Consider the following 56,768-nt stretch of genomic DNA (forward strand, 5'->3'; position numbering starts at 1 on the left):
AACCCCTCCTCATCACGCCCCAGACTCGCCAGCCACCCAAGCCACCAACACCTCACAGCATCGATACCCAAACAACTAACCGCGTCTTCAGCGGAGCCTTCGATTATGACACGGTTTTGAGCCTCTGAGCAAGCAGCCCCAACTATTTTGGTCGCTGGGCCCGTTTGCAGCCGGCCGGCTACTGCCGCGCCGTCCTGATATTCGCCGGCAAGGCCTGCGGCCAACTGGTACGAAACGGGTTGATATCCAACCCACCGCGGCGTGTGTAGCGCGCGTAGACGGCCAGCTTGGTCGGCTGGCAGCGCTGCCAGATGTCCTGGAACATGCGCTCGGCACACGGCTCGTGAAATTCGTTGTGGTTGCGAAAGCTCACGATGTAGGCCAGCAACCCAGCCTGGTCGATCTGCGGCCCGCTGTACCGGATCTGAACGCTCCCCCAATCAGGCTGGCCCGTGACGAGGCAGTTGCTCTTGAGCAGCCGGCTGCACAAGGCCTCGCTCACGGGCGCCTGCGTCGTATCGCTCGACAGCAATTCGGGCGCAGGCAGGTACTGCGTGCACTCGATGTCGAGCCGGTCCAGATCGACGCCATCGAGCTCCTGCACCTGCTCACGGTCGAAGAGATCGGACGCCATCAGCTTCACGCCGATCGCAGCCGATCGGTCAGCGCCGCGCCAGACCGCTTCGCTCAGGTCCGCCCGCAGGCGCTCGCGAACGGCTTCCGCGCTGGCGAAGACAGTGCTGTTGAAGCTGTTGAGGTAGAGCTTGAAGGACTTGCTCTCGATGATGTTGGGCGTCTCGCAGGGGATCGTGAAGTGCGCGATGGCCAGTTGCGGCTTGCCACGGGGATTGAGCCAGCTGAGCTCGAACGCCGTCCAGAGGTCCGCGCCAAAGAACGGCAGCGGATGTGCCGCAATGCCCATGGCCTCGCGCTGCGTGGCACGCGGGATCGGAAACAGAAGGCCGGCGTCATAGCGATCGACATAGGCGGAAGCACGGCCCAGCTGCGATTGTTCAGGTGTGTTGTCGAGGCTCATGCACGTTTCTCGGCGGCTTGCACAAAAGGAATGATGTGTTGCAGCAGGATGTCGCACACCGGCGGCGGCAGGTCGTGACCCATCCCAGGGACCGACACGAAACGCGCCCCGGGAATGCGGCGCGCCGTGTCCTGGCCGCAGGCGATCGGCACCAGCGGATCGGCGTCACCGTGCAAGACCAGCGTCGGACTGACAATGCGCGCCAGCAAGGCATGGCGCCCGCTGTCCGCACCGATGGCCAGCATCTGCCGCACGACGCCGCCCGGCCGGTAGGCGCGGCGCAGGCCACGGGCGATCCGCTCGGTGAGCGCCCGGTCATCCTGCGGATAAGCCGGGCTGGCAATCAAGCGCACGACACCCAGGCTGTGCGCGACGAGCGCGGCCTCGGTCCGGCTGGCCGGACGCCGCATCAGCGCGGCCGCCACGTCGGCGCGCGGCCCCGGCAGGTGGCGCGCGCCACTCGAGCTCATGATGCTGACCAGGCTGGCAATGCGCTGGGGCGCAGCGGCGGCGACGCGCTGCGCGATCATGCCGCCCATGGATGCGCCGACCACATGGGCGCGCCGGATGCCCAAGGCGTCGAGCACGCCGAGCGCATCGTCGGCCATGTCCTGCAGCGAATAGGCAGAGCGCACGGGGAGGCCAATGCGATGCCGCACGCTCTGCCAGAGCAGGTTGCCGGCACCGACCTCGTCGAAGCCCTGGCTCAACCCGATGTCGCGGTTGTCGTGGCGCACCACACGGAAGCCGGCGTCGACCAATGTCCGCACGAACTCGTCCGGCCAGGCGATCAGCTGCATGCCCAGTCCCATGATCAGCAAGACCACCGGCCGGCCTTCGCCGCCGCTGTCCTCGACCTCGATCTGGATGCCGTTGGCCGTCAGCTTCATGGCGCGAGCGCCCCACCGGGAACTCGCACGCGAGCTAAGTGAATTCGCGTTCGCGCAGCCATTTGGTCGCCACCCATTTCTCTCCCATCAGCACAGGGGCGCCGCCGTGCAGGGTGCGCGTCGCGGGATCCGGCCGCTCGTAGCTGAAGAAAACGCCGGTCCCACGCTTGGGCGCAACCTCGAGGCCGACATCAGGGAACGTCGTGGCGCCGCCCTGCTCCGGCTCCTGCAGGTACATCACCAACGTCGCCACGCGCTGCCCGCCACGGCGCAGGATCGTCGGCGTGCCGGGCTCGGCCGGATCGAAATAGTCGTAGTGCGGCCGGTACTGGGCACCGGGCGAGTAGCGCAGGATCTGCAGGCCCTCGCCGAATTCCAGCGGCCAGCGCAGCAGCGTCGCGATGCGCTGCTCCACGCGCGCGACGACGGCGTTTTCGCCGCGCTCGAAGAACATGCCGTCGCTCGTGCGATCCACATTTAGCGCCTCGCCGCCGGTCTTCGTCTCGACGGTGAGCGAGCGCGCGAGCCGCTGGCGCGCGCCCAGGATCAGACCCTCGCATTCCTCTTCGGACAGCAGGTCCCCGAACACGACGACCCGTGGATGGACCATCGTCTGCAGCACTTGAACCCGGCGGTCGCCCGCATCGATGTAGAGCGGCGCGCTCGAGAGATCCGGCCCCGGCATGGCCGTGCGCGCGGGAGGAGCGGCGGCCACGGGGGAGGCGACCAGCGCAGGCTCGAACTCGGCCAGCGCCTTCTCGGCAACATCGGCGTGCCAGCCGGCATCGCGCATCGAGGCCCGCAGGCTGGGAATGGAATGCCCGGCCGCGAGCTGGGTGACGATCCACTCGCGAAGTTCGGGACTGATGGCTTGACCCGTCACGCTGCTTTCCTTCGGAATACGAAACGCTCCGGCGCCGATGCCTGCGCGTCGAAGACGTAACCCTCGAGATCGAACCTCTCCAGCGCCCTGGGCGTGGAGGCCCTGTGCACCACGGCCCAGCGCACCATCAGGCCGCGGGCACGCTTGGCGAAGAAACTGATGACTTTGTACTTGCCATTCTTCCATTCCTCGAAGACGCATTCGACCACGCGGGCTTTCAGCGCCTTGAGGTCGACCGACCGGAAGTACTCCTGCGAGGCCAGGTTGATCACCACCGGCGTGCGGTCTGCCGCCAGGCGCTCGTTCAGGTAGTCGGCGATGCGCGAGTTCCAGAAGGCGTAGAGATCCTTGCCATGCCGGTTGGCCAGTTGCGTACCCATCTCGAGCCGGTAGGGCTGGAGCCGATCCAGCGGACGCAGCACGCCGTAGAGGCCGCTGAGAATGCAGACATGCTCCTGCGCCCAACCCAGTTGGGCCGCGCTCAGCGTCTTCGCGTCGAGCCCGCCATAGACGTCTCCATTGAAGGCCAGCGCCGCCTGCCTGGCATTCGCGGCCGTGCTCCTGGGCGCCCAGGCCGCATAGCGCGCAACGTTGAGCGACGACAGCCTCTCGGACAGCTGCATGAGCGCGGCGATGTCCTGCGGCGACTTCTGTCGCAAGATCTTGATCAGCTCGGCCGCTGGACCGCGGGGTCCTTCGAAGTGCGGCTGGGTGGCAGGGAGGGTGTCGGGCACGGGGGTTTCGTAGTCGAGGGACTTGGCCGGGGAAAGCAGAAACAGCATCCGCGAATTATCGGCGGCGGCGCAACGCACAGGCAGGAAGGGGTATAGAGTCCGCGCTGCATTTCAACCCACTCGCCCTGCAGGAGATCCCAGATGATGGTTGCCTCGTCGCCGCGAACCCGCGCCTTCTTTCTTGCCGCCGCCTGTGCGCTGGCTGCCTGGAGCATGCCGACCCCGACGCAAGCGGCGGCCCCTTTCGCCAAGGAGGTGGCTCCCGGCTACTACCGCATCATGGTGGGTGACTTCGAGGTCACGGCCCTGTCGGACGGCACGGTCGCGCTGCCGGTGGACCAGTTGCTGACCCGCACTACGCCCACCCAGGTGAAGAAGACGCTGGCACGTTCCTATCTCCAGAGCCCGCTCGAAACCTCGGTCAACGGCTACCTGGTCAACACGGGCGAGAAGCTCGTGCTGATCGACACCGGCGCCGCCGGCCTCTTCGGCCCCACGCTGGGCCGGCTCGCCGCCAACCTCAAGGCGGCCGGCTACCAGCCCGAACAGGTAGACGAGGTGTACATCACGCACATGCACCCCGACCACGTGGGTGGCCTGCTGGCGGACGGCAAGCCAGCCTTTCCCAACGCGATCGTGCGGGCCGACAAGCACGACGCCGATTTCTGGCTGAGCCAGGCCAACATGGACAAGGCGCCTGCAGATTCGAAGGGCTTCTTCCAGGGTGCGATGGCCGCGCTGAATCCCTACGTCGCGGCCGGCCGCTTCAAGCCCTTCGACGGCGACACCGAACTGTTGCCCGGCGTGAAGGCACGGGCGGCGCGAGGTCACACGGCAGGCCACAGCATCTACTTCATCGAAAGCAAGGGACAGAAGATGGCGTTCTGGGGCGACCTGATGCATGTGGCCGCGGTCCAGTTCGAGAACCCCTCCATCACCATCCAGTTCGACACGGACTCCAAGGCGGCTGCCGTGCAGCGCCGCAAGGCCTACACCGAAGCTGCCGCGCAGGGCTACCTGGTTGCCGGCGCGCACATTTCCTTCCCCGGCATCGGCCGGCTGCGCGCCCAGGGCAATGGCTACGTCTGGCTCCCGGTGAACTACGCCCCCGGCCGCTGAACGCGGCACCAGCCGCACTCGAATAAAATCCGAGGCTTCCCCACCCTTCGAGACGGCATCCTGCGGGATGCCGTTTTCGTCTTTGCACCGCCCGCACGCCATGAGCGACACCTTGTCCCAACCCGGCCTCCAGAGCCTGTCCAAGTCCTTCGAACCCGCCGCCCTCGAGGCGCACTGGGGTCCCGAGTGGGAGCGGCGCGGCTACGCGCTAGCGGGCTTCCGCGGCACGGGCGCGCCGAAGGCGGATGCGCCCTCGTTCGCGATCCAGCTGCCGCCGCCCAACGTGACCGGCACCCTGCACATGGGCCATGCGTTCAACCAGACGATCATGGACAGCCTCACGCGCTACCACCGCATGAAGGGCGACAACACGCTGTGGGTGCCGGGCACGGACCATGCCGGCATCGCGACCCAGATCGTGGTCGAGCGCCAGCTGCAGGAGCAGAAGATCAGCCGCCACGACCTGGGCCGCAAGAACTTCGTCGCGCGCGTGTGGGAGTGGAAGCAGAAGTCGGGCAACACCATCACCAACCAGATGCGCCGCATGGGCGACACCGTGGACTGGAGCCGCGAGTACTTCACGATGGACGAAAAGCTCTCGACCGTCGTCACCGACACCTTCGTTCGCCTCTATGAAGAAGGCCTGATCTACCGCGGCAAGCGGCTCGTCAACTGGGACCCGGTGCTGAAGACTGCCGTGAGCGACCTGGAAGTGGAGAGCGAAGAGGAGGAAGGCTTCCTCTGGCACATCGCCTACCCGCTCGACGATGGCTCGGGCGCGCTCACGGTCGCCACCACACGGCCTGAGACCATGCTGGGCGACGTCGCCGTGATGGTTCACCCCGAGGACGAGCGCTACAAGGCGCTGATCGGCCGCCAGGTGAAGCTCCCGCTGGTCGACCGCCTGATCCCGGTGATCGCCGACGACTACGTCGACAAGGAGTTCGGCACCGGCGTGGTCAAGGTGACGCCGGCGCATGACCACAACGACTATGCGGTGGGCCTGCGCCACCAGTTGCCCATCATCGGCGTGCTGACGCTGGACGCTGCCATCAACGACAACGCCCCCGAGAAATACCGGGGCCTCGACCGCTTCGAGGCGCGCAAGGCGGTGGTGGCCGACCTCCAGGCGCTGGGACTGCTCGTCGAGACCAAGAAGCACAAGCTCATGGTGCCGCGCTGCGCCCGCACCGGCGCCGTGGTCGAGCCGATGCTGACCGACCAGTGGTTCGTCGCCATGACCAAGCCCGACGCGAAGGGCCAGTCGATCGCCCAGAAGGCCATCGATGCTGTGCGCTCGGGCGAGGTGCGCTTCGTGCCCGAGAACTGGGTCAACACCTACAACCACTGGATGGAGAACATCCAGGACTGGACCATCTCTCGCCAGCTCTGGTGGGGCCATCAGATCCCGGCCTGGTACGACGCCGAAGGCAAGGTGTACGTCGCCCGCAGCGAAGCCGAGGCGCAGGCCCAGGCACCGGGCAAGAAGCTCACGCGCGACGAGGACGTGCTCGACACCTGGTATTCCTCGGCGCTGGTGCCCTTCTCCTCGCTGGGATGGCCCGAACACACGCAGGACTACGACCTCTACCTGCCGTCCACCGTCCTGGTCACCGGCTACGACATCATCTTCTTCTGGGTCGCCCGGATGATCATGATGACCAAGCATTTCACCGGCCGGGTGCCATTCGGGCACGTCTACATCCACGGCCTGGTGCGTGACTCGCATGGCCACAAAATGAGCAAGTCGGAAGGCAACGTGCTCGACCCGGTGGACCTGATCGACGGCATCGCCCTGCCCGAACTGCTGGACAAGCGCACCCAGGGCCTGCGCCGCCCCGAGACGGCGCCGACCGTGCGCAAGAACACGCAGAAGGAATTCCCGGACGGCATTCCGGCCTTCGGCGCCGACGCGCTGCGCTTCACCTTCGCCTCGCTCGCCTCCCTGGGTCGCAACATCAACTTCGACGCCAAGCGCTGCGAGGGCTATCGCAACTTCTGCAACAAGCTGTGGAACGCCACGCGCTTCGTGCTGATGAACTGCGAAGGCCAGGACTGCGGCCTGCGCGAGCACACCAAGGAAGAGTGCGCACCCGCTCGCACAGACAGTGCGAGCGGCCTCACCATTCCCGCGGGGCCGGCACACGGCTACCTGAAGTTCAGCCAGGCCGACCGCTGGATCGCCTCGCAGCTGCAGCGCGTCGAAGCCGAGGTGGCCAAGGGCTTCGAGGAATACCGGCTGGACAACGTGGCCAACGCCATCTATCAGTTCGCTTGGGACGAGTTCTGCGACTGGTATCTCGAGATCGCCAAGGTCCAGATCCAGCAGGGCGAGGATGCACAGCGGCGCGCCACCCGCCGTACGCTGATCCGCACGCTCGAGGCGCTGCTGCGCCTGGCGCATCCGCTCATCCCCTTCATCACGGAAGAGCTCTGGCAGAAGGTCGCCCCGGTGGCCGGCCGCGGCGGCGAGTCGGTGATGGTCGCGCCCTATCCGCAGAGCCAGCCCGGGAAGATCGACGAAGCGGCAGAGGCGCACGTGGCGCGGGTCAAGCAGCTCGTGGACGCCTGCCGCACGCTGCGCGGGGAGATGAACGTCTCGCCGGCCATGCGGCTGCCGCTCTACGTGGTGGCTGACACGGCCGCCAGCGGCGCCTTCGTGCACGAGGCCGCGCCGGTGCTGCAGGCGCTGGCGAAGCTCAAGGAAGTGAAAGTCTTCGACGACGAGGCGTCCTGGTCTGCTGCGGCCGAGGCCGCGCCGGTGGCGGTGGTGGGCGACGTGCGCCTGTGCCTGCACATGGAAATCGACAAGGCCGCGGAAAAAGCCCGCATCGGCAAGGAGGTGGCACGCATCGAAGGCGAGATCGCCAAGGTCAACGCCAAACTCGGCAACGAGGCCTTCGTCGCCAAGGCGCCGGCCGCGGTGATCGAGCAGGAGCGCAAGCGCCTGGCAGACTTCAGCGCCACCCTGGAGCGGCTGCGCGACCAGCTTGTGCGCCTCGGCTGACACTGCCCGGCGGCGGAGAGCTTTAGTATTCGGGTTCGGCGCGCAAAGCGCGCCAGCCCGTTCCGATTCATCCCTTCCGACCAGAAGCCCAAGCCCATGTCCACTTCTCCCAAGCGCATCCGCAAGGCCGTGTTCCCTGTCGCCGGCTTCGGCACCCGTTTCCTGCCGGCCACCAAGGCCCAGCCCAAGGAGATGCTGCCGGTGGTGGACAAGCCGCTGATCCAGTACGCCGTCGAGGAGGCCTATGCAGCCGGCATCCGCGACATGATCTTCGTCACGGGCCGCAACAAGCGCGCCATCGAGGACCACTACGACACCGCCTACGAGCTGGAGAGCCAGCTCGAGGCCAGCAACAAGCTGGAGCTGCTGAACATCGCGCGCTCGGTGATGCCGGACGACATGACCTGCTCCTACGTGCGCCAGCCCCGCATGCTGGGCCTGGGCCATGCAGTACTCTGCGCCGAGCACCTCGTCGGCGACGAGCCCTTCGCCGTGCTGCTGGCCGATGACCTGATGGTCGGTCCGGACAACGGCGAGCCAGTGCTCGCACAGATGGTCCGTGCCTTCGCCCGCCTCGGCGGCTCGCTGCTGGCGGTGCAGGAAGTGCCGCTGGAGCACGTCAAGCGCTACGGCATCGTGGCCGGCGAGGCCCTCGAGGAAGGCCTGGTCAAGGTCAACCGCATGGTCGAGAAGCCCAAGCCCGAGGACGCGCCCTCGCGCCTCGGCGTCGCGGGCCGCTACATCCTGACGCCGGGCGTGTTCAACGAGATCCGCAACCAGCCCAAGGGTGCCGGCGGCGAGATCCAGCTGACCGACGGCATCGCCGCGCTGATGAAGAAGGAATCCGTCTACGCCTACGCCTACCAGGGCGTGCGCTACGACTGCGGCAGCAAGGAAGGCTTCCTGCAGGCCAGCGTCGAGCTGGCGCTGGCGCACCCGGAGGTGGGCGCCCAGTTCCGCGCTTATCTCAAGACCCTGGAACTCTGACCGGCACGGCCGCTACCAGCGGCTCGACAAAGCGCACCAGCTCCTCGTCGCTGATCGGCGTGAGCGGCAGGTCGAAGGCTTCGCGCAGACGCGCCACCAGCGCCTGCGCCCACAGCGCGTTCCACACCAGCCCCGGATGCCGGTCCGCCAGGACCGCGTTGCGGGGATCGTCGCCGATGGTGTTGGTCACGCGGAGCGTGGGACCGAGCTCGACCGTCCTGTAGTCCGGCTTGCCATTGGCATCGCGCGAGCCCCAATGGGACCGGAACCAGGCCAGGTCGTCGAAGTAGGCGACGCGGGGATCGCCCTCGGCCAGGCGCCGGATCGCGGCGTTGAAGCCATCCAGCGCGGTCCGGATGTTGCGAATCTCGGCCGCGGACTGCCAGCGCTCGAAGTTGGCGGGGTCGTCCGCCTCGTTGCCGATGCCGGCCAGCAGGATCCGCGTGGAAGGATGCGCCCTGCGGATCAGCGCCACCGCCGAACCGATCTCGCCCGCGCAGTAGGACGTCACCTCGCGCAGCTGTGGCGCAGCGGGATCGCTGGCCTGCAGATCCATCAGCCCGGCCCAATTGTTGAGCCCGATGCGGATCACCACCACGCCACGTGTCCAGCGCTCGGGGTCCTCGTTCATCAGCGCGACCAGGCGCGGCGCCTGGCGGAAGCGCCCGCCCATCAGGTTCTTGCAGGCCGCGCCGGAATTGGCGAAGTTGTAGAGGTAGTCCTCCTTCCGCGGCGCGCGGCCGCCCCGCAGGCCCATCCATTCACGTGCCAGCGCCACCACGCCGGGGCGCCCCCAGCGCACCCAGGGGCCAGGGTCCAGTTGCTGGCCACGCAGCCGGGCCAGCACTTCGGTCCACTGGAAGGTGCGCGAACGCAAGGGGCCGCCGCGCTCGATGGTGTCGGCGGGAAACCAGGCATGGTCCTGGTAGGCGTGGCTGTTGGAATCGCCCAGCACCGCCAGCGGAATCGCGCCGGACGCCGCGGCACCGGAAGGGGAAATGTCGTTCGGCATGCCGTCGCTCCACAGGCCCAGCGTGAGCGCGCCCGCCGCCACGACCAGCGCCAGGGCCCCTGCGGCAAGGCGGGCGCTGCGCTTCACGGCGGCACCGTCAGCGGCGGCGCAGGACGTGGATGAAGTCGTCGCCCACCGTCTGCTGCTCGACCAGGTCGTTGCCGGTCTGGCGTGCAAAGGCCTGGAAGTCGCGCACCGAGCCCGGGTCGGTGGACACCACCTTGAGCAGTTGCCCGCTCTGCATCTCGTTGAGCAACTTCTTGGCCTTCAGGATGGGCAGCGGACAGTTGAGTCCGCGCGTGTCGATTTCTTTGTGGATGTCCATCGGTGTTCCTTGTGCCGGCTCCGCTGATTCTAGGAGGCGGCAGGCGCCGTGCCCGCGGCGGGCTCCGCCGGTCGCGGCCAATCCATGAACTGTGGCTCGTGTCCACGCGTGCGAAGCCAGTCGGCCAGCGCATAGCCGGTGCCGGCCGGCCAGCAGCGCAGCTTGGCCAGGTCGTAGAGCCGGTAGTCGACCAACTCCGGCGACAGCCGCACCTCGCCGTCGGCCACCGCGTGGTAGGCGATGATCACCTGGTTCATGCGCTGGAAGTCGTAGACGCCGACCAGGTTCAGCGCGCTGGCATCGAGGTTGGTCTCTTCCTTGATCTCGCGCGCGATGCCTTCCTGCGGCGTCTCGCCGGCCTCCATGAAGCCGGTGATCAGCGCATACATCTTGTGCGGCCACGCAGCATTGCGCGCCAGCAGCACCTGGCCGCGGTACTCGATGATCGCGGCCAGCACCGGCGTCGGGTTGTTCCAATGGGTCCAGCCACAGGCCGGGCATCGCAGGCGCGACTTGGGGCCGCCATCCTCGGCCAGCTCGATGCGTGCCAGCGGCGTGGCGCAGGCCGTGCAGAACTTCGGATCGGACATCTCGTTCAGGCAGGGAAGACGCCAGTGGACAGGTAGCGGTCGCCGCGATCGCAGACCACGAAGACGATGGTCGCGTTCTCCACCGTCCTGGCGATCTCGAGCGCGACCCACAACGCACCGGCCGAAGAGATGCCCGCGAAGATGCCCTCCTCGCGCGCCAGGCGTCGGCACATCTCCTCCGCATGGTCCTGGCTCACGTGCACCAGCTGGTCGACCCGGCTGGGCTCGTAGATCTTCGGCAGGTACTCTTCCGGCCACTTGCGGATGCCCGGGATGCGCGAGCCTTCCTCGGGCTGCGCACCGACGATGCGCACCGCGGCGTTCTTTTCCTTGAGGAAGCGGGAAACGCCGGTGATGGTCCCGGTGGTGCCCATCGCGCTCACGAAGTGCGTGATGCCCCCGCCGGTATCGGCCCAGATCTCGGGCCCGGTGGTCTCGTAGTGGATGCGCGGGTTGTCAGGATTGGCGAACTGGTCGAGCACGCGTCCCTTGCCCTGCGCGACCATCTGCTCGGCCAGGTCTCGCGCGTACTCCATGCCGCCGCTCTTGGGGGTGAGCAAGAGCTCGGCGCCGAAGGCCTTCATGGTCTGGGCCCGTTCGACCGAAAGGTCCTCCGGCATGATCAGCACCATGCGGTAGCCCTTGATGGCCGCCGCCATCGCGAGCGCGATGCCGGTGTTGCCCGATGTCGCCTCGATGAGCGTGTCGCCCGGCTTGATCTCGCCGCGCTCCTCGGCGCGCTTGATCATCGAGAGCGCCGGCCGGTCCTTCACCGAACCCGCGGGATTGTTGCCTTCCAGCTTGGCGAGGATCACGTTGCCTCGCTTCTCGTTCTCTGCGGCATCGATGCGCTGGAGCGCGGCCAGCGGCGTCTTGCCGATCGCGTCCTCGATCGTCGGATAGTTCGGGTGTGCCATGGCAGGCACTGTGCCATAATTTTGGGCTTCCTTCCTTCCCCTGCCCGGGTGGTGAAATTGGTAGACGCAGGGGACTCAAAATCCCCCGCCGCAAGGCGTGCCGGTTCGATTCCGGCCCCGGGCACCACGGCACAGCCTGCCCCCCAGGCCAGCGCCGGCATCCTCCGATCTCGAAAACACCTTGTTACGCTGCAGCGGCCCCTTGCACTCGGCAGGCAGGCGCTTTGGGCTACGCTCGCCTTGTAAGAAATCACCTACAAGAGGAGAGCGCGTTGCCACGACTGATCATCATGATCGGCGCCAGCCAAACCAAGCAAATCGCGCTGGGCACGGAGACCACGATCGGCCGCGCGAGCGGCAATGACGTCGTCATCGACGCGGATCAGGTGAGCCGTTTGCACGCGCAGATCTCCGTCGGCCCCGCCTTCGTTACCATCAAGGACATGGGCAGCCGCAATGGCACCTTCGTCAATGACGCGCGGATCGACAGCCAGGTCCTGGCGAACGGGGACAACATCCGCGTCGGCGCTTGCGAGATGCGATTCCTGGCGGGCGATCAGGAATACACGCAAGTCGAGGCCTTGCGACTGATGACCGTCCCAGGACTGCTCGTGGACCTCGACAAGCTGCGCGGCCCGGCGGCGTCCGCCAGGTAGCCCACGACGGGGCCGATTCGGCTCGCCGCATCCTCGGGCTGGCCGGCCGCATCCTGATCTCGGCCATGGGCCTGACGGTCGCGATGCTCAGCGTCACCGGTGTGGCCATCTGGCTGCGCAAGCGGCGGGCGCAAGCGGACGCCGCCAAGCAACAACGCGGCGCGCGCGCCATGGCGCTGCCCTAAGCCTCGATCTGCATCGCGGGCCGCGCCTGCACCTTCTGCAGCCAGGCCTGCACGTGCGCGTGCGAGGACACCGGCGCACCGAGGTAGACGCTGTAGCCGATCACCGAGCCAACCACGAGGTCCACGAGCGAGTAGTCCGCGCCCAGCATCCAGGGCTGCTTCGCCAGGCGCGCGTCGAGCAGAGCGAGCAACTGGTTCAATCCTTCGCGCGCGGCCTCCGCATGGACCGCGCTGCGCAGCGCTTCCTCGCCATGCGCCGCGACCTGCAGGCGCACCAGCACCGCACCGTAGGTGACGTAGGACCACGCACACCAGGACATCGCCTGCAGCCGCTCGGGCGCGTCCGCCTTCGGCCACAGGCCACGCGCCACGCCGTAGCGCTCGCCCAGCCACAGGTGGATCGCGAGCGCCTCGAACATCGGCGCGCCGTCCACCGTGAGCGTGGGCACCTTGCCATTGGGATTGAGCGCGAGGTATTCCAGCTTGCGCTGCTCGCCGCTGCGGATGTCGATCTTGACGCGCTCGTGCGGCACGCCCAGCTCCGCAAGGGCGCAGGCGATGGGAGTGGCGCTGGACATGGGGTGCCAGTAGAGGACGAGGGACATGGTGGACTCCTGGTTGGGTCGGGGTTTCGAGGGACTGTCGCGGCCGCGGCGGATGTCATGAACTCTAGACATCATTGCGGACAGATTCCGCCCTCGATGCAAGCTACAGTCCTGCAGCCATGCTGACCGCCTCCTCACGCCTTCTTCGCCTGCTCTCCTTGCTGCAGACCCGCCGCCACTGGGCCGGCGCCGAACTCGCCGGGCGGCTGGAGGTGCACCCCCGCACACTGCGCCGTGACATCGACCGCCTGCGCGAGCTGGGCTACCCCGTGCACGCCAGCAGCGGCGTGGCGGGGGGCTACGCATTCCGCCCGGGCCACGCGCTGCCGCCTCTGCTGCTCGACGACGAGGAGGCGCTCGCCACCGCGATCGCGCTGCGCACCGCGACGGCCGGCGCCGTCACCGGCATCGAGGAGGCGTCGCTGCGCGCGCTCGTCAAGCTCGAGCAGGTGATGCCATCGCGCCTGCACCGCCGGGTCGACGCGCTGCGCTCCGCCATCGTGCCGCTGGACCGGGCCGGGCCCGTGGTCGACGCAGCCCAGCTCGCGCAACTGGCCGCCGCCTGCCGCGAGCAACTGCGCCTGTCTTTCGACTACGGCGACAGCCAGGGCCGCGCCAGCGTCCGCACCGTGGAGCCGCAGGGCGTGGTGCACACCGGCCACCGCTGGTACCTCGTGGCCTGGGACCCGGCGCGCCAGGACTGGCGCACCTTCCGCATCGACCGCATCGCGGGCACGCTCGCCACCGGAGCCCACTTCGCGCCGCGCCCAGCGCCCGAGGGCGGCGACCTGCGCGCTTACGTGTCGCGCTCGCTCGCGGTCAGCCCCTACTCCGAGCAGGCGCGCATAGTGCTGCACGCGCCACGCGCGACGATGGCGCGGCGCATCCCGCCGTCGGCCGGTTTGCTGGAGGAGATCGATGCGAAGCGCTGCCTGCTCCAATGCGGCGCGAACGCGCTCGATTCGCTGGTCTACTGGCTGATGGCGCTCGACGTGGACTACGAGGTGCTGGAGCCCGCTACGCTGAAGGAGCGGCTGCGCGTGGCGGGGGAACGGCTTGCTCGATGCCTGGCGGCCGGTGACGGGCGGAAGAAGAAGGCAAGACCCGCCTGAGCGTCACGCATCGCGCAGCAGCGCCATCGCGTAGCTGTCGTGGTACATGCCATCGATCAGGAAGGACTTGCGCCTGATGCCCTCCATCTCGAATCCCAGGCGTTCGTAGAGCGCCTTGGCATTCAGGTTGTCGGCGCGGACGATCAGTTCGATGCGGGTCATCCCCGTGGCCCAGGCCTTCGCGATCGTGGCCTCCATCAACCGGCGGCCGACGCCCTGGTGCCGGGCGCCGGCAACCAGGCCGATCCCGAGGACGCCGACATGCCTGCGCGCCTCGCCAAGCACGGGGAGGATGTCGCACCAGCCCACGACCTCCCCCTCCGCCACCGCCAGGAACTGGCATTGCCCCTTCTCGAGGACATTCCGATAGAAGGCGAAGACCAGTTCGGCCGGTGGCGCCTGGAGAAAGGCGAGGAAGCGCCTTTCCCTCGCCACCACATCGAGCGCGCGATGGAGCGATTCGAAGTAGGGCTCTGCGAGCGGGACGATCGACACGTTCATGATTTCCTGCCTTGCATGCGGCCGCATGCGCCGCACGCAATTCTCCGCCCGAGTACTTGAACGGGTGGATCTTGCGTGCACGAACGTCCTTCCAACTCAATCCCAGACCGGCGCAAGCCCCTCCGGATTCACCAGGCGATCCCCTCGCTCCAGCGCGTCGATGCGCGCCATCTCCGCTTCGGTGAGGCGCAATGCCTGCGCCGCCAGGTTGCTCTCGAGGTTCGCGCGCTTCGTCGACGAGGGAATCACGGCGAAGCCATGCTGCATCCCCCAGGCCAGCACCACTTGCGCTGTCGTGGCGCCGCGCTCGTGCGCGATGGCCTGGACCACCGGCTCCTGCAGGGCCTTGCCGTAGCCGAGGGTCATGTAGGAGGTAGTGTGGATGCCATGCCCGGCCGTGAAGGCGACCACCTGGCGGTTCTGCAATGCCGGATGGAGCTCGATCTGGTGCGTGGCGATGCGCTGGGCGCCGACGGCATCGATGGCCTGCTGCAGCAGCGCGATGTTGAAGTTCGACACGCCGATGCGCCTGGTCAGGCCCTGGTCCTGCGCCGCGGCCAGCGCGCCCATGAACTCGGCCACCGGCACCGCGCCGCCTGGCGACGGCCAGTGGATCAGCGTCAGGTCCACATGGTCGGTGCGCAGCTTGTCGAGGCTGTCCTGCAGGCTAGGCACGAGCTTGTCGCCGGCGAGGTTCTCGGTCCAGATCTTGGTGGTGACGAAGAGCGCGTCGCGCGGCACGCCGCTCTCGGCGATGGCCTGCCCGACCTCGGCTTCATTGCCGTAGATCTGCGCGGTGTCGATGAGGCGGTAGCCGAGCGCGAGGCCCGTCTTGACGGAGTCGATCACGACCTGCCACTGCAGGCGGAAGGTGCCGAGGCCGAGGGCGGGAATGGTGCGGGTGTTCATGATGACGAAGGGTAGAAGTTGCGAGAGAAGGAAGACAGGACTCAGTGCCCGACCGGCACCGGCCCGGCGGCACGCACCGGGATCCCGGCGCGGCGGTCCAGCGTGCCGCTCCAGTGCGTGAGCGCCAGAGACACCAGCACGACCGCGGCACCGATCCAGGGCGTGTGCATCAGGCCCAGATGCGTGACGATCAGGCCGCCCGCCCAGGCGGCGCCGGCGATGCCGAGGTTGAAGGCCGCGATGTTCAGGCCCGAGGCCACGTCCACCGCCTGCGGCGTGTAGCGTTCGGCCTGCTTAACCACGTAAACCTGCAGGCCCGGCACGTTGCCGAAGGCGACGGCGCCCCACAGCAGCACCGTGACGACGGCGAGCCACGGGTGCGGGGCCGTGAAGTTGAACAGCAGCAGCACCGCGGCGAGCAGCGCGAAGATGATCCGCAGCGCGGGAATCGGGCCCTGGCGGTCGGCCAGCCGGCCGCCCCAGATGTTGCCCACCGCGACCGAGACGCCGTACACCAGCATCACCCAGCCCACGGCACCGGCCGAGAAGCCTGAGACCTCTTGCAGGATCGGTGCCAGGAACGTGAAGGGAATGAAAGAGCCGCCGTAGCCGATGGCCGTCTTGGCATAGACCAGCAGCAGTCGTGGCTCGGCCAGCACCTTCGCCTGCTGCACCAGCGAGGCCGGCGGGGTGTGGCGGATATTGCCGGGCACGAAGATCCAGCTGCCGACAAAGGCGATCACGCCCAGCGCGGAGACCGCGAGGAAGGTCTCGCGCCAGCCGAAATGCTGGCCGATGAAGGTGCCCAGCGGCACGCCGGTGACCAGCGCCACCGTCAGGCCGGTGAACATGATCGCGATGGCGCTGGCCGCCTTCTCCTTCGGCACCAGGCCTGTGGCGATGGTGGAGCCGATGGAGAAGAACACGCCGTGCGCGAGGCCGGTGAGCACGCGCGCCACGATCAGCGATTCGTAGCCCGGCGCCTGCCACGCGAGCAGGTTGCCGGCAGTGAACAGGGCCATCAGGCCGAGCAGCAGCGCCTTGCGCGGCAGGCGGCCGGTGAAGGCGGTGAGCACCGGTGCGCCGACGGCAACGCCGAGCGCATACAGGCTGACCAGCAGGCCAGCTGACGGCAGGCCGATGCCGAGGTCCGCCGCGACGGTGGGGATGAGGCCGACGATCACGAACTCGGTCGTGCCGATGGCGAATGCGCTGAGAGTCAGCGCGAGCAATGCAATGGGCATGGAGACACTCCTGTGGGAATGGCAGGAGTGTGGGGCTGCGATCCTTGCAGAATAAGTGGGCTTTCCTCATAAGATATTTGATCCAAAATCAACAATTGATCCGGCGCGTCCGGCAGGTCCATGAAAACCACGCTCGAAGAACTGCAGGCCTTCACCGCCGTGGTCGACACCGGCTCGGTCACCGCGGCGGCCGAGCGCCTGGACCAGACGGTGTCGGGCATCAGCCGCGCGCTGGGCCGGCTCGAGAAGAAGCTGGGCACCACGCTTCTGCGCCGGACGACGCGGCGCATCGAGCTCACCGAGGAAGGGCAGGCCTTCCTCACCCACGCGCGAGCGATCCTCGCCGCCATCGACTCGGCGGAGGAGCAGATGGCGTTGCGACGCCAGCAGCCGGCGGGACGCCTGCGCGTGAACGCCGCCACGCCCTTCATGCTGCATGCCATCGTGCCCCTCGTGGCCGCCTTCCGCGCCGCCTATCCGCAGATCGACCTGGAGCTGGACACCGACGAGCTCAACATCGACCTTCTGGAGCGCCGCACCGACATCGCGATCCGCATCGGCGCGCTGCGCGATTCGACGCTGCACGCACGCCCCCTCGGCACCAGCCGCATCCGGGTGCTGGCCAGCCCGGCCTACCTCGTGCGCCACGGCCGGCCGCGCTCGGTGGCCGGCCTGGCGAAACACCTGCTGCTGGGCTTCACCCAGCCCGAATCGCTCAACCGCTGGCCGTTGCGCGGCGCGCATGGCGACGAGTGGCCCATCAAGCCTGCGATCACGGCGTCGAGCGGCGAGACGCTGCGCCGGCTGGCACTGGAAGGCGCCGGGATCGTGTGCCTCTCGGACTTCATGACCGCCGGCGACCGCGCGCGCGGGGACCTGGTGCAACTGCTGGCGCGCGACACGGTGGAGGTGCGCCAGCCGATCAACGCGGTGTACTACCGTAACACCGCGCTGGCGGCGCGGGTCACCTGCTTCCTGGATTTCATCGCGGGCCGGCTGGGTGGGTGGGATCTGAGCCGGCGGACCACCGACAGCAGCACGGCGCCAGCCCGCACAGCCGGGGGGGCCCTCAATGAAGGCAAAATCCGCGAAACCCACGAGACGCCCACCCCTTCATGAAGATTGCTACCTGGAACGTCAACTCCCTCACCGCCCGCCTGCAACACGTGCTGGACTGGCTGATCGCCAACCCGGTCGACGTGCTGTGCATGCAGGAGCTCAAGCTGACCGACGACAAGTTCCCGCTGGAGGTGCTGCAGTCGGCCGGCTACCACGCGGCGGTGTTCGGGCAGAAGACCTACAACGGCGTCGCTATCCTGAGCCTGGCGCCTTCGCGCGACGTGGCGAAGAACATCGGCGGCTTTGCCGACGACCATTCGCGCGTGATCAGCGCCACGGTGGACACGCCCTCCGGCCCGCTGCGCGTCGTGAACGGCTACTTCGTCAACGGGCAGGCACCGGGCACGGAGAAGTTCGCCTACAAGATGAGCTGGCTTCGCGCGCTGCGCGACTGGCTGCGCGAAGAGATGGCGGCGCACCCGCGGCTCGTCCTGCTGGGTGACTTCAACATCACGCCGGAAGACCGCGACAGCTACGACCCGGTGGGCCTGGCCGAGACCATCCACCACACCACCGAGGAGCGCGAGCATTTCAAGGCGCTCCTGCAGCTGGGCCTGGTCGACGGCTTCCGCCTGTTCGAGCAGCCGGAGAAGAGCTACTCGTGGTGGGACTACCGCATGCTGGGCTACCAGAAGAACCGCGGGCTGCGCATCGACCACATCCTGCTGAGCCAGCCGCTGGTGCCGCTGGCGAAGGGCTGCGTGATCGACCGCGCGCCGCGCAAGTGGGACAAGCCCAGCGACCATGCCCCCGTGATCCTGGAACTCGACGCATGAACATCGCACTCAAGACCCTCGCACTCAAGACCCTCGCACTCAGGACCCTCGCACTCAGGACCCTCGTTCTGGCGGCCGCGCTCACCCTGTCCGCCTGCTCGATCTTCAAGCAGGACACCGCCACCGGCCCGACGTCCTCGCGCGATACCGACGGGCCTGCGGACGAAGTCGTCAAGCCCTCGGCGGAAGTGCCGACCACGCGCCTCATCACGGCGCAGACGCCTGCCGTGCGCGCCTACCGCAAGGTCGGCGCGCAGCACATCTACAAGACCTACCCCAAGCGCATCTACAAGGGAAAGATCCCGCCGCTGGTCTACGCGGTGGTGGTGACGGAAACCGACATCGACAGCACAGGCAAGGTGACGGGCGTGTACTTCTCCCGCACGCCCAGCCACGCGCCGGAGGTGAGCGGGCTGATTGCCCAGCTGATCAAGGAAGCATCCCCGCTGCCCAGCCCGGGCAAGCTCGGCGGCCACACCTACGTCGACACCTGGCTGTGGGACAGGAGCGGCAACTTCCAGCTCGACACGCTAACGCTGGGCCAGCGCAGCCGCTGAGCACGGCGCCCCCTTTGGCCCGCGCCTATTCCAGGCCCAGTTCCTGGATCTTGCGGGTGATCGTGTTGCGGCCGATGCCGAGCTTCTGCGCCGCCTCGATACGGCGGCCCCGGGTGTTGGCGAGCGCAGTGAGGATCAGGCGTGACTCGAAGCGGCGCGTCAGCGTGTCCCAGACGTCGTGACGGCCGGCCGCGAGCAGGCTCTGCGCTTCCTGCTCCAGGCCGCTTTCCCAGGCTGAAACAGAAGCAGCAGCGACGACAGGGGCTGGCGCGACGGCCTGTGGCAACGGGCTCACCACCGGCTCGTGTTCCTCGATCGCCGGCGCGGCGGCAAACGCGGCCGCCGACGGCGCCTCTGCCGGCGCGGCGACCATCACCTCGGGCGGCAAATCCTTGGCCTCGATCAACTGCGAAGGCGCCATCACGGTCAGCCAATGGCAGATGTTCTCCAGCTGCCGGACGTTGCCGGGGAAGGAGAAGGTCGAGAGCTGTGCCAGCGCCGCATCCGAGATACGCTTGGGCTCCACGCCCAGTTGCTTGGCGCTCTGCTGCAGGAAATGGCGGGTCAGCGCGGGGACGTCCTCGCCGCGCTCGCGCAGCGCGGGCAGCCGCAGGCGGATCACGTTGAGGCGGTGGAACAGGTCCTCGCGGAAGCCGCCCTGCTTGACCCGCTGCTCCAGGTCCTGGTGGGTGGCGGCAATGACGCGCACGTTGGCCTTGACCGAGTTGTGGCCACCGACGCGATAGAAGTGTCCGTCGCTCAGCACGCGCAGCAGGCGCGTCTGCAGGTCGAAGGGCATGTCGCCGATCTCGTCGAGGAAGAGCGTGCCGCCCTCGGCCTGCTCGAAGCGCCCGCGCCGCATGGTCTGCGCGCCGGTGAAGGCGCCGCGCTCATGGCCGAAGAGCTCGCTCTCCAAAAGGTCCTTCGGAATCGCGGCCGTGTTGATCGCCACGAAGGGCCCGCTGGCCCGGGGCGAATGCTTGTGCAGCGCGCGCGCGACCAGTTCCTTGCCGCTGCCGGACTCGCCGGTGATCAGCACGGTCACGTTGCTCTGCGACAGACGTCCGATGGCACGGAACACGTCCTGCATGGCCGGCGCCTGGCCCAGCATCTCTGGCGTGGCCGCCATGCGTTCCTCGGCCACCTCCTCGCGCTGGCTCTCGTCGACCGCGCGGCGGATCAGCTCGACCGCGCGCGGCAGGTCGAAGGGCTTGGGCAGGTATTCGAAGGCGCCGCCCTGGAAGGCCGAGACGGCGCTGTCGAGGTCGGAGAAGGCCGTCATGATGATGACCGGCAGGCTGGGATGCTTGGCCTTGATCTTGTCGAGCAGATCCAGGCCCGAACCGCCCGGCATGCGGATGTCGCTCACCAGGACTTGCGGGCCCTGCGACTCGTCGTCGGCCGCGGCCTCGAGGGCGGCGAGCACCTCGCGCGTGTTGGTGAAACTGCGGGTGGGCAGGTCCTCGCGCAGCAGCGCCTTTTCCAGCACGAAGCGGATCGATTGGTCGTCATCCACTATCCAGATCGGCTTCATGCAGTTCCTTCTTCCCTGTCCTAAGGCAACGGTATCAATATCTTGAAATCGGTCCGGCCCGGAACACTGTCGCACTCGATCACGCCATGGTGCTGTTGCACGAAAGTTTGCGCCAGCGTCAATCCAAGGCCCGTCCCGCCTTCCCTGCCCGACACCAGCGGGTAGAAGATGCGGTCCTTGATCGTGTCCGGCACGCCCGGTCCATTGTCGATGACATGCAATTCCAGTGCCAGTCGGTACCACTGCTTGTTGAAGATCACCTGACGCGCGACGCGGGTCTTGAGCGTGATGCTGGCATCGCCCGCTGCACGCCGCTCGGCAAGCGCCTGCGCCGCGTTGTGGACGATGTTGAGCGTGGCCTGGATGAGCTGCTCGCGGTCGCCGCGGAACTCCGGGATCGACACGTCGAAGTCACGCTCGATGTGCAGGTCGCGCGGGAACTCGGCGAGGATCACCGAGCGCACGCGCTCGCACACCTCATGAATGTTGACGTCGCCGACCACGTGCGGACGGCGGTGCGGCGCGAGCAGGCGATCGACCAGCGTCTGGAGGCGATCGGCCTCGTGGATGATGACCTGCGTGTACTCGACCTGGTCGCGCGACTCGACCTCCATCTGCAGCAACTGCGCGGCGCCGCGGATGCCGCCGAGCGGGTTCTTGATCTCGTGCGCGAGGTTGCGGATCAGCTCCTTGTTGGCTTGCGCCTGGTCGAGCAGGCGCTCCTCGCGGTCTTGCCGCGCCTGTTGTTCGAGCGGCGACATCTCGATGATCAGCTCGCCGGGTTTGTCGCCCTGGGCGAGCGTGACCTGCACCGGCATCAGCTCGTGGTTGACGCGGCGCAGGAGCGCTTCGTAGCGCAGGGTGGCGAAGTCGTTGCTGCGCGCGCCGTCGATGGCGGTGCGCAGCACCTGGGGCTCGTGGAAGCAGGCGCCGAACTGGGAGCCTTCGAGGGTGCGACGGGAGGTGCCGAGCGCGTCCTCGAGACCGGCGTTGGCGAACAGCACCGAGCCGTCGGTGCGCACCACCGCGATCAGCGTGGAGAGGAGGTCGAAGGCCTGGAAGCGCTTGGCGGCGGCAGCGGATTTGCCGAAGGCCATCAACGCGCGGCCGGCAGGCGGCCGATCTCGCGGCGGATGCCGGCGATGTCGCTCTCGTTGCGCGCGATCTCGGCTTTCATTTCGGCCACGCGGTCCAGGTACTTCTGGTAGTTGCGGGCCTCGCTGCCCTGCTTCTCGGGCTCGCCGTTGTTGTAATCCTTGAGCAGTTGCGCCTGGCGCTCCTCGGCCTTCTTGAGCTCGGTCTCGAGCACGGTGCGGGCCTCGCCGTCGCGGGCACGCTGGTCGGTGCTCTCCACGCGCGGGCTGCCGGCGGGCGCCCGAACCGTGGAGGTGCTGCCTGCGGCGGCAGCGGCAACCGGGCGGCTGCCCTGGACCACGGTGACGTTGCCGCCTTCCATGATCTTGCAGCCGCGCTGCTGGGCCAGGGTTGCGTTGTTGGTGTACTCGTTGCCGCAGCGCCAGACGCGCTCCTGTTGCGCCTGGGCCTGCATGGGGATGCCGGCCGCTGCCGCGGCGGCCAGCAGGAGAGCGAGAGAGGTCTTCATGATCGTCGAGTGCAAAGTGGGCAACCAGCCGGCATTTTCATGCAATTCGATGCCATCGCCATGCGGGTGGTTCCGCCCATGAAAAAAGGACGGCAGGCCGTCCTTTTCTCACGCGGATCGCCCCGATGGGGCGATCACCTTACAGGGAGTAGTACATGTCGAATTCGACCGGGTGTGTGGCCATCCGGAAGCGCGTGACTTCCTGCATCTTCAGGTCGATGTAGGCGTCGATGTAGGCATCGGTGAACACGCCGCCCTTGGTCAGGAAGGTACGGTCCTTGTCGAGGTACTCGAGCGCCTGGTCGAGGCTGTGGCACACGGTCGGGATCAGTGCGTCCTCTTCAGGCGGCAGGTGGTAGAGGTCCTTGCTGGCGGCTTCGCCCGGATGGATCTTGTTCTCCACGCCGTCCAGGCCGGCCATGAGCATGGCGGCGAAGCCGAGGTAGGGGTTCATCATCGGATCGGGGAAGCGCGCCTCGACGCGGCGGCCCTTCGGATTGGCCACGAAGGGGATGCGGATCGAAGCCGAACGGTTCTTGGCCGAGTAGGCCAGCTTCACCGGGGCTTCGAAGCCGGGCACCAGGCGCTTGTAGCTGTTGGTGCCGGGGTTGGTGATGGCGTTCAGCGCACGGGCGTGCTTGATGATGCCGCCGATGTAGTGCAGCGCGAAGTCGCTGAGGCCGGCGTAGCCGTCGCCTGCAAACAGGTTCTTGCCGTCCTTCCAGACCGACTGGTGCACGTGCATGCCGGAGCCGTTGTCGCCCACGATGGGCTTGGGCATGAAGGTCGCGGTCTTGCCGTAGGCATGGGCCACGTTGTGGATCACGTACTTCTGCAGTTGAACCCAGTCGGCGCGCTGGATCAGCGTGCTGAACTTGGTGCCGAGTTCCATCTGGCCGGCGTTGGCGACTTCGTGGTGATGCACTTCGACCGGGATGCCCAGCGACTCGAGCACCAGGCACATCTCGGAGCGCATGTCCTGGAAGCTGTCGACCGGCGGGACCGGGAAGTAGCCGCCCTTGACGGCCGGGCGGTGACCCGTGTTGCCGTGCTCGAATTCCTTGCCGGTGTTCCACGAGGCCTCTTCGGATTCGATCTTGACGAAGCAGCCGGACATGTCGTTCTGCCAACGCACGCCGTCGAAGACGAAGAACTCGGGCTCGGGTCCGAAGTAGGCGGTGTCGCCCAGGCCGGAGGCCTTCATGTAGGCCTCGGCGCGCTTGGCGAGCGAGCGCGGGTCACGCTCATAGGGCTTGCCGTCGGTGGGATCGACCACGTCGCAGGTCAGGATCAGGGTGGTCTCTTCGAAGAAGGGATCGATGTTGGCCGTGTTCGGATCGGGCATGAGCAGCATGTCCGAGGCCTCGATGCCCTTCCAACCGGCGATCGAGGAGCCGTCGAAGGCGTGGCCGTCGTTGAACTTGCCCTCGTCGAAGTGCGAGACCGGCACGGTCACGTGCTGTTCCTTGCCGCGGGTGTCGGTGAATCGAAAGTCGACGAACTTGACCTCGTTTTCCTTCACGAGCTTGAGTACATCGGCGACGGTCTTAGCCATCAGGCTTCTCCTTGGATCGGTAGTGGTTGGAAATTCAGCGGAATCTGGAATGCAGGTTCTATGCCATTGTCAGGGGCAGCAAGCGCTGCCCGGCCCCTTGTTGGGACCCCAAAAGCAGGCGAGTTGTAACCAAATTGGTGCGCACCCAATCAACGCACCAATTCAGGGCCAAGACGCACCCCAAAGGCGTGCAGGCCTTCGAGAAGCTGCGCATAGGCTGCGTCGATGCGGTTGACATCGCCCTTGACGCCCAGCTCGATGTGCCGCCCGTGCTCGGGATGATCGACGCTGGGCAGGCTGAAGACGCGGATGCCCGGATGCGTGCGCTCGATGGCCTCCATCAGCGGCGTGAGCGTGGCCTCCATGGCACCGTACACGACCACCGACTTCTCGAGAGAGCGGCCGTACCCAAACAGGTGACCGTAGCGCTCGTCTAGCACCGACTCGATCATCGGCCAGGCCATGACCGGGAAGCCCGGCACGAAATGCACGTCGGCCACGCTGAAGCCGGGAATCTTGTTGTAGGGGTTGCGGATGATCCTGGCACCGAGCGGGAACACGCCCATGTTCAGGCGGTGCACGTTGTCCGGCCGGTCGGGCTCGTAGGGAATGCCCTGCTCGCGGGCCGTGTCCTGCATGCGCTCGCGGATCAGGACCTCGGCCTCGGGATGCAAGGCCAGCGGCACGCCCAGCGCGGCGGCCGCGCACTGGCGCGTGTGGTCGTCGGGCGTCGCGCCGATGCCGCCGGTGGAGAAGACGATGTCGCCCGAGGCGAAGGCGCGCCCCAGCGCGGCGGTGATGCGCACCGGCTCGTCGCCTACGTACTCGGCCCAGGCCAGTTGCAGGCCGCGCGCCGCGAGCAGTTCGATCACCTTGGGCATGTGCTTGTCGGCGCGCTTGCCGGAGAGAATCTCGTCGCCGACGACGATGAGGCCGAACGAACGGGTCATGGTGCTCCCCATTGGGTTGCGACGGCACGGGCATCCGCCGACTCGGCCGCCGAGGTGGAAATGGCCGCCGCGGCGCGCTGCGCCCGCAGCTGCGCCAGGGCGTCCAGGCAGTAGTGTGCGAACCAGAGCGCGGAGAAGGCGAACACCAGCGTGTAGATCCAGATCGCGAGCGGCGCCAGCACCAGGAAGGCGGCGGCGAAGAGCAGCCCCGAAGCCCAGACGATGCTGGGTGCGGCGCCCAGGTAGCCGCACAGCACGCCCACGCCGAGCAGCGGCAGGCGGTGGACGCGCAGCAGGGCCGCGCGCTCCTCGGGGCTGGCATGCTCGGACAGGGCATCGAAGCTCATCACGCGGTAGGTGAGCCAGCCCCAGATCAGCGGCGGCAGGACCAGCACCAGGGGCGGGATGAGCCACAGCGGCATCGAGACCACCAGCGCGACCAGTGCCAGCACCGTGAGGCCGAGCGCGCGGAACATGCTGCCGAAGAAGGACGCGCCCTTCTTCTGCTCCAGCGAAGGAAAGCGCCGCTCGGCCACCAGGCGGGTGAGCGCCGGCGCCATGAGGCCGGAGACGATCAGCAGCGACACCACCACGATCACGGGCGTGGCCGCGACCACCACCACCATCGGCGCCAGCACCGTGGTGACGTCGCTGGAGAACAGGCGCCCGAGCCAGGCCCAGAAGCTGGCGATCAGCGGCCAGGCGTCGAGCGCATCGCGCGTCCAGGCCACGGTGGCGTCCCAGTAGAAGTAGCCGAAGAGCGCCGCCAGCACGATCATCAGCCCGAGCGGCAGCAGCGACAGCACGATCACCCGCGGGTGCATGCAGTAGGCGACCGAACGCCAGAAGGAGTCGAGAAGGAGACGCATGGGAGGCCGAGGATAACGCCAGCCCGTGACCCCGGACTCAGGCGCGACCGGCCAGCCGCTTCAGCCCAAGCCATTGCTGCGCCCAGAAGCCACGGCCGTAGTCGCGCAGGCGGCCGCCGGCATCGGGTTCGACCTGGTCGCGGATGCCCGTGGGATCGAAGCGGTCCTCGAAATTGACAGTGCGAAACAGCATGTCCCACCAGGGCAGGAGCACGCCGAAGTTGTGGCCACCCAGGGTGCGGGGGCCATTGGATTCGTGCCCGACGCCGATGCTGTGGTGCACACGATGGAAGCGGGGGCTGATCCAGAGCCGCTCGCCGATCCCGCCGAAGTGCAGGCGCAGGTTGGCATGCTGCAGGCTCTCGCTGAGCTGGGTGAAGGCCACGATGGCGATGAACTGGCCCGGCGCCACGCCGATCAGCTGAGCGACCACTACGATGATCGTGTCGTGGATGACATCGTCGAGCAGGTGGTTGCGGTTGTCGCTCCACATGGTCATCTGGCGCTGCGAGTGGTGCAGGGAATGCAGTGCCCACCACCAGTTGAAGCGGTGCTGCCCGCGATGGATGAAGTATTCGACGAAATCCAGCACCACGAGGTAGATCAGGAAGGCGACCCAGGGCACGTCGGTCACGCCGGGCCAGAGCTGGTCCAGGTGCAGGGAGCCCCAGCCGGCCGAGCGCACGGCACCCAGTGCCTCGTCGAACAGCGGGTCGAGCGCGAAGAACATCGCGAGGCGGAACAGGCCCAGCCGGTGGATCAGGGTGTAGAGGATGTCGATGCGGATGGCGCGGCGGTCGGTCACCGGCTCAACCGGCCACCAGCGCTGCAGCGGGCCGATGATGGCCACCAGGACGGCGATCTGGATCAGCCCGACCAGCAGCCAGCCGGTGGCGTCGAATGCGTCTTCGACCCAGCCGCCGAGGCCGACGTCGTAGACCAGAGGCTGCACGGCAGCCTCGAACAGCCACTGCTGCACGCTGGAGAAGAGGTCCGTCAGCCAGTCCATCGGCACGCCTTGCGTTGCTCAGGGATGCGATGCGATCCAGTCACGATACGCCGGATGCTGGCGCAGCGTCTGGAAGCAGAAGCCACGGGCCTTGAGGCCCACGATCAGCGGCTCCAGCACGGCCGGTGCCCAGGGTTCCTTGCGCGACCAGATGCCCAGGTGCGCCAGCAGGATGTCGCCGGACTGGATGTGCTCGAGGGCCTGGGCGAGCAGCTTCTCGTTGCTGAACTTCTCGCTCGGCAGTTCGTCGCCCAGGAAGCCGGCCGGCGACCAGCCCACGTGGGCATATCCGCAGCCCTTGGCGACGGCCAGCAGCCGCGGCGAGGTCTTGCCGCCGGGCGCCCTGAACAACGGCAGGGGCTTCTTGCCCGTGATGTGCTGGAGCCGCTCGGAAGCCTTGGCGATGTCGGCGCAGTACTGGTCCGCATCCCAGGTGAACTGACGGCCCGCGAAGGCGCCGGCCGATGGCTGGATGCGAAAGCGCGACGCGGCACCCTGGATGTCGCCACGCCAGTAGGCATGGTCGTAGGTGTGGGAGGCGAACTCATGGCCCTCGGCCGCCCTCGCCTTCCACCAGGGCGCCCATTGGTTGTCCAGGCTGTCGCCATCCGTCAGCGTGCGCTCGGCCGCCGCGAAGAAGGTGACGCGCACGTCCTGGCGCTTGAGCACCTCGGCGACCAGGGGCGCCACGCCCATGTGGCCGGTGTCGAAAGTCAGATAGAGCGGCTTGGTGCAACTGCCCTGCGCCACGGCGGCCGTAGACAGCACGCCCGCGGCAAGCAGAAGGATGGAAGCGGCGGCAGCCCTAGCGCTTGGCATGGTCGAGCGTCCAGACGCCGTGCGGCGAGCGGCCCACTGGCACCTGCCGCACGACCTTGCGGGTCGCCAGGTCGATCACGCTGAGCTTCTTGGCCCAGCGGGAGGTGACGAGCAGCGTCTTGCCGTCGGCCGAGAGGTCCATGCAGTCCGGCCCGCCGGGCACCGGGTAGGTGTCGCTGACCTGGAGGGTCTGCAGGTCGATGCGGCTGATGCTGTTCGCCACGCGGTTGCTGACGAAGACGCTGCGGCCGTCGCCGCCCGAGCGGAAGGCGTGGGCGCCTTTGCCGGTCAGGATCTTGCCGACCGCCTTGGGCTCGGCACCCGCAACGTCGAAGACCTGCACGCCATCGCTGCCGGTCAGGCCCACCAGCAGCGTCTTTCCGTCATGGATGCCGAAAACGTCGGCGGGCATCGGCCCGGTGGGCGTGCGCCAGCGGATGCTCTGGCTGGCCAGGTCGACCGCCACCAGCTCGTCGCTGTCCTGCATGGTGACGTAGGCGGTGGTGCTCTTTTTGTCGATCCAGATGTGGCTGGGCGTCTTTCCCGAGGGAATGCGCTTGACCAGCTTGGGCTCCTTGCCGTCCCAGCGGTAGATGTCGACGTGGTTGAGCCGGTTGCCGGCGGTCACGAACCACTTCATGTCCGGCGAGAAGCGCAGGTGGTACGGATCGATGATGCCGTAGACCACCCGCTGGACCTCGGCCGTGCGGGGATTCAGGAAGGTGAGCGAATCGCCGGCGGAGTTGGCGACGATCAGCGACTGCTCGTCGGGCGTCAGGTAGAGGTGGTGCGGCTCCTTGCCGGTCGGAATGCGCTGCTTTTCGGTCCAGTTGACCGGATCGACCACGCTCACCGTTGCGTCAAGCGAATTGAGCACGAAGACCAGGGCTGGCTCGGCGGCCAGCGACGGCAGGGCGGCGCAGGCAAACAAAAAGGCCGCGAGGCGGCCTGGGACGGAGAACTTGAAGCGCAAGGGAGGAGTTCCGGAAGAAGGCTTCGGATTTTAACGATCAACTCTGGACATCGGCTGACCTCGCCGTCCTTCCTCGCAGGGCATCGACCTGCTCGGGCTCCAACCAGCGCCATTGACCGGGCGCCAGATCATCAGGCAACGCCAGTGGGCCGATGCGAGAGCGATGCAGGGTTTCGACCCGGTTGCCCACGGCGGCCAGCATGCGCTTGACCTGGTGGTACTTGCCCTCGGTCAGCGTGAGCCGCAACTGCTGCGGTCCGGTCGCCTCGCAATCCGCCGCCCGTACCGGCTTCGGATCGTCATCGAGCACGACGCCGGCCAGCAGGCGCTCGACCTGGTCCTGCGTGACCGGATGCTTGGCGCCGACCTCGTAGACTTTCGGTACATGGTGCCGAGGCGAACCCATTCGATGGATGAACTGGCCATCGTCTGTCAGCAGCAACAGGCCTGTGGTGTCCTGATCCAGGCGGCCGATCGCCTGCACGCCCTGCACAGCACCCTTGTTGGGCCGTTGGCGCAGGGGCGCGGGAAGCAGCGTGTAGATGCTGGGATAGGTGGAAGGCTTCTGCGAGCACTCGGTGCCGGCCGGCTTGTGGAGCATGAGGTAGGCCTTCTCGTGGTAAGCCCACTCGGCGCCCTGGACCGTGAGGCGCAGGCCCTGCGCCTCGAACTCCGCGCCCGGATCGGTGACGACTCCCTCCCCCACCCGCACGAAACCCTGCTGGATGAGCCCGGCGCAGACGCGCCGGGTGCCGAAGCCCTGGGTGTAGAGGATGTCCTCGAGACGCATCAATACCCGAGCGCCAGCCCGGTATTGCGGCGCGGATCGTTGGCACCGTAGAAGCGGTTCTTGCCCACCGCCTTGCCAGCCAGCGAGGGGGCGCCGACGATGATCGCCGCCATGTGGTTGGCCGGCTGCGGCACGCCGAGGTTGTGCCCCATGTCGGTCAGGATCTTGCGCGTATCGGGGCTGAGCGCGAAGGTCTCGACGTTGGTCACGTCGGGGAGCCACTGCTGGTGGAAGCGCGGCGCGTCCACTGCCTCCTGCACGTTCATGCCGTAGTCCACCACGTTGAGGATGGTGTGCAGCACGGCGGTGATGATGCGGCTGCCGCCCGGCGTGCCGACCACGAAGACAGTCTTGCCGTCCTTGGTCATGATGGTCGGGCTCATCGAGGACAGGGGCCGCTTGCCGGGGGCGATGGCGTTCGCCTCGCCCTGCACCAAGCCGTAGAGATTGGGCACGCCCACCTTGGAGGTGAAGTCGTCCATCTCGTTGTTGAGCAGCACGCCGATACCCGCGGCCGTAACCTTGGCGCCGAACCAGTCATTCAGTGTGTAGGTGACCGAGACGGCATTGCCCCATTGGTCGACGATCGAGTAGTGGGTGGTGTTGCTGCCCTCGTGCGGCGCGACGCCGGGCTTGATGTCCTTGGAGACGCCAGCCTTCTTCGGGTCGATCACGGCGCGGACCTTCTCGGCATAGCCCTTGTCGAGCAAGCGGTCCAGCGGGTTCTTGACGAAGTCGGGATCGCCCAGGTAGCTGTTGCGGTCCACGTAAGCGTGGCGCATGGCCTCGATCTGGTAGTGGACGGACTGCGCCGAGCGGAAGCCCAGGTCCTTCAGCGGATAGCCCTCGAGGATGTTCAGCATCTCGCAGATCACCACGCCACCCGAGCTCGGCGGCGGCGCCGAGATCACGTGGTAGCCGCGGTAGTCGCATTCGACCGGTGCCAGCTCGCGCGTCTGGTACTGGTCGAGGTCGGCCTGGGTGATGATGCCCTTGCCTTCCTGGCTCGACTTCACGATGGCGGCACCGACCGGACCCTTGTAGAAGCCGTCAGGACCCTTGGCGCTGATGGCTTTGAGCGTCTTCGCCAGGTCCCTCTGCACCAGCTTCTGGCCGACCGCGAAAGGTTCGCCCTTGTTGAGGAAGATCGCGCCGGAGGCGGAGTCCTTCTTGAAATCGGCGGTGGCCGTCGCGAGCATGTCGATGTCACCCTGCTCTAGCGCAAAGCCGCGCTCGGCCAGCGCGATCGCTGGGGCAATGAGCGCCGGGCGCTGCATGGTGCCGTACTTCTGACGTGCCAGCTCCAAGCCGGAAACGGTGCCGGGCACACCGACGGCGAGATGACCGTTCGTGCTCAGCCCCTTGATGACGTTGCCCTCCTTGTCGAGGTACATGTTCGCCGTGGCGGCCAGCGGCGCCTTTTCGCGGAAGTCGAGGAAGGTCTTGCGGCCGTCAGCCAACTGGACGGTCATGAAGCCGCCGCCACCCAGGTTGCCGGCCGCCGGGTAGACCACCGCAAGCGCATAGCCCACGGCCACGGCCGAGTCGATCGCGTTGCCGCCGCGCTTGAGAACATCCACGCCGACCTTCGTCGCCAGGTGCTGGGCACTGACCACCATGCCGTTCTCGGCTGCGGCCGGGGCCAGCGAGGCGGCATGCAACTGTGCCGCGCCGGCCAGCGCCAGCGCCGCTGCAACGGTGCTACGCAGAATCGAAGTCCACTGGGCTTGTTTCACTGTTGTCTCCTTGTTTTCCAAGGAGACGATCATGCCTCAAGCAGTGCCTTCCGGCGCAGGTCGCGCAGGGCCAGCGTCACCTGTCGTAGCGTGAATTCCCGCAGGGCCACCTCGTCCGTCAGGGGCTTCTCGTCCTTGATGAAGCGCAGGCGGCCAGCGCGCGCCTCCGCGGCGAGATGCTCCGCCAGGGCGTCGTGCGAATGCTCGCCATCGAGCAGGGGCAGCAGGCAGCGCTCGAGCAGCGAGAGGCCTACCAATTCGTGCCACTGGTTGCAGGCCAGCGCCGTCGGCCCGGCACTGAGCGCCAACCCAGGCGCGCGACGCTGCACGGCGGAAGCTCGCGGAAGCGCCGACACCTCGACGCTCGCATTGGGAGGCGTCCGTCGGATGCGCACCGCGCCGAGGATCACCAGTTCCTCCAGCATCGCCATGACCACCGGGTCGACCGCGGCACGAGGCTCGCCGGTGCGCGCCGACACGGCGGCAATGAGCGCCTCCGTCGACATGCTGGCCGGGTAGCGCTCGTCCAGCACCTGGGCCACCGCCTTGTGCACCGGCTGCCGCAGCGTGACCTTCAGATTGCGGATCGCGTTGCAGGCCTGCTCGCGGGCATCGAGCGTGAGCACGCCGCCGTCCGCGGCCGAGAACACGCCGGCGTACTCGAGCGCGCGGATGCGTTCGGCATCCAGGCGATAGCGGATGTTCGCGGCGCGCTCCTGCTTGACCAGCAGCGACTGGCGGAAAGTCCTGTTGACCAGGAAATCCAAGTACTGCTCCATCATGATCTGGCTTCCGCCGCATTCCCGCATCAGCGGATCGCGCACCTTCTCGCCGTAGTTCTGCACGAACATGGTCGAGGGTTCGGCATCGGCCAGGTAGTTGAGTCCATGGGCACTCGCGCGCGCGGCGAACTCCTTGAAGTAGCAAGGCGCGTTGTGGGGCTCGAGGAATTCATGCAGCAGGTAGTACGCGCCCGAGTTGCGCACGATCGGCATGTTCTCTTCCAGAGTCTTCTTGAGCACGCTATCCGGTCGCGCGGATTGTTCGAGAAATTCGAGCATGCCGCGGGCATAGGAAAGTTTCTCGTTGGGCTCGTCGCGCGGCGCGCCGCGCAGGATCATCGCGTCCCGCACGATCTCCCGCGCCTTCCAGCCCGGGTAGACGTTGTAGCTCAAGTAGGCCACACCCTCCGGCGACAGGTTCTGCGAGCACACGCGAAGGATCGCGTCCTGGACCGGCGCCGGCACCCAGCTGTAGACACCGTGGCAGATGATGTAGTCGAACTGCCCGAAGGACGCATCGATGCCGGTGATGTCCAGGGCGCGCAACTCGATGTTCTTGAGCTGCGCTTGATCGATGGCGGCCTGGCCCTGGGCGATCTGCACGGAAGACAGATCCACGCCAAGCATGCGAGCGTCCGGATGGCGCGCAGCGATCGGAATCAGGTTGCCACCCGCGGCGCAGCCCAGTTCGAGCACGCGTGCCTGCGCAGGCGCCGGCGCGGCAAGACCGAAGAGGAAGGCGAGTGCTTCGAGATGCTCGATCGTTGCCTGGGGGAAAGGATGAGAGTCGTAAGGAACGACGTCGTAGTAGTTCGAGAGCGAGGGCGATGTCGATGAGTCCATGGATTCCTCTGGTGCCGCGCGGCGACACGACCTGCCGGGCTATGCAGACGGCTCAGCCCTTCCGGCCGCGGGCGCGAGCGAGCGCGACTATAGCTCGCGTGCAACAACCTGCGAGGAAGCCAAAAGAATGCGTCAGAATTGCCGATCCGCCGCCGGGCTACGTGTCGAGCGTCCGCGCTGTCAGCAGGTAGGTCGAGAGGTTCGCCAGCTCTTGCGACAAGCCATACATGTGCTGGTACTGCAGGATCTGACGCGCGATCAACCGCAAGCGCATGCCGAAGTCCGGACGGGAAGCCTGCTCCAGCAAGGATGGCATGACCGGGAGATGGGCGCCACGCTGGAACGATTGCATGATCGGCGGCATGTCGCCACGCTGGAACTCGAGCGCCATGCTCATTCTCGGACGCTCGGCGAATTCGCTGGTCGGGCCGCCCCAGTGCATGACACGTTGATTCCAGACCAGGTAGTCGCCGGGTGTGGCCGGCAATGCACGCGCGGCGAACGCTGGTATAGGAGGCTCCGGCATGCCGGCCGGCGTGTTGTAGCCGGGATCCATGTGCGCCGGCACGATGTACATGCAGCTGTTCAGCGGATTGGCGTCCGAGAGCGGAATCCAGCAGGTGAGCGCACGCGGCGAGCCATCCGGTGCCAGCGCGTCGTGGCGATTGTCCCGGTGTGGCTTCCATCCGGTTTCGCCCTTCTTCGGATCGACGTGCCAGGCCCAGAATGCGGGCAGAGGACGGTAGTCAGCCCCGAGGAAGTACGAGAAAAGCGGCCGAAGCCGTTCGTAGCAGGCCCAGGGTTCGTCGTAGACCCACGCGAACACGGCCGGCAAGCCCATGCCGATGCATTGCGTCACGCCCTCGCCGATCAGTGGCGCCATGCGCCCGATGGCGTCGTCACCATCGCCGAAGTAGCCGTCCTTCGCCATGCGCTGCGCAAGCCGTTCGTAGCTCTGACGTGGCGTGGCTTCGGCAGTTGACGATATGCCACTAATGTGAAGTTGGGGCGCGACCCCGCGCCAGAAGCTGGCGCTGCACAGGGCGTCCCAGGTCAGCGCTCGCTGGACAGGCTCGATATGGATCATGGCGCGCTCCCGGATCTCGAGCGGCACAGCCAGAATCGGCGGCTCGCTGGATCCAACGGGGGCGCATCCTAGCTCTGCGAGTTGGGCTGGAGCATCGCGAAAGCAGCATTCGCGACAATCTCCCCGGCCGAAGCGTGGACGCAAGCACGCGTCTTGCAGATGTATGGTGGAGCTGGGGGGATTTGAACCCCCGTCCGCAAGCCTTCGTCGCGCAGATCTACATGTTTAGCGATCTGTTTTAGGTCTCGCCACCGGTGTCGCGCAGTCGCACGCTACACCGGCCGCCAGTACCCTTGGTTCTCGCCTCGACCCAAGGTACCCGGATCGAAGCCAGCCGATGTGGATTAACTTTGCAGCCGGGAGGCGTCAGATTGCTCTAGCGCCCCCTTGCCCAGCCCATCGGCTTGCTGTTGCAAAGCTCACCGGCAATTAAGCGGCGAGTGCGAAACGTTCGTCGTTTGCAGTTAGTTTGTTTGAATCTGTTTTACGAGCACATTCAGCTCGACATGCACCGCTGCGATTCCGAACCCACGTCGAAACCAATGCAGCCCCAAGCGATGCATTTTAGGGCCGTTCCAGAAGTTGCAAGAGCTCCAGGGGTGATCTGATAGAAGCATCGGCTTCCCAGAGCGTCACGTCCGCATCCGCGCCCATGTAGCCATAGGCAGCGGCCACTGTCCGCATGCCGGCAGCCCGGCCGGCCGCCATGTCGCGTTCATCGTCGCCGACGTAGACGCAATGCTGAGGCATCACGCCCAACTGCCGCGCCGCCTCAAAAAGCGGCTCCGGATGCGGCTTGGCATAGGGGGTCGTGTCGCCACTGACGATTGCTCCTGCCGTCCCGAACAGCGGCATGGCGCGCGTCAGCGGGCCGGTGAAGCGCACCGACTTGTTGGTGACGACTCCCCAGGGCAAGCCACGCGCTCGAAGCGTTGCCACGAGCTCGGCCACGCCATCGAAAACGCGGGTGCGCAGCATCCGAGCCTCGTAGTTGACAAAAAACTCTTCACGCAGCGGCGGGAAGTCCGGCGCGTCGGGCGTGATGCCGAAGGCGACCCCCAGCATGCCGCGCGCGCCAGAGCCGGCCATGGGACGGTAGCGCTCCAAAGGGAGGGACGCTAGGCCACGGTCGACGCGCATCTGATCGGCAGCGGCACCCAGGTCCGGCGCGCTGTCGATCAACGTGCCGTCCAGGTCGAACAGGACGGCTTGGATGGCAGCAGTGGTGCTCATCGCCGAGACACCGAGGGCTTCCGCGTCGCAAACATGTAATTGACGCTGGTGTCGTCGCTGAGCCAGTAGCGTCGCGTGATCGGGTTGTGCTGCAAGCCGCGGGTGTGGTGCAACTCGAGCCCGGCGGCGCGGCAATGCGCCGCCAACTCGCTGGGCCGGAGCAGCTTCTGGTATTCGTGCGTCCCGCGAGGCAGCATGCCCAGGACGTATTCCGCGCCGACGATCGCCAACAGGAAAGACTTGAGGTTGCGGTGGATCGTCGAGAAGAAAACCCAGCCGCCAGGCCTGGCAAGCCGGGCACAAGCCTCCACAACCGAGGCCGGCTGCGGGACATGCTCCAGCATTTCCATGCAGGTGACGACGTCGAAGCTCTCCGGTTGCTCGGCCGCCAGATCCTCGACGCTGACATGACGGTACTTCACACCGCGCGTCGCGGCCTCCAGTGCGTGCAACTGCGCGACCTTGAGCGCCTTGTCCGCGAGGTCGATGCCAAGCACGTCCGCATTCCGGCGGGCCATGGCATCCGCGAGGATTCCACCGCCGCAGCCCACATCGAGCACCTTGCACCCAGCGATCGGCGCGATGCTGTCGATCCACTCCAGTCGCAGGGGGTTGATTTCATGCAACGGTCGGAATTCGCTTTCCAGGTCCCACCAGCGATGGGCCAACTCGGAAAATTTGGCAAGCTCGGCCGGGTCGGCGTTCACAGTATCGGTCATGTACGGATTATGAAACGGCGCCAATTGCTCTTAAACATTCACATTGAATCGGCAATGCAACGGGCATAAAAAAACCCCGCCGAGGCGGGGTTGTCTTGCTGATTCCAGGGAATCAACGGTTGGCGCGGGTACCGACCACTTCGATTTCCACACGGCGGTTCTTGGCGCGGCCTTCCTTGGTGCGGTTGTCAGCCACAGGCTGCTTCTCGCCCTTGCCTTCGGTGTAGACGCGGTTGCGTTCGATGCCCTTCGAGACCAGATAGGCCTTGACGGCTTCTGCACGGCGGACCGACAGGCGCTGGTTGTAGGAATCGCTACCGATCGAGTCGGTGTGGCCGACGGCGATGATCACTTCGAGGTTCACGTCGCGGATCTTCGAGACGAGGTCGTCCAGCTTCGCGCGGCCTTCCGGCTTGAGCACCGACTTGTCGAAGTCGAAGAAGGCGTCGGCGGCGAAGGTGACCTTCGACGCAGCAACAGCAGGTGCCGGAGCCGGAGCGGCCGGAGCGGGCGCCGGAGCAGCAGCAGCGGGCGGCGGGGGCGGAACCAGGGCGCCATCGCAGCCAGCGGCAGCGGTCGCAGGCGTCCAATTCGCATCGCGCCAGCACAGTTCGTTCGTACCGTTCTTCCAGACCAATTCGCCGGTGCCGTTTTGCCAGTTGTCGATCACGGGCCCACCGTTCGCGGCGGTGACACGGGTCTGCGCGCCGGCGGCAGTGGCGAGCGCAGCGACTGCAAACATCATCGCCACTTTATTCAGTTTCTTCATGGTTCTCCTCTTGGGGAAAAAGCCGCAGCCGCGCTGCGAATCAAGGACGCTTTAAGTGACCACCACCCAAAACGTTGAGGCGATTGTGCCATGGGATAGTTGGCAAACCGCCCGGGAGGCGCCCCGGAAACGTAGGACGGAGGCGGAATCCCGGCCTTGTGTTGCGGCGGTGCGACACCCTCGGCGGCGTAAAATTTCCGGTTCCTTGCCGTCAGCACGCTGCTCATGACCTCGTTCGCCAAAGAAACCCTGCCCATCAGCCTCGAAGAGGAGATGCGCCGCAGCTACCTCGATTACGCCATGAGCGTGATCGTCGGACGCGCGCTCCCCGATGCCAGGGACGGCCTCAAGCCAGTGCATCGGCGCGTGTTGTATGCGATGCACGAACTCAACAACGATTGGAACCGGCCGTACAAGAAGTCGGCTCGTATCGTGGGGGACGTCATCGGCAAGTACCACCCGCACGGCGACCAGTCGGTCTACGACACCATCGTCCGCCTGGCGCAGGACTTTTCCATGCGCCACATGCTGGTGGATGGCCAGGGCAATTTCGGATCCGTCGATGGCGACAACGCAGCCGCCATGCGTTACACCGAAATTCGGCTTGCGAAGATTGCGCATGAAATGCTGGCCGATATCGACAAGGAAACTGTTGATTTCGGCCCGAATTACGACGGTAGCGAAAAAGAGCCACTGGTATTGCCGAGCAAACTGCCGAATTTGCTGGTCAATGGTTCCGGCGGTATTGCGGTGGGCATGGCGACTAATATTCCGCCGCACAACCTGAACGAGGTAGTCGACGCCTGCCTGCACCTGCTTCGCCATCCCGACGCCGGCATCGACGACCTGATGGAGATCATCCCGGCCCCCGACTTCCCGACCGCCGGGATCATCTACGGCATCAACGGCATCAAGGACGGCTACCGCACCGGCCGTGGCAAGGTGGTGATGCGGGCCAAGTGCCACTTCGAGGACATCGATCGCGGCCAGCGCCAGGCGATCATCGTCGACGAGCTGCCCTATCAGGTCAACAAGAAGACGCTGCAGGAGCGCATGGCCGAGCTGGTGCACGAGAAGAAGATCGAGGGCATCAGCCATATCCAGGACGAGTCCGACAAGTCGGGCATGCGGCTGGTGGTCGAGCTCAAGCGGGGCGAAGTGCCGGAGGTGGTGCTCAACAACCTCTACAAGCAGACCCAGCTGCAGGACACCTTCGGCATCAACATGGTGGCGCTGGTGGACGGCCAGCCCAAGCTGTGCAACCTGAAGGACCTGATCGAGGTTTTCCTGCAGCACCGCCGCGAGGTGGTGACGCGGCGCACGGTGTTCAATCTGCGCAAGGCGCGCGAACGGGGCCACGTGCTGGAGGGTCTGGCGGTCGCGCTGGCAAACATCGACGATTTCATTGCGATCATTCGCAATGCGCCGACACCGCCTGTGGCCAAGGCCGAGCTGATGCAGCGGCGCTGGGACAGCAAGCTGGTGCGCGAGATGCTCACCCGCACGCGCGCCGACGGCGGCGTGGTCAATGCCGACGATTACCGCCCGGATGGCCTGGACCGCGAATACGGCCTCGGCGGCGACGGCCTCTACCGTCTGTCCGACACGCAAGCCCAGGAAATCCTGCAGATGCGCCTGCAGCGTTTGACCGGCCTGGAGCAGGACAAGATCGTCGCGGAGTACAAGGAAGTGATGGCCGAGATCGACGACCTGCTCGACATCCTGGCCAAGCCAGAGCGGGTGTCGACCATCATCAGCGATGAGCTGAGCTCGCTGAAGCAGGAGTTCGGCCAGACCAAGCTGGGCGTGCGCCGCAGCCAGGTCGAGCACAGCGCCTTCGACCTGTCCACCGAGGACCTGATCACGCCGACCGACATGGTCGTGACGCTCTCGCACGCCGGCTACATCAAGAGCCAGCCGTTGGGCGAGTACCGGGCGCAGAAGCGCGGCGGCCGCGGCAAGCAGGCCACGGCGACCAAGGAAGATGACTGGATCGATCAGCTCTTCATCGCCAACACGCACGACTACATCCTGTGCTTCTCCAACCGGGGCCGGCTGTACTGGCTCAAGGTGTGGGAAGTGCCAGCGGGCTCGCGAGGCTCGCGGGGGCGGCCGATCGTCAACATGTTCCCGCTGCAGGAAGGCGAGAAGATCAACGTTGTGCTGCCACTCACCGGCGAGAAGCGCACGTTCCCTGCCAACCAGTACGTCTTCATGGCGACCTCCATGGGGACGGTCAAGAAGACCGCGCTCGACGAGTTCAGCAACCCGCGCAAGGCCGGCATCATCGCGGTCGACCTGGACCCGGGCGACTACCTGATCGGCGCCGCGCTGACCGATGGCGCGCACGACGTCATGCTGTTTTCCGACGGCGGCAAGGCGGTGCGCTTCGACGAGAACGACGTACGCCCGATGGGCCGCAACGCCCGCGGCGTGCGAGGCATGACGCTGGAAGACGGCCAGGGTGTGATCGCCATGCTGGTGGCCGAAGACGAAGAGCAGAGTGTGCTCACGGCCACGGAAAACGGTTACGGAAAACGCACAAGCATTACCGAGTACACCCGGCATGGCCGGGGAACCAAAGGCATGATTGCGATTCAACAGAGCGAGCGCAACGGCAAGGTCGTGGCGGCCACCCTGGTGCATGCCGACGACGAGATCATGCTGATCACCGACAAGGGCGTGCTGGTGCGCACCCGGGTCGCGGAGATTCGCGAACTCGGCCGCGCAACGCAAGGCGTCACCCTGATCGGGCTCGACGAAGGCGCCAAACTCAGCGGTCTGCAGCGCATCGTCGAGAACGATGCGAACGCGGACAGCGACAACGGCGCCGACGACGCTTCCTCAACATCTTCAACGGAGAATCCTCAGTGAAAAAACTCAAGCTCGCGCTTATCGCGGCGGCGGTGGCCGGCAGTTCGATGGCTATGGCCCAGGACAAGGCGGCAATGGTCAAACAGTTCCTCGATCTGCAGCGCCCGGGCATCGAAGCCCTGGCACGCGGCCTGGTCGAGCAGTCCAGCGCACCCATCGCGCAAGCCGGGTCGCAATACCTGCAGACCCAGGTGCCGGCCGAAAAGCGCGAGGCCGCCGCCAAGGCAGCCGATGCCGAGCTCAAGAAATACTTCGACGATGCCTACCCGATCGTGCGCGACAAGGCAGTGAACCTCGCGCCCGACACCCTGGGCCCGATCCTGCGCGACAACTTCAGCGAAGACGAGCTGCGCCAACTGCTGGCCTGGATCAACTCGCCCCTGAGCAAGAAGTACCAGGAGCTCAACCCGAAGATGCAGAGCGCGCTGACGGAAAAGCTGGTCGCCGAAACGCGCGCCAGCATCGAGCCCAAGATGCGCACCCTGGACGCCAACGTCGCCAAGGCCCTGGGCGCCCCGACCGAGGGTGCTCCCCCGGCCAAGTCCGCGCCCAAGGCGCCTGCCAAGAAGTGACGGCGGCCGCGGGTCGACGCCCGTACAACTTCTCCGCCGGCCCGGCCGCGATGCCGGAGGCGGTGCTGCAGCGCGCCGCCGCCGAGATGCTCGACTGGCACGGCAGCGGCATGAGCGTGATGGAGATGAGCCATCGCGGCAAGGAGTTCGGCGCGATCTGCGCGCAGGCGGAAGCCGACCTGCGCACGCTGCTCGGGGTGCCGGAGCATTTCCACATTCTCTTCATGCAGGGTGGCGGCCTCGGCGAGAACGCGATCGTGCCCATGAACCTGTCGCGCGGCGGCCCGGTCGATTTCGTGGTCACGGGCAGCTGGAGCGCCAAGTCCCAGAAGGAGGCGCAGCGCTACTGTCAGGCCAAGGTGGCGGCCTCCAATGCCGACAGCAAGCACACGCGCATGCCGGCGCCCTCGACCTGGCAGCTCTCCGCCGACGCCTCGTACGTGCACATCTGCTCCAACGAGACCATTCACGGCGTGGAGTTCCAGGAGCTGCCCGACCTTGCCGCACTGGGCAGCCGGGCGCCGCTGGTCATCGATTTCTCCTCGCACGTGGCGTCGCGATCGGTCGACTGGCGCCGCGTGGGTCTCGCCTTCGGCGGCGCGCAGAAGAACCTCGGCCCGGCCGGCCTCACGCTGGTGATCGTGCGCGACGACCTGCTGGGCCACGCGCTCGAGATCTGCCCGAGCGCCTTCAACTACCGGATCGTGGCGGACAACCAGTCCATGTACAACACGCCGCCGACCTGGGCCATCTACATCGCCGGCCTGACCTTCCAGTGGCTGCTGCAGCAAGCCGAAGGCGGACTGACCGGCGTCGCGGCGATGGAACAGCGCAACCTCGCGAAAGCGCGCCTGCTCTACGACTTCATCGACGCCTCGGCCTTCTACGAGAACCGGGTCTCGCCCGACTGCCGCTCGCGCATGAACGTGCCCTTCTTCCTCCGCGACGAGAGCCGCAACGACGCCTTCCTCGCCGGCGCGCGGGAGGCTGGCCTGCTGCAGCTCAAGGGCCACAAGTCGGTAGGCGGGATGCGAGCCAGTATCTACAACGCCATGCCGCTCGAAGGCGTGCAGGCGCTGGTGGGCTACATGCGAGAATTCGAGCGGTCGCACGCGTAGACGCCTGCGATCCGACCGATGACCGCACCGACCTCTCAGCCCCCCGCTTCCGACCCGAACCACAGCCTCGCCGATCTGCGCGTGCAGATCGACTCGCTCGACCAGCAACTGCTCGACCTGCTCAACCGCCGCGCCCACGTGGCGGAGCTGGTGGGCGAGATCAAGAAGCGCGAGGGCACGCCCTACTTCCGCCCTGACCGCGTCGCGCAGGTGATCGAGAAGATGCAGCAGAGCAACCCCGGCCCGCTCAAGTCGTTGCACGTCGCCGCCATCTGGCGCGAGATCATGTCGGCCTGCCTGGCGCTGGAATCGCCGCAGCGCGTCGCCGTGCTGGGCCCCGAGGGCACCTTCACCGAGCAGGCCGCGATCGAGTACTTCGGCGGCGCGGCCGACCTGATCTACTGCGCCAGCTTCGACGAGGTCTTCCATGCCACCGCCGCCGGCAGCGCCCAGTACGGCGTGGTCGGCGTCGAGAACACCACCGAGGGCGTGGTCACGCGCTCGCTCGACCTGTTCCTGCACTCCCCGACCCATGTGGTCGGCGAGGTCAGCCTGCTGGTGCGCCATCACCTGCTGCGCAGCACCAATTCGCTCGAAGGCATCGAGGCGGTACTGGCGCACCCCCAGGCGCTCGGGCAGTGCCAGACATGGCTGTCCAAGCACCTGCCGCACGCCGAGCGGCGCGCGGTCTCCAGCAATGCGGAAGGCGCCCGCCTGGCCGCCGGCAATCCGGCCTGGGCCGGCCTGGCGAGCGAGCGGGCCGCGACCCGCTTCGGCCTGCACATCGTCTCCCACGCGATCCAGGACGACTCGTACAACCGCACCCGCTTCGCCGTCATCTGCCTGCCGCAGACCCTGGCCATGCCGCCGGCCTCGGGCAAGGACTGCACCAGCCTGGTGGTCTCGGTGCCCAACCGTCCCGGCGCGGTGCACGACCTCCTGGTGCCGCTCAAGCTCAACGACGTCTCGATGACACGCTTCGAGTCGCGCCCGGCGCGTACCGGCCAGTGGGAGTACTACTTCTACATCGACCTCGACGGCCATCCTTCGCAGCCCAACGTGGCCGCCGCGCTCGGCGAACTGCGCAAGCTCTGCGCGTTCTACAAAGTCATCGGCGCCTACCCCGTCACCGCCTGAGGCCGCCACCATGTTCGAACAGTTGGGCTTGGTTGGCTGCGGCCTCATGGGCGGCTCCTTCGCACTGGCAATGAAGCGCGCCAGGCTGGTCAAGCGCGTGGTCGGGTACAGCAAGTCGCCCTCGACGACCGAGCGTGCGCGACAGCTGGGCGTGATCGACGTGGCTGCCCCGTCCGCCCTGCTCGCAGTGTCGGGCGCCGATCTGGTGCTGATCGCGGTGCCGGTGGGCGCCTCGGAGGCCACCTTCAAGGCGATTCGCCACGGCATCACCGATCAGATGCTGGTGATGGACGTGGGCTCGACCAAGGGCGACGTGATCGAGGCGGCCCGGCGTGGCCTGCAGGACCAGTTCAACAGCTTCGTCCCCGCGCATCCGATCGCGGGCAAGGAAGTCGCGGGCGTCGAGCACGCCGATGCCGCCCTCTACGCGGGGCGCCAGGTCGTCCTCACGCCGGTCAAGGCCACGCGGCGCTCCAACGTGCAGCGTGCGACGCAGCTCTGGACCGGCATCGGCGCCAGGGTGGTGAGCATGACGCCGGAGGCCCATGATCGCGCCTTCGCCGCCGTGAGCCACCTGCCCCATCTGCTGGCCTTCGCCTTCACCAACGCCATCACGGCTCATCCGGAGGGCGCACGCTTCCTGGAGCTGGCCGGCCCCGGCTTTCGCGACTTCACGCGCATCGCGGCGGGCGACCCCGCGATGTGGCGCGACGTGCTGATGGCCAACCGCGAACAGGTGCTACAGCAGTCCCAGGCATTCCGCGCCGCACTGTCGCAGCTCGAGACGCTGATGAGCACCGGCGACGCGCAGGCCCTGGAGGACCGGATCGCCGCTGCCAGCCATGCGCGCGCTCAATGGCAGCCTGGCGCCGGCGCCTCGCTCGACTGACATGTTTTCCATCCCTTTCCTGGATCTTCCGCCGCTCGCGGCCGCCTCCGGCACGGTGCGCCTGCCGGGCTCCAAGAGCATCTCCAACCGGGTGCTGCTGCTGGCGGCGCTGGCCGGCGGCACGACCACCGTGCACGACCCACTGGACTCGGACGACACACGAGTGATGCTGGATGCGCTGGACGCCCTCGGCTGCCGAATCGAGCGCGAGGGCGCCACGCTGCGCATCGAGGGGCTGGACGGTCGGCTGCGGACCGCGAGCGCGAAGCTCTTCCTCGGCAATGCCGGCACCGCGATGCGTCCGCTGACCGCGGCGCTGGCCCTGCTCGGCGGCGAGTTCGAGCTTTCGGGCGTGCCGCGCATGCACGAGCGCCCCATCGGCGACCTGGTCGACGCGCTGGTGCAGCTCGGCTGCCGCATCGACTACCTCGGCAATCCCGGCTATCCGCCGCTCGCCATCCATCCCGTGCCGCTCGATGCGCTGCAGCTCGACGCGCCGATTCGCGTGCGCGGTGACGTCTCGAGCCAGTTCCTGACGGCCTTGCTGCTGGCGCTGCCGCTGGCTGCCAGCAGCCGGGACATCACGATCGACGTGATGGGCGAGCTGATCTCCAAGCCTTACATCGAGATCACGCTCAACCTGCTCGCCCGCTTCGGCATCGTGGTGCGGCGCGAGGGCTGGGAGCGCTTCGTCATCCCGGCCGGCAGCCGCTATCGCTCGCCTGGGGACATCCATGTCGAGGCCGACGCTTCCTCCGCCAGCTACTTCATCGCGCTCGGCGCGATCGCCCGCGGCGAGGGCATCCGCATCGAAGGCGTGGGCGCGGATTCGATCCAGGGCGACATCCGCTTCGTCGACGCCGCCCGGCAGATGGGCGCAAGGATCGAGAGCGGCCCCAATTGGCTTACCGTCTCGCGCGACGCCTGGCCGCTCAAGGCCATCGACCTGGACGCCAACCACATCCCCGACGCCGCGATGACGCTGGCGGTGATGGCGCTCTACGCGGACGGCCCCTGCCTGCTGCGCAACATCGCGAGCTGGCGCGTCAAGGAGACCGACCGCATCGAGGCCATGACGCAGGAACTGCGCAAGCTCGGCGCCACGGTGGAGGACGGCCCCGATTTCATCCGCGTGCATCCGCTGGGCGCGGCCGGCTGGCGCCCCGCCGCCATCCGCACCTACGACGACCACCGGGTGGCGATGTGCTTCTCGCTGGCCGCCTTCAACCCGGCCGCGCTGCCCGTGCGCATCCTCGATCCGCACTGCGTGGCCAAGACCTTTCCCGACTACTTCGAGACCCTGTTCTCGGTCGCCGAGCCGGCCGACGTGCCGGTCCTGTGCATCGACGGCCCGACCGCCTCGGGTAAGGGCACGCTGGCCGTGGCCACCGCCTATCAGCTGGGTTATCACTACCTCGACTCGGGCTCGCTTTACCGGGTCACCGGCCTGGCGATGCGCCGCAACGGCCTGGAGGCCGATGCGGCCCACGAGGCACAGATCGCCGAGTTGGCCCGCAACCTGCCTTTGCAATTCGGCGAGGGCAAGGTGCTGCTGGCCGGCGAGGATGTGAGCGACGCCATCCGCACCGAAGCCGCCGGCATGGACGCCTCCCGCGTCTCCGCGCTGCCATCCGTGCGCGCGGCCCTGCTGTCGTTGCAGAAGAGCTTTCGCCGGCTGCCCGGCCTCGTGGCCGACGGCCGCGACATGGGCACGGTGGTCTTCCCGGATGCCCGGCTCAAGGTCTACCTCACGGCCAGCGCCTCCCAACGGGCCGAGAGGCGGCATAAGCAGTTGATTTCAAAGGGTATTTCCACTACAATCGACAGTCTTCGCGCCGATCTGGAGGCGCGCGACCAGCGGGACTCCTCCCGTAGCGTCGCGCCGCTCAAGCCGGCGCCTGATGCCCGCCTCCTGGACAACTCCTCGCTTTCGGTCGAGCAATCGGTCGATCAGGTGCTGTCCTGGTGGCAGGAAGTACAGCCCTTCGGGTCCGCCTGAAGGGTGTTTTCGGTCCAGCAGGTTCCCTCCGCGCGACAGCGCACTGGCCTGCTGGTTGTTCAACTCAACCGGGCTCTCAAGCCCACAACCAACCGCCGTTTCCAGACCCACACAGCCGCAATGGTGCGACTGTCAACCCTGCGTGACGGAAGGAACTGACACATGTCTGAATCTTTTGCCGAACTGTTCGAAGAGTCCCTGAAGCGTTCCGAGATGCGCAGCGGCGAGGTCATCACCGCCGAAGTCGTGCGCGTCGAGCACAACCACGTCGTGGTCAATGCCGGCCTCAAGTCCGAAGCCTACGTGCCGATCGAGGAGTTCAAGAACGACAAGGGTGAACTCGAAGTCCAGGCCGGCGATTTCGTCTCCGTGGCCATCGGCAGCGTCGAGAACGGCTACGGCGACACCATCCTCTCGCGCGACACCGCCAAGCGCCTGGCCTCGTGGCTGGCGCTCGAGAAGGCGCTCGAATCCGGCGATTTCGTCACCGGCACCACCAGCGGCAAGGTCAAGGGCGGCCTGACGGTGCTGGTCAACGGCATCCGCGCCTTCCTGCCGGGCTCGCTGATCGACACCCGTCCGATCAAGGACCTGACCCCCTTCGAGAACAAGACCCTCGAATTCAAGGTCATCAAGCTCGACCGCAAGCGCAATAACGTCGTGCTGTCGCGCCGTGCCGTGGTCGAGGCCAGCATGGGCGAAGAGCGCGCCAAGCTGATGGAAACGCTCAAGGAAGGCGCCATCGTCCGCGGCGTGGTCAAGAACATCACCGAGTACGGCGCCTTCGTCGACCTCGGCGGCATCGACGGCCTGCTGCACATCACCGACATGGCCTGGCGCCGCGTGCGCCACCCCAGCGAAGTGGTGCAGGCCGGCCAGGAAATCACGGCCAAGATCCTCAAGTTCGACACCGAGAAAAACCGCGTCTCGCTGGGCCTCAAGCAGATGGGCGACGACCCCTGGATGGGCGTCTCGCGCCGCTACCCGCAGGGCACGCGCCTGTTCGGCAAGGTCACGAACATCGCCGACTACGGCGCCTTCGTCGAGCTCGAGCCCGGCATCGAGGGCCTGGTGCACGTGTCCGAGATGGACTGGACCAACAAGAACATCGCCCCCAGCAAGATCGTCTCGCTGGGCGACGAGGTCGAGGTCATGGTCCTGGAAATCGACGAGGACAAGCGCCGCATCAGCCTGGGCATGAAGCAGTGCAAGGCCAACCCGTGGCAGGAATTCGCGCAGAACACCAAGCGCGGTGACCGCGTCAAGGGCCCGATCAAGTCGATCACCGACTTCGGCGTGTTCGTCGGCCTGGCTGCCGGCATCGACGGCCTGGTGCACCTGTCCGACCTCTCGTGGAACGAGCCCGGCGAAACCGCCGTGCGCAACTACAAGAAGGGCCAGGAAGTCGAGGCGATCGTGCTGGCCGTGGACGTGGACCGCGAGCGCATCAGCCTGGGCATCAAGCAGCTGGACAGCGACCCCTTCACCACCTTCACCACGGTGAATGACAAGGGCCAGGTCGTGACCGGCAAGGTCAAGACCGTCGACCCGCGCGGCGCCGAGATCGACCTCGGCAACGACATCGTCGGCTACCTGCGCGCCAGCGAGATCTCCCGCGACCGCGTGGAAGATGCCCGCAACGTGCTCAAGGAAGGCGACGAGGTCACCGCCCTGGTGGTCAACGTGGACCGCAAGACCCGCAACATCCAGCTGTCGATCAAGCAGAAGGACCTGGCCGACGAGCAAGGCGCGATGGCCAACCTGAGCCAGCAGTCGGCACGCGAGAACGCGGGCACGACCAGCCTGGGCGCGCTGCTGCGCGCCAAGCTGGACAGCTCCAACGAGAAGTAAGGAGTGAACACGGGACCGGCCCGGCCGGTCCCGTGACCTTCGAATGACCCGTTCGGACCTCGTCGAAGAACTCGCGGCCCGCTTCGCCCAGCTCACGCACCGCGATGCCGAATCCGCCGTCAAGACCATTCTCGACGCGATGAGCGACGCCCTCGTGCGTGGCCACCGCATCGAGATTCGCGGCTTCGGCAGCTTCACGGTGAACCGGCGCCCACCGCGCATCGGGCGCAACCCGCGTTCGGGCGAAAGCGTGCAGATTCCCGAGAAGCGCGTGCCGCACTTCAAGCCGGGCAAGGCCCTGCGCGAAGCAGTCGATGCGCGCACGGCGGAGCTCGATGCCCGCCAACGTCAGCAGGAAGGCTGAAGCATAGAATTCCCCCGCCAACGGGGACGCGCATGAAATATCTCCTGTGGCTGCTCAAGGCAGCCATTTTTTTTACCCTCTTCGCCTTCGCGCTGAACAACCAGCACGACGCCACCGTCTACTTCTTCTTCGGCACCTCCTGGCGCGCCCCGCTGGTGCTGGTCGTGCTCGCGGCCTTCGCCGGCGGCCTCGTGGCCGGCGCACTCGGCATGCTGCCGGGCTGGTGGAAGCACCGCAGCGCCGCGGCGCAGTTGCCGCCTATGAACACGACGCCTCCCGCAAGCGCCGGCACGCCCCTTGCGTCGGCACCCGCCGCCACCGACCTTCCTGCCGTACGCCAACATGGACTTTGATTTCAGTTGGCTGCTGCTCGGCCTGCCACTGGCCTTTGTCCTGGGCTGGCTCGCCTCGCGCTTCGACCTGCGGCAGTTGCGCATCGAGAACCGCCAAGCGCCCAAGGCCTATTTCCGCGGCCTCAACTTCCTGCTCAACGAGCAGCAGGACCAGGCCATCGACGCCTTCATCGAAGCGGTGCAGAACGACCCCGATACCCAGGAGCTGCACTTCGCGCTCGGCAACCTGTTCCGCCGCCGCGGCGAATACCAGCGCGCCGTGCGCGTGCACGAGCACCTGCTCGGCCGGGGCGACCTGAGCCGCGCCGACCGCGACCGGGCCCAGCATGCCCTGGCGCAGGACTTCCTGCGCGCCGGCCTCCTCGACCGCGCAGAGGCTGCGCTGCAGAAGCTCGAAGGGACGCGCTACGAGAACGAGGCCCGGCTCGCACTCCTCGCCATCTATGAACGCTCGCGCGAGTGGGCGCAGGCCGCCGCGGTGGCGCAGAAGCTCGACGAGACCGAGCAGGCCAGCTACAGCGTGCGCCGCGCCCACCATCTCTGCGAGCAGGCTGCCGAGCAGGTGACGGCTGGCGACGTCGCGGGCGCGGAGCAGTTGCTGGCCCAGGCGACCGCCCTCGCACCACAGGCGCCGCGTCCGGCCATCGATACCGCTGCCTTGAAGCTGCGCAACGGCGATTCCGCCGGCGCCTACGAGACGCTGGCGGCCCTGTGCGACACCGCGCCGCTGGCTTTGCCGCTCTACGCGGCCATGCTGCAGCAGGCCGCGGTCGCATCGCAGCGCGGCGGCGAGGCGCTGCTGACGCTGCAGCGCCGCTATGCCGAGTCACCTTCCATCGACGTGCTCGAAGCGATCATGGCGCTGGGCGGCACGCCGATGATGCCGGAAGACGCCGTGACGGAGGAAGCCGGCGCGCCCGAGCCGCGCGACGGCTACATCGCGCACCTGAGCCATCAACCCTCCCTGGTCGCCGCCTCGCGCTGGCTGGCCGGCGAGCACTTCGCCCACGAGCAGTACCGCCAGCCGGTGCAGCGCGCGCTGGACCAGGCTACGCGCCCGCTCATGCGCTATCGCTGCGCCGCCTGCGGCTTCGAGGCGCACCAGCACTTCTGGCACTGCCCCGGCTGCCAGGCCTGGGACAGCTACCCGCCGCGTCGCGTCGAAGAACTCTGAAATCCCTCAAATTGTCGCAACCCCAACGACATCCGCGACCTTGTCGTTGAAACTCGCACCGCCAGCAGCCCGCTGGCAACGGGACGTGCAAAGCGTCCCGGTTCATCACAATCACGCAGGGAACATCAATATGTTGAAAAAGATCCTGGCCATCGCGGCCATGCTGCTGGCGGCCGCCTCCTCCTGGGCTGCTGTCGATGCCAACAAGGCAAGCGACGCCGAGCTCGATGCGATCAAGGGCGTCGGCCCGTCGCTCTCCAAGCGCATCATCGACGCGCGCAAGAACGGCAACTTCAAGGACTGGCCTGACTTCATGGCACGCGTCAAGGGCGTGAAGGAGAACAAGGCCAACAAGCTGTCGGCCGAGGGCCTGACCGTCAATGGCCAGAGCTTCGGCGGGGCGGCCCCGAGCAAGGTCGCGAAGGCCGAGACCAAAAAGGACAAGGCCGAGACCAGGAAGAGCGACGCCAAGCCCTGACCATCCCGCGGCCCTGATGCCGCGATGCAGCGAAGCCGCCCCGAGGGGCGGCTTTTTCGTTGGCGCCACCAGCCACGCGCTCAGGGGAAAGCCTCACGCGATGGCCCGATATTTGCACGTATGCTCGCCGACGCACATTTCATCGTACGTTCTGGAGAGCCCATGAATCACAAGTTCGGCATCGCCCTCGCTGGCCTCACCCTTGGCGCAGCGGCCTTTGCACAGGCCAAGTGGGACCTGCCCACCGCCTACCCCGCCACCAACTACCACACCGAGAACATCACCCAGTTCGCGAAAGACGTGGACGCGGCAACCGGCGGCAAGCTCAAGGTCAACGTGCACGCGAACGCCTCGCTCTTCAAGGCGCCCGAGATCAAGCGCGCCGTGCAGAGCGGCCAGGCCCAGGCGGGCGAGATCCTGCTGGCCAACTTCGCCAACGAGAACCCGATCTACGCGCTGGACGGCGTGCCTTTCCTGGCCACCACCTACCCCGAGGCAAAGAAGCTGTACGACGCCTCCAAGCCGGCGATGGAGAAGCTGCTCGCCGCGCAGGGCATCAAGGTCCTGTTCATGGTGCCGTGGGCGCCGCAGGGCATCTACGTGAAGAAGGAGATCGGCTCGGTGGCCGACCTGCGCGGCATCAAGTGGCGTGCCTACAGCCCGGCTACGGCCAAGATCGCCGAGTTGATCGGCGCGCAGCCAGTGCAGATCCAGCAGGCCGAACTGAGCGCCGCCATGGCGACCGGCGTGATCGAGAGCTACATGAGCTCCGGCTCGACCGGCTACGACACCAAGACCTACGAGCACATCAAGAACTTCTACGACACGCGCGCCTGGATTCCCAAAAACGCGGTGCTGGTCAACATCAAGGCCTTCGATGCGCTCGATGCCACGACCAAGGCCGCCGTCACCAAGGCGGCCGCCGATGCCGAGGCGCGCGGGTGGAAGGTCGCCCAGGAGAAGAACGACGAGTACAAGCGCCTGTTGGCCGAGCGCGGCATGAAGATCCACCAGCCCTCGGCCAAGCTCGACGCCGACATGCGCCAGGTCGGCGGCATCATGCAGGCCGACTGGCTCAAGGCGGCCGGTGCCGACGGCCAGGCGATCGTCGACACCTACAAGAAAAAGTAGTGCCCATGCGCCGCAGGGCCGATCCCAAGGCGAATACCGCAGCCGAAGGCGAAGGTACTCCAGTGCGCCGCTGGCTGAACCGCCTCTACGACGGCGCGGGCGCGCTCGGCGCCTTCTGCGTGTTCCTGATCTTCGTGCTGATGATCATCGCCGGCGTGGGGCGCCAGATGAACTGGCACGTGAGCGGCATGAACGACGCGGTCGCGTGGCTGTGTGCCGCAGCCTCCTTCTTCGCCATGGCCCATGCCTTCCGCCATGGCGACTTCGTGCGCGTGACGCTTCTGCTCGACTCCGTGCCGCTGAAGGTGCGCCGCGCGCTCGACGTCACGTGCCTGCTGATCGCGGCGGTAGCGGTGGCCTACCTCACCTACTGGGCCACCAGCTTCACCTGGGAAAGCTATGAGTTCGCCGAGATGGCGACCGGCCTGCTGGTGATCCCCATCTGGATTCCGCAATCGACCTTCGTCATCGGCTGCTGGCTGCTGCTCATCGCGATGATCGACGAGCTGGTCGGCGTGGTGCGCGGCGAGAAGCCCAGCTACCAGCGCGCGGTCGAAGAGCGGCACGCAGCCGGCGACTTTTCCTCCGACATCTAGAACAACAGAGGACTCTCGTGCTCGACACCCTCCTCATGGGCGCGCTGCTGCTCGCCATCATGCTGGTGCTGCTGGCGGGCGGCGTCTGGATCGCGATGACGCTGGCCATCGTCGGCTGGGTCGGCCAGGCCTTCTTCACCAGCACGCTGCCCGGCAAGAACCTGTTCTCCGCCTTCTGGGAGAGCAACGCCAGCTGGGAGCTGGCGGCCCTGCCGCTGTTCATCTGGATGGGGGAGATCCTGTTCCGCACGCGGCTCTCCGAAGAAATGTTCGAGGGCCTGCGCCCCTGGCTCAACCGCGTGCCGGGCCGGCTGATGCACACCACCATCCTCGGCTGCGGCGTGTTCGGCTCGGTGTCGGGCTCCTCGGCCGCGACCTGCGCGACCATCGCCAAGGTCGCACTGCCGGAACTCAAGCGCCGCGGCTACAACGAGAAGCTGGCCATCGGCTCGCTCGCCACGGCCGGCACGCTGGGCATCCTGATCCCGCCCTCGATCACGATGGTGGTCTACGCGGTGGCGGCCGACGCCTCCATCATCCGCATCTTCCTCGCCGGCTTCCTGCCGGGGCTGCTGCTGATGCTGCTGTTCTCCGGCTACATCGGCTGGTGGAGCCTGCGCCATCCCGACCAGGTGCCGCCGGCCGATCCGCCCACCAGCCTGCGCGAGAAGATCCGCCTGTCCGGCAACCTGATCCCGTGCGGCCTGCTGATCGTCTTCATCGTCTGGGTGCTGGTTGCGGGCTGGGCCACGGCCACCGAGTGCGCGGCCTTCGGCGTGCTGGGCTCGCTGGCCATCGCGGCCTGGGGCCGCAGCCTCACATGGCAGAACTTCAAGGACGGCCTGATGGGCGCGACCCGCACCAGCTGCATGATCATGTTCATCCTGGCCGGGGCCGCCTTCCTGACCAAGACCATGGCCTTCACCGGCATCCCGCGCGAACTGGCCGAATGGGTGGACAGCATGCACCTGTCGCCCTACGCGCTGATCGGCGCGCTGGTGCTGGTGTACCTGGTGCTGGGCACCGCGCTCGACGGCATCAGCATGATCGTGCTCACCGCGGCAGTGGTGCTGCCGATGGTGCAGAAGGCCGGCTTCGACCTGGTGTGGTTCGGCATCTTCGTGGTGCTGCTGGTGGAGATCGCCGAAGTCACGCCGCCGGTGGGCTTCAACCTCTTCGTGCTGCAGAACATGACGGGCAAGGACAGCAACGTGATCGCCAAGGCGGCGATCCCCTTCTTCTTCTGCCTGGTGCTGTGCATCGCCGTCATCACCGTGTTCCCCGGCATCGTGACGGTGCTGCCCAACGTGGTCATGGGCGTGGAGAAATGAAGGACTAGGATCGGCGCCGTGCTGCCCGTCCTCGCCATCTGCATCGGCGCCTCCTTCGGCGCGCTCGCCCGCTGGGGCCTGGGCCTGTGGCTCAGCACCGGCGCCTTCCCGTGGGGCACGCTGGCCTCCAACCTGATCGGCGGCTACCTGATCGGCCTCGCGGTCGCCATGTTCCAGGCCATGCCGCAGCTCGATCCGGCCTGGCGCCTGCTGCTGATCACCGGCTTCCTCGGCGGCCTCACCACCTTCTCCAGCTTCTCGGCCGAAGTGGTGGCGATGCTCATGCAGAACCGCTTCGCGCTGGCCCTCGGCACCGCGGCGCTGCATGTCGCCGGCTCGCTCGTCCTGACCTGGCTGGGCATCCGCACCGTGCAGCATTTCACCGCCTGAGCGCTGGGACCGCAGGGGCTCGGCACAGGGGGCGGTCGATAGAATCGACCGCGATGCCCCTTGCCCTCCTCGTCGCACTTCCCTTCGTTGCCAGTGTGATCGCGGCCCTGCTACCGTCGGACGCGCGCAACCGGGAATCGACGCTGGCCGGCCTGGTCGCGCTGGGCTGTGCGGTGCAGGTGGCCTGGTTCTTCCCCCGGATTGCCGGCGGCGAGGTGATCCGCGAGCACATCCACTGGATTCCCGCGTTGGGCCTGGACCTCGTGTTCCGCATGGACGGCTTCGCCTGGCTGTTCTGCATGCTGGTGCTGGGCATCGGCGCGCTGGTGGTGCTCTATGCGCGCTACTACATGTCGTCCTCCGACCCGGTGCCGCGCTTCTTCGCCTTCTTCCTCGCCTTCATGGGCGCGATGGTGGGCGTGGCGCTGTCGGGCAACCTGATCCAGATGGTGCTGTTCTGGGAGCTCACCAGCCTGTTCTCCTTCCTCCTGATCGGCTACTGGCACCACCGGCGTGATGCGCGGCGCGGCGCGCGCATGGCGCTCACGGTCACCGGCGCGGGCGGCCTGTGCCTGCTGGCCGGTGTGCTGGTGCTGGGCCGCATCGCCGGCAGCTACGAGCTCGACGCGGTGCTGGCCGCGGGCGAACGGATCCGCGCCCACGGGCTCTATCCGCTCGCGCTCGTGCTGATCCTGCTCGGCGCCTTCACCAAGAGCGCGCAGTTCCCCTTCCACTTCTGGCTGCCGCACGCGATGGCCGCGCCCACGCCGGTCTCGGCCTACCTGCACTCGGCCACCATGGTGAAGCTGGGCGTGTTCCTGATGGCGCGACTGTGGCCGGTGCTCTCGGGCACCGAAGCCTGGTTCTGGCTGGTCGGCGGCGCCGGCGCCGCGACGCTGCTACTGGGCGGCTACATCGCCATGTTCCAGCGCGATCTCAAGGCGCTGCTGGCCTACTCCACCATCTCGCACCTGGGGCTCATCACCCTGCTGCTCGGGCTCAACAGCCCGCTGGCCGCGGTCGCGGCGGTCTTCCACATCATGAACCACGCGACCTTCAAGGCCTCGCTGTTCATGGCGGCCGGCATCATCGACCACGAGAGCGGCACGCGCGACATCCGCAAGCTCAGCGGCCTGCTGCGGCTGATGCCGATCACCGGGACGCTGGCCATCATCGCCAGTGCCTCGATGGCGGGCGTGCCGCTGCTCAACGGCTTCCTGTCGAAGGAGATGTTCTTCGCCGAAACCGTCTTCATCCAGGCCACGCCCTGGGTGAACCGCAGCCTGCCGGTCATCGCCACGCTGGCCGGCGTGTTCAGCGTGGCCTACTCGGCCCGCTTCGTGTTTGACGTCTTTTTCGGCCCGCCCTGCGGGCTGGACGTGCCCAAGCAGCCGCACGAGCCGCCGCACTGGATGCGGGTGCCGGCCGAGCTGCTGGTATTGGTCTGCCTGGTGGTCGGCGTGGCGCCGGCCTGGTCGGTCGGCGCCTTCCTCGCGACCGCGGCCCGGCCGGTGGTCGGCGGCGTGCTGCCCGAGTACAGCCTGGCGGTGTGGCACGGCTTCAACCTCCCGCTCCTGATGAGCTTCATCGCCCTGGCCGGCGGCGCGGGTCTCTACCTGCTGCAGCGGCGCGGCCGCGCGCGCGGCGCCCTCGAGCACACGCCGCTGCTGCATGCCTTCGACGGCCAGCGCCTGTTCGAGAACGTCCTCGCCCGGCTGAGCGAGGCCGGCCGCCGCAGCCGCCGCGTGCTCGGCACCCGGCGCCTGCAGACGCAACTGCTGCTCATGGTGCTGGTGGCCGTGGCCGGCGCTGCCGCCTCGCTCTGGCTCGTGCCCGCGCAGCGCGGCACGCGCGAGCTGCTGCCCTTCTCGACCATGTTCGCGATGACCTGGGTGATCGGCTGCACCTGCGCGCTGGCGGCGGCGTGGCAGGCCAAGTTCCACCGGCTCGCCTCACTGATGCTGGCGGCCGGTGCCGGGCTGGTTTGCTGCACCACCTACATCTGGTTCTCCGCCCCCGACCTGGCGCTCACGCAGCTGGTGGTGGAGACCGTGACCACCGTGCTGATCCTGCTGGGCCTGCGCTGGCTGCCGATGCGCACCGCCAAGCCGCAGCCCATGCGCGCGCGCCTGCGGCCATGGGGTCGGCGCGGCCGCGACCTGCTGGTGGCGGCCACGGCCGGCAGCGGCATGGCGGCGCTGGCCTGGGTCATGATGACGCGGCCCTTCCCGCAGAGCATCTCGCCCTTCTTCCTCGAGCATGCACTGCCGCAGGGCGGCGGCACGAACGTGGTCAACGTGATGCTGGTCGACTTCCGTGGCTTCGACACCTTCGGCGAGATCACGGTGCTCGGCATCGTGGCGCTGACGGTCTACGCGCTGCTGCGGCGCTTCCGCCCCGCGCCCGAATCCATGGCGCTGCCCGCTCAGCAGCGCACGCAGCCCGACGACGGCAGCAGCGACCTGCTGAACCCGCGCCGCGCCAAGGACACGGCCGTCGGCTATCTGATGGTGCCCGCGGTGCTGGTGCGCTTCCTGCTGCCGCTGGCGGTGCTGGTGTCCATCTACTTCTTCATGCGCGGCCACAACCAGCCGGGCGGGGGCTTCGTCGCCGGGCTGGTGATGTCGGTGGCGCTGCTGCTGCAGTTCATCGTCTCGGGCACCGAGTGGGTGGAGGAGCACCTGCGCATCTACCCCCGCCGCTGGATCGCCGTCGGCCTGCTGCTCGCGCTGGGCACCGGCGCGGGGGCGATCGTCTTCGGCTATCCCTTCCTGACCACCCACACGGCACACCTGCACCTGCCGGTGCTGGGCGAGATCCACGTGCCGAGCGCCCTCTTCTTCGACATTGGCGTGTTCGCGCTGGTGCTGGGCGCCACCATGCTGATCCTCACGGCCCTGGCCCACCAGTCGGTCCGCAGCCACCGCTGGGCCGAAGAACAAATCGAGAAGGAGGCCGAGCGCGCCGCCGCCGAAACCACCACAGGAGGCACTGCCTGATGGAGGCTGTGCTCGCCATCGCGATCGGCATCCTCACCGGCTCCGGCGTCTACCTGCTGCTGCGCCCGCGCACCTTCCAGGTGATCATGGGCCTGACGCTGATCTCCTACGCGGTCAACCTCTTCATCTTCAGCATGGGCCGCGTCAAGATCGACAGCGAGCCGGTGCTGATCCCCGGCCTCACGGCCACGCTCGCCAACACCGCGGACCCGATGCCGCAGGCCCTGGTGCTCACGGCCATCGTGATCGGCTTCGCGATGACCGCGCTGTTCCTGGTCGTGCTGCTGGCCTCGCGCGGCCTGTCGGGGACCGACCACGTGGATGGCGAGGAGAAGAAAGAGGAGGCCGCGGAATGAAGGAGCTCGTCTCCCTACTCGACCGCCTGCTCGAGTTCGGCATGCCGCACCTGGTCGCGGTGCCGATCCTGCTGCCGCTCCTCACCGCCGCGCTCATGCTGCTGATGGGCGAGCAGCGCCGCCGCACCAAGTCCGCGCTCAGCGTGGTCTCGGGCCTGCTGGGGCTTCTGGCCGCGCTCGCGCTGCTGCGCTGGGTCAATGCGGCCGACACCGGCGGCGGGCCCGGCTCGATCGGCGTCTACCTACCCGGCAACTGGCGCGCGCCCTTCGGCATCGTGCTGGTGGCGGACCGGCTCTCGACCATGATGGTCGCGCTCACCGGCGTGATCGCGCTGTGCGCGTCGATCTACTCCACTTCGCGCTGGGACCGCGCGGGGGTGCATTTCCATCCGCTGCTGCAGCTGCAGCTCATGGGCCTCAACGGCGCCTTCCTCACCGGCGACCTGTTCAACCTCTTCGTCTTCTTCGAGGTGATGCTGGCCGCCTCGTACGGGTTGCTGCTGCACGGCTCCGGCCGGCTGCGCGTGCAGGCCGGGCTGCACTACGTGGCGATCAACCTCGCGGCTTCCTCGCTGTTCCTGATCGGCGCGGCACTGCTCTATGGCGTGACCGGCACGCTCAACATGGCCGACCTCGGCCTGCGCATCGCGCAGCTTGCGCCCGGCGACCGCGGGCTCGCGCACGCGGGCGCGGCCATCCTCGCCACCGCCTTCTTCGCCAA

Annotated in this window: 54 protein-coding genes, 1 tRNA gene and 1 other RNA gene (1 of these 56 running past the window's edge); 27 read left to right on the top strand and 29 right to left on the bottom strand. The window is 67.2% G+C overall.

All coding sequences use genetic code 11. The features are described from left to right. Positions 1-178 precede the first annotated feature (178 nt). Genes queF through yaaA form a run of 4 tightly spaced genes read right to left on the bottom strand, consistent with a single transcriptional unit; the run spans position 179 to position 3,591 of the window. Positions 179-1,036: an NADPH-dependent 7-cyano-7-deazaguanine reductase QueF gene (gene queF, locus A8M77_RS04950; RefSeq protein WP_086920449.1), complete on the bottom strand. Its 858-nt coding sequence runs from the start codon at positions 1,034-1,036 to the stop codon at positions 179-181. Further along, positions 1,033-1,926: an alpha/beta fold hydrolase gene (locus tag A8M77_RS04955; RefSeq protein WP_086920450.1), complete on the bottom strand. Its 894-nt coding sequence runs from the start codon at positions 1,924-1,926 to the stop codon at positions 1,033-1,035. Before A8M77_RS04955 ends, queF begins: the two co-directional genes overlap by 4 nt. Positions 1,927-1,960: 34 nt before the next feature. Continuing rightward, entirely contained in the window at positions 1,961-2,809 is an 849-nt protein-coding gene (locus tag A8M77_RS04960; protein ID WP_086920451.1) for a 2OG-Fe(II) oxygenase, read from the bottom strand. Further along, complete coding sequence (gene yaaA, locus A8M77_RS04965) at positions 2,806-3,591, bottom strand: peroxide stress protein YaaA (RefSeq protein ID WP_086920452.1); 786 nt, start codon at positions 3,589-3,591, stop codon at positions 2,806-2,808. The genes A8M77_RS04960 and yaaA overlap by 4 nt, the downstream gene beginning before the upstream one ends. 93 nt (positions 3,592-3,684) lie before the next feature. Between yaaA and A8M77_RS04970 the strand changes: the two genes are divergently transcribed. The 3 genes from A8M77_RS04970 to galU all read left to right on the top strand — a co-directional run bounded on the left by A8M77_RS04970 (position 3,685) and on the right by galU (position 8,656). Further along, a complete protein-coding gene (locus tag A8M77_RS04970) occupies positions 3,685-4,662 on the top strand; it encodes an MBL fold metallo-hydrolase (RefSeq protein ID WP_086920453.1) in 978 nt (325 codons plus the stop codon). A 100-nt stretch (positions 4,663-4,762) separates the two neighbouring features. After that, entirely contained in the window at positions 4,763-7,669 is a 2,907-nt protein-coding gene (locus tag A8M77_RS04975) for a valine--tRNA ligase (RefSeq protein ID WP_086920454.1), read from the top strand. Between the two features lie 96 nt (positions 7,670-7,765). Beyond that, positions 7,766-8,656, top strand: a complete 891-nt coding sequence (gene galU, locus A8M77_RS04980; protein ID WP_086920455.1) for a UTP--glucose-1-phosphate uridylyltransferase GalU — start codon at positions 7,766-7,768, stop codon at positions 8,654-8,656. Here the strand turns inward: galU and A8M77_RS04985 are convergent. From A8M77_RS04985 to cysM, 4 genes are read right to left on the bottom strand one after another with little or no spacing between them, the layout of a single operon-like run. Continuing rightward, positions 8,637-9,755 (bottom strand): SGNH/GDSL hydrolase family protein, encoded by a 1,119-nt coding sequence (locus A8M77_RS04985; protein WP_238136723.1) that lies wholly within the window; start codon positions 9,753-9,755, stop codon positions 8,637-8,639. The genes galU and A8M77_RS04985 overlap by 20 nt on opposite strands. A gap of 10 nt (positions 9,756-9,765) precedes the next feature. Further along, positions 9,766-9,993 carry a sulfurtransferase TusA family protein gene (locus A8M77_RS04990; protein WP_086920456.1) on the bottom strand — a complete coding sequence of 76 codons (228 nt, stop codon included), beginning with the start codon at positions 9,991-9,993 and terminating at the stop codon, positions 9,766-9,768. A gap of 29 nt (positions 9,994-10,022) precedes the next feature. Then, entirely contained in the window at positions 10,023-10,583 is a 561-nt protein-coding gene (locus A8M77_RS04995; protein WP_086920457.1) for an NUDIX hydrolase, read from the bottom strand. Between the two features lie 5 nt (positions 10,584-10,588). Continuing rightward, complete coding sequence (cysM, locus tag A8M77_RS05000; protein ID WP_086920458.1) at positions 10,589-11,500, bottom strand: cysteine synthase CysM; 912 nt, start codon at positions 11,498-11,500, stop codon at positions 10,589-10,591. 42 nt (positions 11,501-11,542) lie between these two features. Between cysM and A8M77_RS05005 the strand changes: the two genes are divergently transcribed. Both A8M77_RS05005 and A8M77_RS05010 read left to right on the top strand, forming a co-directional pair. Next, positions 11,543-11,627: transfer RNA gene (locus tag A8M77_RS05005), tRNA-Leu, on the top strand. Between the two features lie 145 nt (positions 11,628-11,772). Further along, a complete protein-coding gene (locus tag A8M77_RS05010; RefSeq protein WP_086920459.1) occupies positions 11,773-12,156 on the top strand; it encodes an FHA domain-containing protein in 384 nt (127 codons plus the stop codon). Positions 12,157-12,337: 181 nt separating this feature from the next. On the opposite strand, the gene A8M77_RS05015 is transcribed toward A8M77_RS05010, so the two are convergent. After that, positions 12,338-12,946 (bottom strand): glutathione S-transferase family protein, encoded by a 609-nt coding sequence (locus A8M77_RS05015; RefSeq protein ID WP_086920460.1) that lies wholly within the window; start codon positions 12,944-12,946, stop codon positions 12,338-12,340. A gap of 119 nt (positions 12,947-13,065) precedes the next feature. On the opposite strand from A8M77_RS05015, the gene A8M77_RS05020 reads away from it, so the two are divergent. Beyond that, positions 13,066-14,058, top strand: coding sequence for a helix-turn-helix transcriptional regulator (locus A8M77_RS05020; RefSeq protein WP_086920461.1), 993 nt, complete (start codon positions 13,066-13,068; stop codon positions 14,056-14,058). Between the two features lie 3 nt (positions 14,059-14,061). On the opposite strand, the gene A8M77_RS05025 is transcribed toward A8M77_RS05020, so the two are convergent. From A8M77_RS05025 to A8M77_RS05035, 3 genes are all read right to left on the bottom strand, one after another. After that, complete coding sequence (locus A8M77_RS05025; protein WP_086920462.1) at positions 14,062-14,559, bottom strand: GNAT family N-acetyltransferase; 498 nt, start codon at positions 14,557-14,559, stop codon at positions 14,062-14,064. Positions 14,560-14,655: 96 nt separating this feature from the next. Then, positions 14,656-15,468, bottom strand: a complete 813-nt coding sequence (dkgB, locus tag A8M77_RS05030) for a 2,5-didehydrogluconate reductase DkgB (protein WP_086920463.1) — start codon at positions 15,466-15,468, stop codon at positions 14,656-14,658. 41 nt (positions 15,469-15,509) lie between these two features. Continuing rightward, on the bottom strand, positions 15,510-16,712 hold the full coding sequence (locus A8M77_RS05035; protein WP_086920464.1) for an MFS transporter: 1,203 nt from the start codon (positions 16,710-16,712) through the stop codon (positions 15,510-15,512). Between the two features lie 120 nt (positions 16,713-16,832). Here A8M77_RS05035 and A8M77_RS05040 point away from each other — a divergent pair, with 120 nt between their 5' ends. The 3 genes from A8M77_RS05040 to A8M77_RS05050 are packed head-to-tail and all read left to right on the top strand — an operon-like array spanning position 16,833 to position 19,164. Next, complete coding sequence (locus tag A8M77_RS05040; RefSeq protein ID WP_086920465.1) at positions 16,833-17,831, top strand: LysR substrate-binding domain-containing protein; 999 nt, start codon at positions 16,833-16,835, stop codon at positions 17,829-17,831. Continuing rightward, positions 17,828-18,607 (top strand): exodeoxyribonuclease III, encoded by a 780-nt coding sequence (gene xth / locus A8M77_RS05045; RefSeq protein WP_086920466.1) that lies wholly within the window; start codon positions 17,828-17,830, stop codon positions 18,605-18,607. Before A8M77_RS05040 ends, xth begins: the two co-directional genes overlap by 4 nt. Next, entirely contained in the window at positions 18,604-19,164 is a 561-nt protein-coding gene (locus tag A8M77_RS05050; RefSeq protein WP_086920467.1) for a hypothetical protein, read from the top strand. Before xth ends, A8M77_RS05050 begins: the two co-directional genes overlap by 4 nt. Positions 19,165-19,189: 25 nt before the next feature. Here the strand turns inward: A8M77_RS05050 and ntrC are convergent, their stop codons facing one another. The 17 genes from ntrC to ompA form a co-directional block, all read right to left on the bottom strand. Next, positions 19,190-20,698 carry a nitrogen regulation protein NR(I) gene (gene ntrC, locus A8M77_RS05055; protein WP_086920468.1) on the bottom strand — a complete coding sequence of 503 codons (1,509 nt, stop codon included), beginning with the start codon at positions 20,696-20,698 and terminating at the stop codon, positions 19,190-19,192. 20 nt (positions 20,699-20,718) lie between these two features. Next, on the bottom strand, positions 20,719-21,795 hold the full coding sequence (gene glnL / locus A8M77_RS05060) for a nitrogen regulation protein NR(II) (RefSeq protein WP_086920469.1): 1,077 nt from the start codon (positions 21,793-21,795) through the stop codon (positions 20,719-20,721). After that, positions 21,795-22,301, bottom strand: a complete 507-nt coding sequence (locus A8M77_RS05065; protein WP_086920661.1) for a hypothetical protein — start codon at positions 22,299-22,301, stop codon at positions 21,795-21,797. Before A8M77_RS05065 ends, glnL begins: the two co-directional genes overlap by 1 nt. A gap of 139 nt (positions 22,302-22,440) precedes the next feature. Further along, a complete protein-coding gene (glnA, locus tag A8M77_RS05070) occupies positions 22,441-23,856 on the bottom strand; it encodes a type I glutamate--ammonia ligase (protein ID WP_086920470.1) in 1,416 nt (471 codons plus the stop codon). Between the two features lie 149 nt (positions 23,857-24,005). Next, a complete protein-coding gene (locus A8M77_RS05075) occupies positions 24,006-24,806 on the bottom strand; it encodes a competence/damage-inducible protein A (protein ID WP_086920471.1) in 801 nt (266 codons plus the stop codon). Next, complete coding sequence (locus tag A8M77_RS05080) at positions 24,803-25,675, bottom strand: EI24 domain-containing protein (RefSeq protein ID WP_086920472.1); 873 nt, start codon at positions 25,673-25,675, stop codon at positions 24,803-24,805. The genes A8M77_RS05075 and A8M77_RS05080 overlap by 4 nt, the downstream gene beginning before the upstream one ends. Positions 25,676-25,712: 37 nt before the next feature. Beyond that, positions 25,713-26,684: a sterol desaturase family protein gene (locus A8M77_RS05085; protein ID WP_086920473.1), complete on the bottom strand. Its 972-nt coding sequence runs from the start codon at positions 26,682-26,684 to the stop codon at positions 25,713-25,715. An 18-nt stretch (positions 26,685-26,702) separates the two neighbouring features. Further along, positions 26,703-27,503, bottom strand: a complete 801-nt coding sequence (locus tag A8M77_RS05090) for a polysaccharide deacetylase family protein (protein ID WP_086920474.1) — start codon at positions 27,501-27,503, stop codon at positions 26,703-26,705. Continuing rightward, complete coding sequence (locus A8M77_RS05095; protein WP_238136730.1) at positions 27,490-28,434, bottom strand: YVTN family beta-propeller repeat protein; 945 nt, start codon at positions 28,432-28,434, stop codon at positions 27,490-27,492. The genes A8M77_RS05090 and A8M77_RS05095 overlap by 14 nt, the downstream gene beginning before the upstream one ends. A gap of 79 nt (positions 28,435-28,513) precedes the next feature. After that, complete coding sequence (locus A8M77_RS05100) at positions 28,514-29,266, bottom strand: pseudouridine synthase (protein WP_086920476.1); 753 nt, start codon at positions 29,264-29,266, stop codon at positions 28,514-28,516. Further along, positions 29,266-30,885: a gamma-glutamyltransferase gene (gene ggt, locus A8M77_RS05105; RefSeq protein WP_238136731.1), complete on the bottom strand. Its 1,620-nt coding sequence runs from the start codon at positions 30,883-30,885 to the stop codon at positions 29,266-29,268. The genes A8M77_RS05100 and ggt overlap by 1 nt, the downstream gene beginning before the upstream one ends. Before the next feature lie 146 nt (positions 30,886-31,031). Next, positions 31,032-32,627, bottom strand: a complete 1,596-nt coding sequence (locus A8M77_RS05110; RefSeq protein WP_086920478.1) for a class I SAM-dependent methyltransferase — start codon at positions 32,625-32,627, stop codon at positions 31,032-31,034. A 157-nt stretch (positions 32,628-32,784) separates the two neighbouring features. After that, positions 32,785-33,714, bottom strand: coding sequence for a phytanoyl-CoA dioxygenase family protein (locus A8M77_RS05115; RefSeq protein ID WP_143694548.1), 930 nt, complete (start codon positions 33,712-33,714; stop codon positions 32,785-32,787). 164 nt (positions 33,715-33,878) lie between these two features. Then, positions 33,879-34,266, bottom strand: a transfer-messenger RNA (tmRNA) gene (ssrA, locus tag A8M77_RS05120). Between the two features lie 12 nt (positions 34,267-34,278). Further along, complete coding sequence (locus A8M77_RS05125; protein WP_086920480.1) at positions 34,279-34,947, bottom strand: HAD-IA family hydrolase; 669 nt, start codon at positions 34,945-34,947, stop codon at positions 34,279-34,281. Then, the gene (gene ubiG, locus A8M77_RS05130; protein WP_086920481.1) at positions 34,944-35,666 is read right to left on the bottom strand and encodes a bifunctional 2-polyprenyl-6-hydroxyphenol methylase/3-demethylubiquinol 3-O-methyltransferase UbiG; all 723 of its coding nucleotides are present in this window, start codon (positions 35,664-35,666) and stop codon (positions 34,944-34,946) included. The genes A8M77_RS05125 and ubiG overlap by 4 nt, the downstream gene beginning before the upstream one ends. Positions 35,667-35,778: 112 nt before the next feature. Next, positions 35,779-36,435: an outer membrane protein OmpA gene (ompA, locus tag A8M77_RS05135; protein WP_086920482.1), complete on the bottom strand. Its 657-nt coding sequence runs from the start codon at positions 36,433-36,435 to the stop codon at positions 35,779-35,781. Between the two features lie 225 nt (positions 36,436-36,660). Between ompA and gyrA the strand changes: the two genes are divergently transcribed. From gyrA to A8M77_RS05225, 18 genes are all read left to right on the top strand, one after another. Next, entirely contained in the window at positions 36,661-39,309 is a 2,649-nt protein-coding gene (gene gyrA, locus A8M77_RS05140) for a DNA gyrase subunit A (RefSeq protein WP_086920483.1), read from the top strand. Further along, on the top strand, positions 39,306-39,881 hold the full coding sequence (locus A8M77_RS05145; protein ID WP_086920484.1) for a DUF2059 domain-containing protein: 576 nt from the start codon (positions 39,306-39,308) through the stop codon (positions 39,879-39,881). Before gyrA ends, A8M77_RS05145 begins: the two co-directional genes overlap by 4 nt. After that, positions 39,878-40,999, top strand: a complete 1,122-nt coding sequence (gene serC, locus A8M77_RS05150; protein WP_272947423.1) for a 3-phosphoserine/phosphohydroxythreonine transaminase — start codon at positions 39,878-39,880, stop codon at positions 40,997-40,999. Before A8M77_RS05145 ends, serC begins: the two co-directional genes overlap by 4 nt. Positions 41,000-41,017: 18 nt before the next feature. Next, entirely contained in the window at positions 41,018-42,136 is a 1,119-nt protein-coding gene (gene pheA / locus A8M77_RS05155; RefSeq protein ID WP_086920485.1) for a prephenate dehydratase, read from the top strand. 10 nt (positions 42,137-42,146) lie between these two features. Further along, positions 42,147-43,025 carry a prephenate dehydrogenase gene (locus A8M77_RS05160; protein WP_086920486.1) on the top strand — a complete coding sequence of 293 codons (879 nt, stop codon included), beginning with the start codon at positions 42,147-42,149 and terminating at the stop codon, positions 43,023-43,025. Position 43,026: 1 nt separating this feature from the next. Next, positions 43,027-45,024 (top strand): bifunctional 3-phosphoshikimate 1-carboxyvinyltransferase/cytidylate kinase, encoded by a 1,998-nt coding sequence (locus A8M77_RS05165; RefSeq protein WP_086920663.1) that lies wholly within the window; start codon positions 43,027-43,029, stop codon positions 45,022-45,024. Positions 45,025-45,186: 162 nt separating this feature from the next. After that, the gene (rpsA, locus tag A8M77_RS05170) at positions 45,187-46,875 is read left to right on the top strand and encodes a 30S ribosomal protein S1 (RefSeq protein ID WP_086920487.1); all 1,689 of its coding nucleotides are present in this window, start codon (positions 45,187-45,189) and stop codon (positions 46,873-46,875) included. A gap of 43 nt (positions 46,876-46,918) precedes the next feature. Continuing rightward, positions 46,919-47,239, top strand: coding sequence for an integration host factor subunit beta (locus A8M77_RS05175; RefSeq protein WP_086920488.1), 321 nt, complete (start codon positions 46,919-46,921; stop codon positions 47,237-47,239). A gap of 32 nt (positions 47,240-47,271) precedes the next feature. Further along, complete coding sequence (locus A8M77_RS05180; RefSeq protein WP_086920489.1) at positions 47,272-47,592, top strand: LapA family protein; 321 nt, start codon at positions 47,272-47,274, stop codon at positions 47,590-47,592. Further along, positions 47,582-48,766, top strand: coding sequence for a lipopolysaccharide assembly protein LapB (lapB, locus tag A8M77_RS05185; RefSeq protein ID WP_086920490.1), 1,185 nt, complete (start codon positions 47,582-47,584; stop codon positions 48,764-48,766). Before A8M77_RS05180 ends, lapB begins: the two co-directional genes overlap by 11 nt. A 130-nt stretch (positions 48,767-48,896) precedes the next feature. Continuing rightward, positions 48,897-49,244: a ComEA family DNA-binding protein gene (locus A8M77_RS05190; RefSeq protein ID WP_086920491.1), complete on the top strand. Its 348-nt coding sequence runs from the start codon at positions 48,897-48,899 to the stop codon at positions 49,242-49,244. A gap of 162 nt (positions 49,245-49,406) precedes the next feature. Beyond that, positions 49,407-50,375 carry a TRAP transporter substrate-binding protein gene (locus A8M77_RS05195; RefSeq protein WP_086920492.1) on the top strand — a complete coding sequence of 323 codons (969 nt, stop codon included), beginning with the start codon at positions 49,407-49,409 and terminating at the stop codon, positions 50,373-50,375. A 5-nt stretch (positions 50,376-50,380) separates the two neighbouring features. After that, the gene (locus A8M77_RS05200) at positions 50,381-50,971 is read left to right on the top strand and encodes a TRAP transporter small permease (protein WP_238136724.1); all 591 of its coding nucleotides are present in this window, start codon (positions 50,381-50,383) and stop codon (positions 50,969-50,971) included. 35 nt (positions 50,972-51,006) lie between these two features. Further along, positions 51,007-52,302 (top strand): TRAP transporter large permease, encoded by a 1,296-nt coding sequence (locus tag A8M77_RS05205; RefSeq protein WP_086920665.1) that lies wholly within the window; start codon positions 51,007-51,009, stop codon positions 52,300-52,302. An 18-nt stretch (positions 52,303-52,320) separates the two neighbouring features. Then, positions 52,321-52,692, top strand: coding sequence for a fluoride efflux transporter CrcB (gene crcB / locus A8M77_RS05210; protein WP_086920493.1), 372 nt, complete (start codon positions 52,321-52,323; stop codon positions 52,690-52,692). Between the two features lie 53 nt (positions 52,693-52,745). Beyond that, positions 52,746-55,691 (top strand): monovalent cation/H+ antiporter subunit A, encoded by a 2,946-nt coding sequence (locus A8M77_RS05215; protein ID WP_086920494.1) that lies wholly within the window; start codon positions 52,746-52,748, stop codon positions 55,689-55,691. Then, a complete protein-coding gene (locus A8M77_RS05220; protein WP_086920495.1) occupies positions 55,691-56,047 on the top strand; it encodes a Na+/H+ antiporter subunit C in 357 nt (118 codons plus the stop codon). The genes A8M77_RS05215 and A8M77_RS05220 overlap by 1 nt, the downstream gene beginning before the upstream one ends. Next, a protein-coding gene (locus A8M77_RS05225) for a monovalent cation/H+ antiporter subunit D (RefSeq protein ID WP_086920496.1) crosses the window boundary here: on the top strand, positions 56,044-56,768 show its 5' portion. It continues 985 nt past the right edge of the window; only the first 725 of its 1,710 coding nucleotides appear in the window; it begins with the start codon at positions 56,044-56,046; its stop codon lies off the right edge, out of view. The genes A8M77_RS05220 and A8M77_RS05225 overlap by 4 nt, the downstream gene beginning before the upstream one ends.

Source organism: Variovorax sp. JS1663, from assembly GCF_002157355.1.
GTDB lineage: Bacteria > Pseudomonadota > Gammaproteobacteria > Burkholderiales > Burkholderiaceae_C > Variovorax.

Coding starts and splice junctions, on each gene's coding strand:
- galU (WP_086920455.1), top strand. CDS start 7,766: ATGTCCACTTCTCCCAAGCGCATCCGCAAGGCCGTGTTCCCTGTCGCC.
- A8M77_RS05180 (WP_086920489.1), top strand. CDS start 47,272: ATGAAATATCTCCTGTGGCTGCTCAAGGCAGCCATTTTTTTTACCCTC.
- A8M77_RS05040 (WP_086920465.1), top strand. CDS start 16,833: ATGAAAACCACGCTCGAAGAACTGCAGGCCTTCACCGCCGTGGTCGAC.
- A8M77_RS05110 (WP_086920478.1), bottom strand. CDS start 32,627: ATGGACTCATCGACATCGCCCTCGCTCTCGAACTACTACGACGTCGTT.
- A8M77_RS04955 (WP_086920450.1), bottom strand. CDS start 1,926: ATGAAGCTGACGGCCAACGGCATCCAGATCGAGGTCGAGGACAGCGGC.
- A8M77_RS05075 (WP_086920471.1), bottom strand. CDS start 24,806: ATGACCCGTTCGTTCGGCCTCATCGTCGTCGGCGACGAGATTCTCTCC.
- A8M77_RS05085 (WP_086920473.1), bottom strand. CDS start 26,684: ATGGACTGGCTGACGGACCTCTTCTCCAGCGTGCAGCAGTGGCTGTTC.
- A8M77_RS05115 (WP_143694548.1), bottom strand. CDS start 33,714: ATGATCCATATCGAGCCTGTCCAGCGAGCGCTGACCTGGGACGCCCTG.
- A8M77_RS04970 (WP_086920453.1), top strand. CDS start 3,685: ATGATGGTTGCCTCGTCGCCGCGAACCCGCGCCTTCTTTCTTGCCGCC.
- glnL (WP_086920469.1), bottom strand. CDS start 21,795: ATGGCCTTCGGCAAATCCGCTGCCGCCGCCAAGCGCTTCCAGGCCTTC.
- yaaA (WP_086920452.1), bottom strand. CDS start 3,591: ATGCTGTTTCTGCTTTCCCCGGCCAAGTCCCTCGACTACGAAACCCCC.
- rpsA (WP_086920487.1), top strand. CDS start 45,187: ATGTCTGAATCTTTTGCCGAACTGTTCGAAGAGTCCCTGAAGCGTTCC.
- cysM (WP_086920458.1), bottom strand. CDS start 11,500: ATGGCACACCCGAACTATCCGACGATCGAGGACGCGATCGGCAAGACG.
- A8M77_RS05025 (WP_086920462.1), bottom strand. CDS start 14,559: ATGAACGTGTCGATCGTCCCGCTCGCAGAGCCCTACTTCGAATCGCTC.
- A8M77_RS05125 (WP_086920480.1), bottom strand. CDS start 34,947: ATGAGCACCACTGCTGCCATCCAAGCCGTCCTGTTCGACCTGGACGGC.
- A8M77_RS05200 (WP_238136724.1), top strand. CDS start 50,381: ATGCGCCGCAGGGCCGATCCCAAGGCGAATACCGCAGCCGAAGGCGAA.
- A8M77_RS05090 (WP_086920474.1), bottom strand. CDS start 27,503: ATGCCAAGCGCTAGGGCTGCCGCCGCTTCCATCCTTCTGCTTGCCGCG.
- A8M77_RS04975 (WP_086920454.1), top strand. CDS start 4,763: ATGAGCGACACCTTGTCCCAACCCGGCCTCCAGAGCCTGTCCAAGTCC.
- xth (WP_086920466.1), top strand. CDS start 17,828: ATGAAGATTGCTACCTGGAACGTCAACTCCCTCACCGCCCGCCTGCAA.
- lapB (WP_086920490.1), top strand. CDS start 47,582: ATGGACTTTGATTTCAGTTGGCTGCTGCTCGGCCTGCCACTGGCCTTT.
- A8M77_RS05165 (WP_086920663.1), top strand. CDS start 43,027: ATGTTTTCCATCCCTTTCCTGGATCTTCCGCCGCTCGCGGCCGCCTCC.
- A8M77_RS05195 (WP_086920492.1), top strand. CDS start 49,407: ATGAATCACAAGTTCGGCATCGCCCTCGCTGGCCTCACCCTTGGCGCA.
- A8M77_RS05100 (WP_086920476.1), bottom strand. CDS start 29,266: ATGCGTCTCGAGGACATCCTCTACACCCAGGGCTTCGGCACCCGGCGC.
- glnA (WP_086920470.1), bottom strand. CDS start 23,856: ATGGCTAAGACCGTCGCCGATGTACTCAAGCTCGTGAAGGAAAACGAG.
- A8M77_RS05080 (WP_086920472.1), bottom strand. CDS start 25,675: ATGCGTCTCCTTCTCGACTCCTTCTGGCGTTCGGTCGCCTACTGCATG.
- ubiG (WP_086920481.1), bottom strand. CDS start 35,666: ATGACCGATACTGTGAACGCCGACCCGGCCGAGCTTGCCAAATTTTCC.
- A8M77_RS05220 (WP_086920495.1), top strand. CDS start 55,691: ATGGAGGCTGTGCTCGCCATCGCGATCGGCATCCTCACCGGCTCCGGC.
- ggt (WP_238136731.1), bottom strand. CDS start 30,885: ATGGTGGTCAGTGCCCAGCACCTGGCGACGAAGGTCGGCGTGGATGTT.
- A8M77_RS05035 (WP_086920464.1), bottom strand. CDS start 16,712: ATGCCCATTGCATTGCTCGCGCTGACTCTCAGCGCATTCGCCATCGGC.
- A8M77_RS04995 (WP_086920457.1), bottom strand. CDS start 10,583: ATGTCCGATCCGAAGTTCTGCACGGCCTGCGCCACGCCGCTGGCACGC.
- ompA (WP_086920482.1), bottom strand. CDS start 36,435: ATGAAGAAACTGAATAAAGTGGCGATGATGTTTGCAGTCGCTGCGCTC.
- A8M77_RS05175 (WP_086920488.1), top strand. CDS start 46,919: ATGACCCGTTCGGACCTCGTCGAAGAACTCGCGGCCCGCTTCGCCCAG.
- ntrC (WP_086920468.1), bottom strand. CDS start 20,698: ATGAAGCCGATCTGGATAGTGGATGACGACCAATCGATCCGCTTCGTG.
- A8M77_RS05190 (WP_086920491.1), top strand. CDS start 48,897: ATGTTGAAAAAGATCCTGGCCATCGCGGCCATGCTGCTGGCGGCCGCC.
- A8M77_RS05160 (WP_086920486.1), top strand. CDS start 42,147: ATGTTCGAACAGTTGGGCTTGGTTGGCTGCGGCCTCATGGGCGGCTCC.
- A8M77_RS04990 (WP_086920456.1), bottom strand. CDS start 9,993: ATGGACATCCACAAAGAAATCGACACGCGCGGACTCAACTGTCCGCTG.
- queF (WP_086920449.1), bottom strand. CDS start 1,036: ATGAGCCTCGACAACACACCTGAACAATCGCAGCTGGGCCGTGCTTCC.
- A8M77_RS05015 (WP_086920460.1), bottom strand. CDS start 12,946: ATGTCCCTCGTCCTCTACTGGCACCCCATGTCCAGCGCCACTCCCATC.
- dkgB (WP_086920463.1), bottom strand. CDS start 15,468: ATGAACACCCGCACCATTCCCGCCCTCGGCCTCGGCACCTTCCGCCTG.
- A8M77_RS05050 (WP_086920467.1), top strand. CDS start 18,604: ATGAACATCGCACTCAAGACCCTCGCACTCAAGACCCTCGCACTCAGG.
- A8M77_RS05020 (WP_086920461.1), top strand. CDS start 13,066: ATGCTGACCGCCTCCTCACGCCTTCTTCGCCTGCTCTCCTTGCTGCAG.
- A8M77_RS05215 (WP_086920494.1), top strand. CDS start 52,746: ATGCCCCTTGCCCTCCTCGTCGCACTTCCCTTCGTTGCCAGTGTGATC.
- pheA (WP_086920485.1), top strand. CDS start 41,018: ATGACCGCACCGACCTCTCAGCCCCCCGCTTCCGACCCGAACCACAGC.
- gyrA (WP_086920483.1), top strand. CDS start 36,661: ATGACCTCGTTCGCCAAAGAAACCCTGCCCATCAGCCTCGAAGAGGAG.
- A8M77_RS05065 (WP_086920661.1), bottom strand. CDS start 22,301: ATGAAGACCTCTCTCGCTCTCCTGCTGGCCGCCGCGGCAGCGGCCGGC.
- A8M77_RS05205 (WP_086920665.1), top strand. CDS start 51,007: ATGGGCGCGCTGCTGCTCGCCATCATGCTGGTGCTGCTGGCGGGCGGC.